Origin of the sequence: Parafrankia soli (assembly GCF_001854695.1) — a bacterium.
GTDB classification, from domain to species: domain Bacteria; phylum Actinomycetota; class Actinomycetes; order Frankiales; family Frankiaceae; genus Parafrankia; species Parafrankia soli.
In genome coordinates this window covers 1-57,671 of the sequence record NZ_MAXA01000180.1, presented here as the reverse complement: position 1 = coordinate 57,671, position 57,671 = coordinate 1, and the positions used below count along the sequence as shown (strand labels likewise).

Sequence of the window (57,671 nt, the reverse complement as noted above, 5' to 3'; positions counted from 1 at the left end):
GGTGGACCCGCCCAGCCACAGGAAGCCCTCGATCGGCCTGGGGTTGAGCACGTACCGCCAGTCGTCGGCCCGCACCAGCACCACATCGGCCTGGTAGCCGGGTGCCAGGCTCCCGACGCCCTCCCAGCGCAGGCCGCGGGCCGCGATGCGGGTGGCCATCGCCAGCGCGTCGCTGGCGCGCACCTCGGTCTGGTCGGCGCTCATCTCGTTGTACATCTGCCAGGCGGCCCGCATCGTCTCGGCCATGCCGGCGATCGGCATGGCCGCGCCGTCGGTGGACAGCGACACCCCCAGCCCGGCCCGGCGCAGCGCCGGGACGACGGCGGTCTCCGTCAGCGACGACTCCCCGGACGGCCCGTACTTGGCCGGCGAGTGGCTGATGTGCACCCCCGCGTCGAGCAGGAGCTGCCGCTCGTCGTCGTCCACGAACGCGCAGTGCGCGGCCATGAGCCGGTCGTTGACGAGGCCGAGCTCGGCGAGGCGGCGCACCCCGGTGGTGCCGTGGAAGGTCCGCATCACCTCCACCTCGTTGCGCAGCGCGCCCACGTGGGTGGCGAACCCGAGATCCTCCGCGTCGACGAGCTCCGCCATCCCGCGGCCGAGCTCGTCGGTCATGTTGGTCACGTAGGCGATGCTGGGACGGACCCGCAGCAGCCCGGTCGGGTCGGCGCCGACCGTCTTGAGCAGCGACTCGACACCGCTGAGCACCGTGTCGGCGTCCCGGGTGCGCACGAAGCGCGAACCGCCCKGCGGGCAGATCGCGTCCGAGGCCCAGGTGCTGGCGGAGAAGCGGATGCCGAGCGCCTGCGCGGYGGCGACCATGGACGCGGGCCGGTTGAGCGACCCCATGTCGCCCAGGGTGGTGACCCCGCCGCGCAGCTGGGTCCACATCGAGTACTCGGCGATCGCCCGGCCCTCGTCGGGCGTCATCGCCTCGATCATCGGGCCGAACGAGTCGAACATCCCGGAGATCTGGTGGATGTCGCCGCCGGCGCCCATGAAGACGGCCTTGTCCTCGCGGTCCGACGGCGGGCGCAGCACTCCCCGCATCGGGAACCGCATCGAGAACATCTCGTGCCAGTGGGCGTTCACCAGCCCGGGCAGGACGAGCATCCCGCGGGCGTCCACGGTCTCCAAGCCGGCCTGGACGCCCGGCGCGAGCTCGGCGACCCGTTCCGCGACCTCGGACGCGGTGCCGACCGCGACGATCTCGCCGTCCAGGGACAGCAGGGCGCCGCCCGGCACGACACGCTCGGCTTCGTCCGCGGTGTAGACCGTGCCGCCGGTGATCAGCAGGGCGCTCACCGGGTCACCTCCGTCGACCGGTCGGCGGCGGGCGTCAGCTCGGCGAAGTGCGCCAGCCAGCCGGTGAGCGTCGGGTCCGCGACCAGCCGGTCGAAGTCCACGGGCACGCCCTGGCGCCGCCAGATGCCGACCAGCCGCATGATCTCCAGGGAGCTCAGGCCGAGCACGACGAGGTTCGCGTCCGGGTCGAGGTCCGCGGGCGCGAGGCCGAGCGCGGACGCCACGACGTCGCGCAGCGCCGCCTCGTTCGGTACGGGGATGCCGGTCACACCTAAGCCTTCCGTTCGGACGCGGCCGCCGCGGCCAGTGCCAACTTGTCGATCTTCCCGAGCGGGGTGAGCGGGAACTCGGTCACGAACCGGACGGTGTCGGGCAGCTTGTAGTCGGCGACGCCGCGCGCGTGCATGGCCCGCTTGAGCTCGGCCAGCGCCGGGGCCGGCCCGTCGACGATCAGGTGGGCGCAGATCCGCTCACCGAGCAGGTCGTCGGGGACGGCGGTCACGGCCGCCGCGGTGACGCCGGGGTGGGCGAGCAGGTGGTCCTCGACCTCGCCGGCCGAGATCTTGTCCCCGCCCCGAATGATCATTTCCTTGATCCGGCCTTCGATCACCAGGTCGCCGGCCGGGGTCAGCCGGGCGAGATCACCGGTGCGGAAGAAGCCGTCCGGGGTGAACGCCCGCGCGTTGTACTCCGGCACCCGGTAGTAGCCGCGCAGCGTGTACGGACCACGGGCGACCAGCTCGCCGATCTCGCCGCTGGGCAGCGGGTCGCCGTCCGGCCCGACGACGAGCATCTCGTCCGCGGGCGAGATCGGGCGGCCCTGGGTGGTGAGCACCGCGTCGGCCGGATCGTCGGGATGGCTGAAGCAGAGCAGGCCCTCGGCCATCCCGAACACCTGCTGGAGCGAGCAGCCCAGGCCCGGCCCGATCCGGGCGGTGAACTCGCGGGTCATCCGGGCGCCGCCGACCTGGACCAGGCGCAGGCTCGACAGGTCCGCGTCGTTCCACTCGGCGGCCTCCAGCCACAGCGCCACGACGGAGGGGACCATCGCGGTCATCGTCACGCCGTGCCGTTCCACGAGCGGAAAACAGTCCAGCGGGTTCGGGGTGTCGGCGAGCACGGCCATCCCGCCGGTCTGCAGCGTGCCGATCACACCCGGGCAGCCGAAGGCGAAGTTGAACTCGACGGGCAGCACGGCCAGGTAGACGTCCTCGGCGGACATCTGGCACACCTGGGCGGCCAGCTCGGACTGGTACACGTAGTCGTCGTGGGTGCGCGGGATCATCTTCGGCAGCGCCGTGGTCCCGCCGGAGAGAAGGAAGAACGCCACATCGGACGGGTCGGCGTCCGGAGACAGGGCCTCCCCCGCGGCGGTGCCGGCTTCCCGGGCGGCGGTGCCGGCGGCCTCGACGTCCGAGAGCGCGACGAAGCCGTCGGCACGGTCACCGAACACGAACAGCGTCCGCAACGTGTCGGTCTCCGCCTGGACCTGGCGGGCCAGGGCCAGGTGGTCGAACCGGCGGTAGGTCTCGGGCACCATGTACCCGGTGGCGCCGGACAGCCGCACCAGGTGGGTCAGCTCGGTCGCCCGGTGCGCGACCAGAGAGAACACCGGGATCGCGCCGATCCGGGACAGCCCGAACACGATCGCGATGAACTCCGGGGTGTTCGGCAGCTGCACCACGACGCGCTCGCCGCGCGCGACGCCGTGCGCGGCGAACCCGGCGGCCAGCCGGTCGGCCCAGGCGTCCAGCTCGGCGTAGCTGATCCGGCGGTCGTGGTGGACCAGCGCCGTGCGGTCACGGTGGCGGCCGGCGAGCTCGGCCAGCATCGCGCCCATCGTCTGTCCCCGCCAGATGCCCTTCTCCCGGTAGCCGCGAGCGACCTCCGCCGGCCATGAGGTGCAACCGGGCAGCATCAGACCTCCCACTCCGCCGGCGTCACGGTGATCCGGACGACGGCCGCCCCGGCTTCCATCCCCGTGCTGGCGCCGATCAGCAGCACGTTGTCGCCCGGGCCGACCTGACCGGTGCGCCACAGGTGCTCCAGGCCGAGGAACAGGTCGGCGGCGCCAGTGTGGCCGATGGTGTTCACGTAGTCCCAGGTGTCCTTGTCGGCGGGCAGGCCGAGCGGGACGAGGAACATGGCCTCCAGCGCGGGCCGGCCGAAACCGACATGGCAGACCCGGCTCACCTGCTCAAGGGTGAGCCCGGCCTCCTTCAGCGTGCGCTCGGCTATCTCGGCGACCCGGTCGCCGAAATTCTTGATGGGGGGCGCCTGGCCGGCCGCCCACTGCTCGCGCACCTTCTCGGCCCGCTCGGCGAAGTTCAGCCCGCGGCCCCGGGTGATTCCCGGCGGAAAGAGATCCTCGCCGGCCCGATGCAGGATCTCCATCGACGAATCCGACAACGACCCGACGGCGAGCAGCTCGGCGAATCCGGCCCGGCGCGACACGACCACCGCCGACCCGGCGTCGGCCAGCAGGAACAGGCCCGAGCCACGCCAGCGGTCGACCAGCGGCGTGGAGAAGTTGTCGCCGGTGGTGACCAGCGCCGCGTCGTGGGTCGGGTTGGCGACGAGCCGGTTCGCGGCCGCCTCCACGCCGGCGATCATCCCGAGGCAGCCCTGGCGCACCTCGACCGCGGGCACCGGCCGGTCGACCGTGTTGCGCAGGATGTAGTGCACCGCCGACCAGCCGTCCGGGCCCTGGTGATGGGTGTAGCTGTGGAACAGCACGCCTATGTCGTCCGCGGTGTGCCGGGAGCCGGCCAGCGCCGCCCGGGCCGACTCGATGGCCATCTCCGGGGCCGGAGTCGAGTCACTGACCGCCACGGAGCGCATCCCGGACGCCTTCGCGGCGGCGGAATCGTAACGGCCCTCGGCGACGGCCCGCTCGACCAGTTCCAGGGGCGGCAGATGGCTGCCGATCCCGGCGAGATACAGATTCGTGGTCCTCATCGTTGGATATCTCCTCCACGTGAATCAACTGGGTCTCCTCCGGCTGCCGCCAGCCGGCCGCGAAGAAAAGAAGAACACGACGCGTATTCCGATCTCGTGAGTAGTCACTACTCAAAGATTCTCGGTGGACCCAGCTTCCGGAACCCTTTTCCGGCCGTCATCGGCAGGTTCCTCGCAGCACTCCCGGCCCGCTACTGACGACCGAATTGAGTGCCGGCTACTCACGATCCGGAGCAGGTTCCGGTGCTGTGCTGCTGGACGTCGTCGGTCCATCTGACACGCACCTCGCAACGAACCTCACCCGAACGGGAGTCCCGATGCCGTGGACGCGTCCTGACGCAACCAGCTGGTCCAACCCGGACGAACTTGCCGCCCTGCAACGCGCCGAACTGCCCCGAGTCCTGGCCACCGCGCTGCGCTCGCCTTTCTACGCGGCCCGGTACGCCGGCGGTGAGCCGCCGCGGACCGCGGCCGACTTCGCGGGCCTCGCCCTCACCACCAAACAGGACCTGCGCGACGCCTACCCGTTCGGCATGCTCGCCGTTGCGCGCACGGAGCTCGCGACGTACCACGAGTCGAGCGGCACGGCCGGCGACCCGACCGCGTCCTACTACACCGAGAAGGACTGGACCGACCTGGCGGAACGGTACGCCCGCAAGTGGATCGGCATGAGCTCGTCGGACACCTTCCTGGTCCGCACCCCGTACGCGCTGCTCATCACCGGCCATCTAGCGCACGCCGCCGGCCGGCTGTGCGGCGCCACGGTCGTGCCCGGCGACTCGCGGTCGATGGCCACCCCGTTGTCCCGCATCGTCCGGGTGGTGCATGACCTGGAGGTCACGCTGACCTGGTCCAATCCGACCGAGGCGCTGCTGCTGGCGGCCGCCGCCCGGGCCGCGGGGCTGCGGCCGGAGCGGGACTTCCCGGCGCTGCGGGCGATGTTCGTCGCGGCCGAGCCGCTCACCGCCGCGCGGCGCCAGCGCATCAGCGAGATCTGGGGCGGCATCCCGGTGATCGAGGAGTACGGCTCGACCGAGACCGGCACCATGGCCGGCCAGTGCCCGTCCGGGGCGATGCACCTGTGGGCGGACCGGGCGATCTTCGAAGTCTGGTCGTCGGAGACGGGGACTCTCAGCTCGACCGGGCGCGGCCAGCTGGTCGTGACCCCGCTGTTCCGGGAGGCGATGCCGCTGCTGCGGTACAACCTCGCCGACGAGGTCGAGGTCTCCGCGCGGCCCTGCCCGTGCGGCTGGCCGCTCCCGACCGTGCGGGTGCTCGGCCGGGCGGCGTTCGCCTATCACGTCGGTTCCACCCCCATCACCCAGCAGCAGGTCGAGGAAGTGGTCTTCCGGCTTCCCGCCGCGTGCGAGGTGATGTTCTGGCGCGCGGCCGCCGAGCCCGACGTGCTGCGGGTGGAGATCGAGGTGGCGGACGAGGCCCGCGAACGCGCGGTCAAGGAGCTGCGCGCGGCGATCGACCGGGAGCTGGGAGTTCCGCACCAGGTCACCGGCCTGTCGCCGGGCACGATCGTCCCGGCCCACGCGCTGCGGGAGCAGCGGGACATCCTCAAGGCCCGCTATCTGTTCGGGCCGGGCGAGGAGTGGAGCAAGGCGGTCATGTACCAGTGACCGCCGTAGTCGCCCGCGGCCGCGTGCCGCTGTGGCCGGTGACCTCCCCCGGCGTTCCCACCATCTCCCCCTTCCGCGCCGCCCAGGACGTGTGGCGCCCGACCCGCCGCGGTGACACATGAGCAGGTTCAGCCCGCCCCCCGACGACCGGGTGGCGATCATCGGCATCGGCTGCCGGTTCGCCGGAGGCATCGACAGCCCGCGGTCGTTCTGGGAGTTCCTCCTCGCCGGGCGGACGGCCGCCGGCCCCGTGCCGGCCGGCCGCTGGGACGCCTACCGCGGCCGCTCGCGGGAGGAGGCCGCGGTGCTGTCCCGCGTCATCGACCGCGGTGCCTTCATCGACGACATCGCCGGCTTCGACGCCGCCTTCTTCGGGATCTCGCCGACCGAGGCCCGCCAGCTCGACCCCCAGCAGCGGATGGCGCTGGAGGTCGCCTGGGAGGCGCTGGAGCACGCCGGGATCCCGCCGACCAACCTCGCCGGCACCGACACCGGGGTCTTCCTGGGGGTCGGCACCGACGACTACGGCCGCAGGCTGCTGGAGGACCTGCCCGGCGTCCAGGCCTGGACCGGCATCGGGGCGTCGCTGTGCGCGGTGGCGAACCGGATCTCCTACACGCTCGACCTGCGCGGCGCGAGCGTCGTGGTCGACACCGCCTGTTCCTCGTCGCTGGTCGCGCTGCACCAGGCACGCCTGAGCCTGCTGCGCGGCGAGGTGCCGGTCGCGCTCGCCGGTGGCGTGATGCTGATGGCGGGCCCCGGCCTGACCACGGTGCTGGACCGGGCCGGGGCGATCTCCCCGGACGGCCGGTCCAAGGCCTTCGACGCCGCGGCGAACGGCTACGGGCGGGGCGAGGGCTGCGGGATCGTGGTGCTGCGCCGCCTCTCCGACGCGCTGCGCTCGGGTGACCGGATCATCGCCGTGCTGCGCGGCAGCGCCGTCCACCAGGACGGCCGCACCGACGGCATCATGGCGCCGAGCAGCGAGGCCCAGGCGCACCTGATGCGACGGGCCTACGCCGACGCGGGCGTCTCGCCGGCCGAGGTGGATTACGTCGAGGCACACGGGACCGGAACCCGGGTCGGTGACCCGATCGAGGCGGCCGCGCTGGCGGCCGTCGTCGGCAACCGCACCGCCGATCACCACGAGGGCGACGGCGACGGCGGACGGATACCGCGCCCGTGCCTGATCGGCTCGGTGAAGACCAACATCGGGCACACCGAGGCCGCCGCCGGTATCGCCGGCGTGATCAAGACAGCGCTGGCGCTGAGCCGCGGCGTCCTTCCGCCGACCCGCACGGTGACCGGCCCCCGGCCCGACATCCCCTGGGAGGCCAGCGGCCTGCGTCTGGTGACCGAGACGACTCCGTGGCCGGCCAGCGGTCATCCGCGCCGAGCAGGGGTGGCGAGCTACGGCTACGGCGGCACCATCGCCCACGTCGTCCTCGAGGAGGCCCCGCCGCAGCCCGCGTCGGCCGGTCAGGCCGGGCGGCGCGGCGGCCCGGAACGGACGGCGGCATCCGATCTCCGCCTCTACCCGCTGTCGTCGACAAGCCAGGCGGGTCTCGCCGCCCAGGCCGCCCGTCTGGCGGCCGCGCTCAACCCCGGCGGCCCCGGCCCCAGCGTCGGAAACGGCCACGGCCGCCCGGGCGGAGCGCGCGCCGGGATCGCCCGCGCCGACCTCGCTGCCGTCGCGGACACCCTGGCCACCCGCCGCTCCCACCTCAGCGCGCGGGCGGTGGTCGTCGCCGAGGACCGGGCCGAGCTGTCGGCGGGTCTGGCTGCCCTCGCCGAGGGACGGGCGGATCCCGCCGTCGTCACCGGCACCGCCGCGCGCGCCGGCCTGCCCGCGGGCCCGGCCGCGCACGCGCACCGCAAGGCGCCCGGCGCCGTGTGGGTGTTCTCCGGGCACGGCGCGCAGTGGTCGGGCATGGGGCGGGAGCTGCTCACCGACGAGCCGGCCTTCGCCGCCGCGATCGACCGGATCGACCCGGTCTTCGCCGCCGAGCTGGGAGTCCGCCCGCGGGAGGTGCTGGAGTCCGGAGACCTGGGCTCGGTGGACGTCATCCAGGCGATGCTGTTCGCGATGCAGGTCGGGCTGTCCGCCGTCTGGCGGGCGTACGGCCTGGTGCCGCGGGCGGTGATCGGCCACTCGGTCGGTGAGATCGCCGCGTCGGTCGCCGCGGGGGCGCTGACCGAGACCGAGGGCGCGACGCTGGTGTGCCGGCGGTCGATGCTGCTGCGCCGGGTCGCCGGGCGCGGCGCCATGGTGATGGTCGACCGGTCGTTCGACGAGGTCGAGTCCTGGCTGGCGGACATGGGAGCGGACGCCGCCGGGGCCGTCGCCGCGATCTCCGCCGCCCCGGCGTCGACAGTGGTATCCGGGGACATCCCGGTGGTCGACCGTGTCGCCGCACGGGCCGCCGACGCGGGCTGGACCGTCCGCCGGATCGACTCGGACGTGGCGTTCCACAGCCCCCAGATGGACCCGCTGTGCCCGGACCTCGCCGCGGCCGCCGCGGAGCTGCGGCCCCGTGCCGTGACCGTGCCGCTCTACGTGACCGCGGTGGGCGACCCGCGGTCACGGCCCCGCCTGGACTCCGTCTACTGGGCCGCGAACCTGCGCAACCCCGTCCGCTTCCGGGAGGCCATCGCCGCGGCCTTCGACGACGGCCACCGGGTGTTCCTCGAGGTGTCGGCGCACCCGGTGGTCAGCCATTCGATCACCGAGACGCTCGCCGCGGCCGGTGCCGGAACACCGGCGGACACCGGCGGCGTCGTGGTACCGAGCCTGCGCCGGAACAAGCCCCAGCGCCGGACGCTGCTCACCGCGCTCGCGTCCCTGCACTGCAACGGGGTGCGCGTGAACTGGCCGGCGGCCCCGGACGCACCCGCCGTCGACCTGCCCACCACCGCCTGGCGGCACACCCGCCACTGGGTGGACGGGACGGCGGGCGCCGAGTTCCCCGCCGACACCCTGCTCGGCGCCGACCTCGCCGTGCCCGGCGCGCGGCAGCGGATGTGGCGGACCACGCTGGACTTCCGCACCCGGCCCTACCCACGCACACATCCGGTGCTCGGGACGGAGATCGTGCCGGCGGCCGTCCTGCTGAACACCTTCCTCACCGCGGCCGGGACCGAGGAGCTCCGCCAGGTCGCGCTGCGCCAGCCGGTCGTGGTGCCGGCGGAGGGCGAGCCGATCGAGCTGCGGGTCGTCCACGACGAGGCTGGCCTGCGGCTGGTGACCCGCTCGCTGGCCGGCCCTTCCGCCGGCTGGTCGACCCACACCACGGCGCTGCCGGAGGACGGCGCCGCGCCGCAGGACCCGGGTGAGGGAGCCGCGGGCCGTTTCCCCGGCACCGGCGAGGCCGGTGATCACCTCGCCACGGGCTCTCAACCCGCGGGCGAGGAAGAGAACGAGACCCTGCCCGACGATCACGTCGTGACCCGGCTGGCCGAGCTCGGGGTGGYGGACATGGGCTACCCGTGGACGATCACCGAACTCCGCCGGGGCCCACGGTCGATGTCCGCCGTGGTGACGACGGAGGCGACCCGCAGCTGGGCCTCGGTGCTCGACGCCGCACTGTCGGCCGCGTCCGTGATCTTCTCCGGGCCCGCCGTCCTGCGGATGCCCGCGCGGATCGACCACGTCCGGGTGGCCGGCCCGCCACCGGCCACCGCGCGCGTCTCGGTGTGGCTGGACGCCGAACAGAAGCACACCGTGAACGTCACGGTCCAGGGCTCCGGAGCTGGAGCCGGAGCCCGGTCCGGACCGGGCTCCGGATCGGAGGCCGCGCTGCGCGGGCTGCGCTACGGCGAGCTGGACGGCGACCTGGACGGCCGCGGCGGCACGGACCGCTTCGAGATGAGCTGGCTGCCGGCCGCGGGCCCGTCTGCCGCGGGGCCGGCGTCCGCGGATCCGCTGGCCGGGCGCACGATCCTCGTGCTCGGATCACACCGGGTGGCCCGCGAGCTCACGCCGGCCTGCGCGGCACACGGGGCCGTCGTCGACGACGATCCGGATGCCCTGGCCACCGCGGCACACGTGGTGTTCGCACCGCCGGCACCGCCTGTGACACCTCCGGCACCGCCTGTGACACCGGCACCGCCTGTGACACCGGCACCGCCTGTGACACCGGTGGCGCCGCCGCCGGCGGCCGACTGCGCGTCGGCGTTCGCCGCCCTCGTCCAGCGCATCGCCGCGCTCCCCGAGCCCCGACCGCGGCTGTGGTGCCTGACCCAGGGTGTCCGCGACGCGGACGGGCCGCGGGCCCTCGCGCACGCACCGCTGTGGGGACTCGGCCGGGTGGCCGCCACCGAGCATCCCGAGTTCTGGGGAGCCGTCGTCGACGTGCCCACCGGCGGTTGGGACGCCGACACGGTCGTGGACCTGTTCGCGACGCCCCCCGCCGAGCCCCTGGTCGCCGTCGGGCCGGCTCCCGCGCCGGGCGGCGCCGGCCCCGTCCACCCCGCGCCGGACGACGCCCCGCACGAGCGCCCCGTGCAGGACGACCCCGCGCCGAGGGTCCTGGTGCCGCGGCTGCTGCCCGTGCCCCCGGGTCCGGCCGAGGCGTTCACCTGCCGCTCCGACAGCACATACCTGATCACCGGGGGCCTGGGGGTGCTCGGCCTCGTCGTCGCCGAGCACCTGGCCGCGCGCGGGGCCCGCCGGCTTGTCCTCCTCGGCCGGAAGCCCATGCCGCCGCGGGCGACCTGGGCGGACGACGATCCACGGGCCGCGTCCATCCGGCGGCTGGAGGCTGCCGGGGTCACCGTCCACACGGTCGCGGCCGACGTCACCGACCTGGCGGCGATCCGCGCGGCGCTCGACGTCGCGCGCCTGCCCCCCGTCCGTGGCGTCGTGCATGCCGCCGGCGTCGTGCACGGCGAGCTGCTGCGCCGCCTCGACGACACACGGCTGCGCGAGGTGCTCGCGCCGAAGGTGGACGGCGCGTGGGTGCTGCACCAGCTGTTCCCGCCAGGCAGCACCGACTTCTTCGTGCTGTTCTCCTCGGCCGGCCCGTTGCTGGGCCTGCCGGGCCAGGGCGCCTACGCAGCCGCGAACACCTTCCTGGACGTCCTCGCCGCGTACCGGGGAACCGCCGGTCACCGTGAGTCGGTGAGCATCGCGTGGACGAGCTGGCAGGGCCTGGGTATGGCGACCTCGGGCGACACCACGGACATGGAGCTCGCCGCCCGCGGCACGACGCCGATCTCACCGGACGAGGCGCTGCGCGCGTTCGACCAGACCGCCGCCGCGGCGGCGTCAGCGGCCAGGGCCGGTGCGCCCGGCTCACCGTTGGTCGCCGTGCTCGGGCTCGCCCGCGGGCACACCGGGCCTCGGCCGGCGCTGCTGTCCGAGCTGGCGACCACCGACGCGGCGGCACCGGCCGACGTGCCGGACTGGATCGGCCTGCGGGGCAACGAGCTGGCCGACCACCTGCTGGGCGTGGTCGGCGGCCGGGTCGCGGCCGTCCTCGGCACGGGCGTGACCGGACTCGACCCGAACCAGCCGCTCACCGAGGCGGGGGTCGACTCGCTGCTCGCCGCCTCCGTACGCATCGCGCTGGAACGCGAGTTCGGCATCGCCCTTCCCGCGACGCTGCTGTGGAACCATCCCACGGTGGTCGCGATAGCCGGCCACCTGGCGTCGATCCTCGGCGATGCCGGTGATCCGGCCCGGCCGCACCTGGTCGGCAGAGGCTGAGGGCCGCACCGGTCCGGCCGCCCGGTCCGGCGTCCACTCGTCCGGCGGCCGGGCGGCGTCGGAGGAGATCAGCGGTGCCGCACGCCCGGCTCCTGGTGGCCTGCGGCGGCTCCTCCCCCTCCAGAGGAAGGGCCGGGGTCCGGGGCAGCGCCCCGAAGAGGCCGGCGAATGGGGGTCTTGCAGGTTCGTTGCCTGACTGATGACGTGGAGGGATCACGAGATGCTCAAGTGACATCCACGGGAGGACGGGGTCCATGTTCATGGAGATCCGCCCATCGGACGGCGCTGACCCGAAGGATGCGCTACTCCTGCACGACCGCTTCTCCGCGCTGTTCGCGGGGGAGACAGGAGAGGACGAGCGATGCTCTCCTGACGCTTCGGATCGGACGCGGCTCGTCGATGAGTCTCCTGACCTTCGTACGGAGTTCGGGGAGAACCCCGACAGATAGGTGCGACGCTCCGACGCGCCCGAACCCCGACCGGCACCACGTTCAGTCCGCGCCGGATCCGAGCGCGGCGGGACGTGCCACGGCGTGCGAGGAGAGTCGACGGGCCCTGACCGACGGATCCACCCCTCCGCCGGCCGTGACGATCGTCCGGGTTCCCGGGCGGCGCGGATGCGGATGCCGACCCTCGCGGGCTTCCGGGCTGATCCCGAAACCGTCCGGCTCGACGCTGGGCGTGCGGGGGAAGGCGGCGTCGGACAGTCGCGATCGGCCGCGCCGTGTCCGCTCGACCCGCCGGCGGCAGGATGCCCCCGACCTACCCCGGCTCCCGGTGGACAAGCGGACAGTCGGACGGACCCACTACACTTGTAGTGTCTAGAACTATAGATGTAGTGTTCGGACGTGGCCAGCCGGCGCGATGACCTTCTTGACGCGGCGATCGACCTGCTGGGGCGGGAGGGAGTTCGGGCGTTGACACACCGCGCCGTGGATGCCGCCTCGGGTCTGACCGCGGGGTCGACGTCCAACTACTTCCGGACCAGGGACGCCCTGTTCGATGCGATCGTGGAGCGGTTCGCGGCGCGGGAGCGGGCGAACTGGGAGGAGGTGGCCGCGCACCTGGCGCCGCGGACGACCTCGGACCTGGCCAAGGGGCTGGCCCTCTTCGCCCGTGACAGCGCGGGCCGTAACCGGACACTGACCCTGTCCCGGTACGCGATCCTCGTCGAGGCTTCCCGCCGGCCTGAGCTACGGGCACAGCTGGCGGCCACCGGAGCCCGGGTGAGCGCCTGGTTCGGCACCTGGCTGCGTCTGGTCGGCTCGACGGACCCGGACCACCACACCCACGTCGTCGGCAACTACCTGACCGGCCTTGTCCTGCACCAGCTGGCCATCCCCGACCCGGCCTTCGACCCGACGGCGCACCTCGACGCGCTGCTGACGTCACTGATCCAGAACCAGCGCGAACAGGGTCAATAAAACGGACGACTTCCAGCGAAGTCGGGACGCATAGTGTCCCGACGCTCAGACCATTCATGGTGGCGGGCTCAGTCGGTTCGCCTTATCTTCCTGCGCCGACGCACGGTCGCGGCTGGGAAAATTCATCACGTATAAATTCATCACGTATCACAAGGACACACCATGCAAAAAGACGAAGTCTGGCGGGCCATCGACACCCAGCGACTACGGGTCGCGGGCCTGCTGGAAAAACTGACCGACGACGAGTGGCGCTCGCCCTCGCTGTGCGACGGCTGGACGGTGCGCGATGTCGCGGCCCATCTGACAATGCAACAGACAGGGCTGGGTGGGGCGCTTCGCATGGCCGCCCGGTCACCAGGCGGGATGAAGCGGGTGATCCGCTGCTCGGCGTGCCTGCGGGCGGCCGCGCCGACCGAACAGATGATCGCCGGGATCCGCGGAATGGTCGGTTCGCGGAAACACAACGTGGGCGTCACCTACAGGGAAACCCTTATCGACATCCTCGTGCATGGCCTGGACATCGCCGTTCCCCTGGATCGGCCCCTCGAGATACCCCTCGACGCCGCGGCGGTCGCCGCCGACCGGGTCTGGTCCGTTGTCTTCCCGACGTTCGGCTACCCTTTCTTTCCCCGGAAGCGGCTCAGAGGGCTGCGGCTCACCGCGTCCGACGCGGACTGGGCCGCCGGCGAGGGGGCACCGGTCGACGGCCCGATGGACGCGATCCTGCTGCTGCTCACCGGCCGCGTCGCCGCGCTGTCACGGCTGTCCGGCGATGGTGTGCCCGCGCTCCAGACGAGGCTCGCGTCCACTCAGGAGCCGGGATGACAACGGGAGCCGCGTCGTGGGCGCGAACGGTTCTGAGACCGGCCGAGACGCGGCACCCCGTCTCGGATGAGCTGGTAGCCGTCGACGGCGGAGTCCGCGACGGATGGATCGAATCCGGCGCTGACMAGCTGCTGGCGGACCGCATGTGGAGGCACATCAACCGTCGTGATGGTTCGATTCGTCCGGCGCCTCGGCAGACAGGGCGAGCACGTCGACGTTGTACTCGGCCGATAGCCGCACGATGAGGTCGGCGTCGTGCCCCGGCGGCCAGAGCGCGAGGTAGAGCCCTTCGGCCCCACCCGGCGTGAACAGCATGAGCACGTCGGCCGGCCCGTCCAGGGCGACGCACCGGTGCGGCCGGTCGCGGGGAACGAAGACGAGGTCTCCGGTGGCGGCGGTGAAGCGGCGTGAAGCGGTGTCGACCCGCATCCGGCCGTCGAGGACGACGAACGACCGATCCTCACCATGGTGTACGAGGTACGGCGCTTCGTCGCCGGGCAGCAGCTGGATCCGGAGCAGCCCGTAGGAGCCGCTGGTCGTCGCCGCGGTGGCGAGCGGGACGGGCGCCGGTCTGCCCGGGAGGACCGTCCGCGGTCCGCCCCGGGCGGTGCCGGAGGTGGCGTGGAACGGGCCCACCCGCTCAGCTCCCGCCTCGTCGCGGCCGGTTGTTGTCGCTCCACGGCAGGGTGGTGGCCGCCAGCGCGAGGCCGGCGATGACGGTAGCCGGGATGATCCAGTAGCCTTCCGTCACGGGTAGGCCCGGCCCGAGGAGAAGAGTCACGCCGGCGATGACGAGACCCGCGGCCACCGGTCTGGACAGCCCGCCGACCCGCCACCCGATGATCCCGAGCAGCGGAACTCCGATGATGAACGCGAAAGCGAGCGGTATGGCGACGAGCGTCATGTCGGATTCGATCTCGTGCATGGTGTGGTGGTCGATGTTCGGTGCGGCGAACAGCTCGATGTAGGCGTTCGCGGGCATCGTCACGAACCCGAGCCAGACCAGCGCGTAGGGGCCCGGGCCAGCCGGCCAGGCCCGAGGCGGCCCGCCAGAAGCGGCAGCCCCGCGGCGATCAGCACACCCCCTATGCCGAAGAGCAGGTGGGCGGCGGACCAGGTGGCCGCCTGTTCGGCCGCCTCGTTGTGCTCGAGCGGGTGCAGCAGGTTCCCCAGCGCGAACAGGACGCCGCCGGCACCGAGCAGGACCCGGCGCAGCGTGGCGTCATCCGGCCACGCCGGCACGGCGGCCTCCAGGTGCCGCTCCGAGCGCGGCACCTGCGGCGCGCCAGCGAGAGGGTGTGACTCCAGAGCGGACATGGCTTCCTCCTTCATGACTGGGGCGGCCGCGTGCCGCGCCCTTCGCCTGGGACGACTGTTGCCGACTACGCTGGCCGTTCTGCGGCGAAGGGCTTGTGTGCGCCTTGCGTCCGGCTGGCGCCCAGCCGGCGGCGGCGAATCGGGGAGGGTCGGTCGGAGCGGTGAGCGGCTCCTTTCCCGTGCGGTTCGGTGTTCTCGGACCGACCATCGCCACCGCCGGCGACGGCTCCCCGCTGGAGCTCGGCCCGCGGCGGCGCCGGGAACTGATCACCCTCCTGTTGCTACGGCCCGGCGTCACCGTCACCGCGGACGCGCTGGCCGACGAGCTGTGGCAGGGTGAACCACCGCCCGCCGCGCGGTCCACGCTGCAGGCACATCTGTCCGCGCTGCGCCGGGTCCTGGAGCCGAAGGTCAGCCCGCCGTACCGGCTGCTCGTCACCCGGGGCTCCGGCTACGCCCTCGCGATCTCCCCCGCCGATCTCGACACCGGGCACCTCGACGAGTTGCGGGCGCTGGCCAGGAGAGCGCTCGACGGTGGGGATCCGGGCGGCGCCCGCGCTCATCTGGAGCGTGCTCTCACCCTCTGGCGGGGTGAGCCGTTCGCCGACCTGGAGGGCCACTCGGCAGCCGAAGCGGCGCGGGTGAAACTGGCGGAGGACCAGATGGCCGTCCGGGCGGACCTTCTCGCCGTCCGGCTCGACCTGGGCGAACACGATGCGGTGATTGGTGAGCTGCGCGTCCTGACGGGCCAGCACCCGTTACGGGAGCGGCTACACGCCCAGCTCGCCACCGCCCTGTACCGCAGCGGCCGGCAGGCCGACGCGCTCACCGTGCTTCGTCAGGCACGGCAGACCCTCGCGAGCGATCTGGGTCTCGAGCCGGGGGCCGAGCTCCGGGAGCTGGAGACCGCGATCCTGCGGCAGGATGCCGGGCTGATCCGCCCCGGCATCCCCCGCACCGCATACCCCTGGGTCAGCTCGCCCGGCGCCACTTCCGGCACGAGGCCGGCAGCCGCGACCGCCCCCGCGGCGGCCGGCGGCCGGCGGCCGGCTGCCGTTGCTTGGCCGAGACCGGGAACTCTCCGCCCTCGAACAGGCGTGGGAGCGGACCGCCACCGAGCAGGCAACCGGCGTGGCCCTGCTGTCCGGCGAGGCTGGCATCGGCAAGACCAGGCTGCTGGAGGAACTCGCCCGGCGGGTACCGGCGCAGGTCCGTTGGGGCCGCTGCACGCAGGTCTCCGGCGCCCCTGTCTACTGGCCATGGCGGCAGCTGCTGCGTGGCCTCCCGGCGGAAGTGGTGGGCGCGTTCGGTGCGAGCCGGGACGGTGACGGTCCGGTCCGTTTCGAGGTCGCGCTGGCGATCGGCCGCCATCTGGCCGATCTCGCATCCGCCGGTCCGGTGCTGGCGCTGCTCGAGGACCTCCACTGGGCTGACCCGGCCTCGATCGCGATGCTGGAGATCCTCGCCGGCGAATTGACGGACGTCCCTGTGCTGCTGGTCTGCAGCTTCCGCCCGGAGCGCGGCGGGAAGGCCACCCCAGGCGATCACGCCGATGACGGCGATCTCGGCGCCGCCGTCCCAGCAGGTGGGCGCGGCCAGTCGCCGCGGGACGGCGAGCCCCTCCGCCGGCTACTTGGCGTGCTCGCCCGTCACCCCGCCCTGACCAGGGTGGAGCTGGCCGGGCTCCCGCCGACGGACGTCGGCCGGCTCTCCGGCGCCGTGAGCGGGATGGCACCCACCCCCGAACAGGCGGAGGCGGTCCGCCACCGCACCGCCGGCAATCCCTTCTTCATCGTCGAGCTCGCCCGACTGGCGGCGACCACCTCTGTCGACCAGGCCGCGGCGGCCGGCACGCTGCCGACCGGGGTGCGGGACACCGTGCTCGCGAGGTTGGCCGCGATGCCCGCCGGAATGACGACCCTCCTCGCGGCGGCCGCCGTGGTCGGCCGCGAGGCGGCGTTGCCGGTGGTGACAGCCGCCGCTGGCATGACCCAGGCCGCCGCGCTCGACGCGGTGGACATCGCCGTCGCCGCCGGGCTGGCCGACGTGCCCGCCCCTGGCCGGCTGCGGTTCACCCACGACATCGTCCGGGAGGCCGTGCTGGTCGGTATGGGAACGGCCGAGCGTGCCCGCCTGGCCGGCCTCGTCGCCGACGCCCTGGTGGCCCACCAGGGAGCGTCGGTGCCGGCCGCGGTGCTCGCGCACCACCTCCGCGCCGCCGCGGCCGGACATACCGACCTGCGCGCCGCACAGGCGCAGGCGACCGCGGCGCGGGCCGCGCTCGCGCAGTTCGCGTTCGAGGACGCGGCGACGCTCGCCGGCCATGGTCTCGACCTCGTCCCCGGGGACCATCCTGACCTGCTGGTCGACCTGATGGTGATCCGCGGCGAGGCGCTGCGTCGGTCCGCCGACTTCGCGGAGGCACAGCAGGTGCTCACCGAGGCCGCCCGGATCGCCACGGCGAACGGCGACACCGTCCGCGCGGGACTCGCGACCCTGACCCGCGCCGGCGACGTGGTCGGCGGCTACAGCTCCCTGTTCTACGTCCCCGTGCCGGGCCTGATCACCGATCTGGATGCCGCGGCGGCCGCGCTGCCCGCGGCCGAACGGGACCTCCGCTTCCGGCTGCTCGCCGCGGCGGCCGTCCGCGCGTGCTACGGGGAGCCGGAAGCGGCGAGCCGTCTCATCCGGCGGGCAGCCGAAGTGCTCGCCGGTCAGCGCGCGGCCCGGCCCGGGACGACCGATGAACCCGCCGGTCTGCTGATCGCCCGGGCGCTCGCGGCCTGGACACCGCAGCACGCCGGCCTTCGGCTGGCGATTGCCGACACGCTGCTGGCGACGGCCGACGGCCCGCCCGGCGGCGAGTTGGTGGCCCGGCACCTGCGTCGGGCTGTCCTTTGGGAGCTGGGCCAGGTCGAAGCCGCGGAGGGCGAGTCAGCCGCCTTCAGCCGGCGGCTGCGCCAGGTGCGTGATCCTGACTTCGGCCTTCTGGACCGCTGCTGGCAGGCGATGCATCACCTTTACGCCGGACGGTACGACCAGGCCGCCGAGGTCGCGGCCGTACTGGGCGGGTCACTACCGGGCGTGAGGTCCGCTGTCTCGTCCGGCCGGACCTGGCCGACGTCGCTCCGGGTGCCATGGAACCGGTCTACGTCGTGATTCTCGCCGAGATCGTGGCACAGGTCGTCGACGCGGTCCCGGACATGGCCGACTGGGCGACCGGCCTCGCGGACCGCATCGCGGGGTACGGCGAGACGTTGGTGACCTTTGTTCTCGGCCTGACCTGCATGGGCCCCGCCGCCCTGTACCGGGGCGGGCTCGCCCTGGCACTGGGCCGGGTGGACGAAGCCATTGCCGCCTTGCGGTCGTCGCTGGCGCTTGCCGAAAAGACCGGCGGGGTGCCGTTCGTCATCCGTACCCAGCGGCGGCTCGCCCAAGCGCTACGCCGCGCCGGCCATGATGACGAAGCCCGACAGCTCGACCTGGCCGCCGCGCGCGACGCTCACACCATCGGCATGCGGCTGCCGTATTCCGGCACCTGACGACACTCGACCACACGGCGGAGCCCCGACAGCCGGAACACCCGCTCCGGCTCCAACAGCCGCGTCGCAGCGATCGCACCATCCCCGGCGACCCGCGCCCGCCACCGATCCGCCAGCGTGATCACCGCACCATCCGCCAGATACCGGTAGGCCCGCACCATCGTCGACGACGTCGTCCCGAGCACCCGGGCGTACTCCCGCACCCCGCGCAGCTCCGCACCCGCCGCAAGCTCCCCAGAGCACACGACACGCCAGATCATTAGCAATCTGCACATAACGGGCCAGGGGCGACGACTGTACGGCCCCGGCCGAGGATGATCGGCCCCGACTATGCGCTGCCTACGGACCTGCGCGGATCGATACTGCGACGAACCGTCCCAGCAACTACACCTCGTAGTCAAACCCTACGATGCGCCTGAGGAGTCGAACCAACCGATCAACACCCCGACCTGGACATCTTCTATTCGATCAACCGTCGAATCTCATAGGTGTTATCTATTTGTCCAGGTCAGGGAACTGTTACGCATCGCGGTGGACCATGTACCAGCATCCGAACCGATTGATCTTGGTTGCTGGCCCTGAGATCACCGTCCGACCGGTCGCCGCACGCGCCCGGAGCAGGGACGATGCTCGGTGACCGCGTCGACCAGAACATCGTCTACCGAGTAGAACAAGCGTTCCCAACGCCGGGCGGTTCCGCCCGTTTCCAGGCCGCCCGGTGATCGTGACCGCTGGGCGTCGTGGTCGCGTCGACCTTCCCGCGATCGAGGGGAGGGTGGCCGGTCGATACCCCTCGCAGCCAGTGTCGACCGTCCCACCGTCGATCTTCCATGTTCTCCGATCTTGGGGCGCGAGCCACGACTGCCAAATGTAACCGCCGCACGCCAAATGTAACTCCGCCGTGGTTACATTTGGGTGTGCCGCGTGACGTGAGCCAGATGATCGCCTTCCTGCGCGCCGCTGGAGGCGACACCACCGAGGTGGAGGTCAAGTCTGCCGCCGGCGGGTTACCCGCCTCGTTGACCTCTACGATGAGCGCGCTGGCGAATCAGCCCGGGGGCGGGACCATCATCCTGGGGCTCGACGAGCGGGCCGGGTTCCGCCCCGTCGAGCTCAGCGACCCGCAGATACTCAAGCAGGGCCTGGCTGCCAGGGCCCGGGCATTCACACCGCCGGTCCGTCTCACGATCGACGACGGGGAGGTCGACGGGGCCACGGTCGTGGTTGCGCAGGTCCACGAGTGCGACCGCTCGACCAAGCCCTGTCGCGTCACCGCGACCGGCAGGGCGTACCTACGTGGCTACGACGGCGACTACGCCCTGTCTGACGTGGAGGAACAGGGGTTTCTGGCCGCTCGCCAGCCACCGCTGTTCGACCGTTCACCTGTCGAGGACGCCACCATCGACGACCTGGACACCGAACTCGTCGATGCTTTTCTACTCGCCGTCCGCGAACGCGACCCCGCCGGGCTCGGCCGTTTTCCCGACGACACGGAGCTCCTGCGCCGGGCTGGAGTCACGATGGAAGGCGGGCAGCCGACCGTCGCGGGACTGCTCGCTCTCGGGGTCCATCCCCAACAATGGTTCCCTCGCTACGTCATCCAAGCCGCCGCGCAGCCCTTGCCCACAGACTCCGCCGCAACGCGGGCCCGCAACCAGGTCACCATCAGCGGGCCGGTCCCGCGGATGCTTGACGCGGCGCTACTCTGGGCCCGACGTACCTTCGACACCGCCATCGTCGCCGAGATGGACGGTAGCGTTCGTGACCGTCCGATCTACCCACTCGTCGCCTTCCGTGAGTTGGTCGCCAACGCACTGATCCACCGCGACTTCGACCACTGGTCCGCCGGGCTGGCCGTCGAAGTGCGGCTTCTGCGGGACCGCCTGGTAGTGGCCAATCCCGGCGGCCTGTACGGCATCACCGTCGACCGACTCGGGCGCGACGCGGTGACCTCCGCCCGCAACGCCAGACTGGTCGCGATCTGCCAGCACGTCCGCTCCCCGCAAACCGAAGCTCGGGTCATCGAAGCCCTCGCCAGCGGAATTCCCACCGTCACCGAGGCCCTCGCCGACCATGGCCTGCCGCCAGCCCACTACGTGGACAGCGGCATCCGGTTCACCGTCGTCCTCCACCAGTTCGCGACCGCCCCGCCCGCGGCGACCGCCGAGCCCCCAATGGGCGCCACAGAGCGTCGCGTCTACCAGACCCTGACCCGTCCGGGAAGAACAGCCAGCGACCTCGCCGAGGAGCTCGGGCTGTCCGCTCCGAACATCCGCAAGGCACTGCGAAGCCTGCGCGGTCGCGGGCTGATCCTTCAACTCGGCGGCAGAGGCAAAGCCACCACCTACCAGCGGACGGACTCATAGCCGACCGATCCTCACCTGCCAACCACTTCGCGCCTTGGACCATGCCTGACCCACCCGTCCCTTCCGAGCCACCGACCTACGGCCGACTGCTCTGCGCCGTTCAACCTCGCGGAAGGACCGGGTCAGCTCAGTCGACGTCCCAGGCTTCCCAGGAGACCACCCAGTCGGCAGGCCGTCCGGAGGGTGCTTCGCCGTCGGCGGTGAGGAACTCGCTGAGGGCCTCTGCCGCCACGCGGGCGTGCGCCGATGCGTGCTGGTCGTATATGTCTCGGCATTCCGCGTAAATCGTGGTCTCGCGGCAGAAGGTCTTGGTCCCATAGCCGGTCCTCGCGCGCACCAGTTTTCGGATCCGCTTCCGCAGCTCCGTCTGCTGGTCACCCGGAACGCCGCGCACCTCCGCGAATCCCTGTTCACAGACGACATCAGCCGCGAGCTGCGCGACCAACGAGAATCTTTGGTCCGCGTGTGGCGTCGGGTAGAAGCGGTCGATCAGCGCGAGACAGCGGCGGCAGGTCGGCGCGAAGGCCACCTCGCCGTCCTCCCTCAGCGGGCCGCCCTCACCGCCGACCATCACAGCCCACACCTTGCCGCACAGCGTGGTCTCGGCCCAGCGGGGCGCCAGGAGCTCCTCCCAGGCATAGTGGGCGGCCGTGGGCGAGAGCCACGGTCTCGACGGGTCGAAATAAAAGTCGTGGGCCGCGCCCCGGCCAGACGACGCCGAGTCCGCCGCGCGGGCCAGATGAATCACGTCACCGCCGCTGGTCACGGTGAGAAGCATCGGCGCCCCACCCACGTCGACCGCGTTGACGCCGAATCCCGGTGCAGCCATAAGCCGATTGTCCACCGCGCGGAAGGATCTCGGACACCGGGCAGCGAACAAACTATCGCCCCGCATGTCAGGCAGGTCGTGGCCGCCCGGCGCAGTGCCGGCCCCGACCTCCGCGTGTACGAGGAAGGCGATCCCCGGATACACGGCCCGCTCGGTAGGCAGAACCATCGATCCACAATGCCCGGCCGCGCCGGGGCCCGACTGTCGGGGGTCAAACGCATCAGGCGGCAGGCAGCATGATCCGGATGTGCGCCGCGCGACGGCCCTGCAGCTACTACTCGCTGGTTGGTCAGGTTAGGGAAATCGGACGTACGGTTGTGGTGTCTGGCTGGGCCGTTCCGGTGGGAGGTGCCCGATGGCCACTGCTCGCAAGCCGACCGCGCCGACGGCGGAGGCGATTGACAGGTTCTGCGGCGACTTTGATGACCTGTTCGGCCGTTTGGCTGAGCGCACCGCGCTGCGGCACTACCTGATCGGCCTGTTGCTGCCCCGGGAACGGAACAAGACGCTGACCGAGCTGGCCGCCCTGGTCCCCGGCGCGGACCGGCAGCGGCTGCACCACTTCCTGCACGACGCGCCGTGGGATCCCGACGCCCTGGGCGCACGCCGGGTGGAGCTGTGGCGTCGGCACCCGGACCTGGGGCCGCATGGCAACGGGGTGCTCATCATCGACGAGACCGGGGACCGCAAGCGCGGCCACGGCATCGTGCTGACCGCCCAACAGTACATCGGCAAACTCGGCCGCACGGCCAACGGCGTCGTGGCTGTCACCAGTCACTGGACTGACGGCACCCGCCACGTGCCGCTGGGGGTGCGGCCCTACCGGCCCGCCTCCCGGCTGCCCGCGGGCAAGGCGGACCCGGCGTTTGCCACCAAGCCGGAGCTGGCCTGGGACCTGATCGAGCAGGCCCGGGCCGCCGGGGTGCCTTTCCGGGCGGTGGTGGCCGACTGCGTCTACGGCGAGAACCCCAAGCTCGAGGGGCGCCTGCGGACAGCCAGGATCCGCTACGTGCTGGCCCTGCGTCCCCGCCACGGCACCTGGCAGGTCGTCGCCGATCCCGCCCGTCCGCCGGCGTTCACGCCCGCCGAGGCCGCCGCCCGCCTGCCACTGGAAGCCTGGCGGCGCCTGGTACTGACCGACAGCCACGGTAAGCCGCTGGTGCGCCACGTCGCCGAGCTGGAGCTGGGCTCCTGCTACGGGCCCACCCGGGGCACCCGCCTGATCGCCGCCACCGCCGACCCGGCCAGACTCACCGCCGATTCGACCTGGTTCATGGCCACCAACCTCTCGACCGCCGAGGCGGACGCGGCCGAGGTCTACCGGATCTACCGGCTGAGGGACTACTACAAGCCGGTCAAGCACGAGCTGGGCTGGGCGGACTTCCAGGTCCGTTCCGAACAGGCCATCGTGCGGCACTGGCAGCTGGTGATGCTGGCGTTCACCTTCAGCCTGCTGAGCGCGCCACCCTGCGATCAGGCCCAGGAAACACCCCGCGAGGACCGCGGTGCGGCGGGGGAAAAATCCACGGCGCCGCATCGTCTGGCAGGACACATTGCGGCAGGTCCGCGGCTGGCTGTCCCCTTGGGCGCGCCTGCAGCTGTACTGGCACCGCTGGTCGACCGCCCCACCCCCACCGGAACTGGCAGCGCTACTTGACCACGTAGGCCACTCCCACCCGCTGGTCACCCCAACCTGACCAACCAGCGATTAGCCAGGTCAGACGCCGACTACGCAACGTGGTGGGGCGGGTGGGGCTCGAACCCACGACCGACGGATAATGAGACACGGTGGACCGCGGGCGCCGTGTCACGGCCCGGACGGGGCCCCGGCCCCGGCGACCACGGCTCGCAGCAGCAGCGCGACACCGTGGGCGAAAGAGTCGCCCTCCGCGTCGGTCAGCAAGGGGCCGGCCTGGGCCAGGGCGGGCAGGTCGACCACCGGTATCGCGGCCCGCCGCAGACGTCGGGCCGCCGCCGCGGCCGGCGCGGCGTGCTGGTCCAGCAGCTCGCCCACCAGCAGGTGCCAGCAGCTGCGGTAGGCGAGCGCGGCCGCGGACACGTCGAGCCCGGCCGCGAGCAGATCGGCCAGGTTCGCCTCGTCGAAGGCGAGCGACTCCGCGGCGACATACTGCCCGGTGACCAGCACGTAGGGCACCCAGGGCCAGTCGGCGAGCAGGTCGTGCGCCCCGACCAGGCGGGCCGCGACCCGTTCCAGTGGCGTCCGGCCCGGCACGGCGACCGGCAGGCCCGACGCGACGCTCGCGAGCATCGCGGTCAGCAGCGCGTCCCGGTCGGCGATGTGCCGGTACAGCGAGGTCGTCGCGGTGTTCAGCTCCACCGCGACGGCCCGCATGGTGAGCCCGTCCAGACCGTCGCGGGCGACGACGCGCAGGGCGGCGTCGACAACCACCTGCCGGGTCAGGCCCCGCCGCGGCCGCCGGTGGCCGTAGCGACCGAGCCCCGCGGACGGGCGCGCAGGCGGCTCCGCTTGGGCGAGATGCTCGGCGCCGGACTCCGCGGAGCCCGCGATGTCGCCGTCCTCTCCCGGTGCCCCCACGTGACCATCGTCGCACGCCGACCTGTCAACCCAGGCCGGATACAACTAAGGTCTTCCTTAAGCGAATGGTCTATGCATAAGGTGACCCTTAGCTGCCCGCCGGCTGGGTGGCACGGGCCCCCGGGAGAAGACCTCGATGAACGTTGCTCTCAACCGTCGCGCGTTCGGGCGTGCCGGCCTGCTCGCCGTCGGCGCCCTCACGGCGCCGGCACTGCTCGCGGCCTGCGGCGACGACGCCCCCGCCGCACCAGGCACGGGCACGGGCGCGGCGGGGGCGACAGCGGCCCCGCGCCGCGGCGGGAAACTGCGGGCCGCGTTCGCGAGCAGTCCGGCCGACACCCTGGACATCGTGAAAGGCCACGACGTGCTGGGCTCGGTGCGCGGCCTCGCGGTGTACGAACGCCTCGGCGACGCCCACCCGGACGGCTCGGTCACCCCGCGCCTGTTCGAGAGCCTGACGCCCAACGCCGACGCGACCGTCTGGACGCTGAAGCTGAAGCCGGGGATCACCTTCTCCGATGGCAGGCCGTTGACGACGGCCGACGTGCTGGCCAGCTTCGCGACGTTCACCGGCACCGAGAGCGGCGCCGCGATCGCCGCGTTCGACCCGAAGGCGAGCAAGGCGACGGACGCGCGCACCGCGACCGTCGCGCTGACCGCCCCCGTGTACGACCTGCCGGCCCGGGTGAGCGGCGTCGTCCTGGTGATCATGCCGGAGGGCAAGCCGGCGTCCCAGCTCGGTGACGTCGTCGGCAGCGGGCCCTACGAGATCGCCTCGTTCGTGCCCGGCCAGCGCACGGTCCTGCGCAGGCGCGCCGACTACTGGGACGGCGACGCCCGGGGCTACCTGGACGAGATCGAGCTGGTGGCCGCGCCGGACGCGAAGTCGCGGCTGTCCGCGCTGCGGGCGGGCCAGGTGGACTGGGCCGACGACATCGCCTACCTGGACGCCTCGACCCTGCGGGAGGACCGCGCGATCACGATCCACCGCGGCGCGGCCGAGCAGGGCCTGGCCTGGTTCCTGAACATGGCGGCGCCGCCGTTCGACGACGAGCGCGTCCGGCAGGCCCTGCGGTACTCGGTGGACCGCCAGAAGCTCGTCGACACCACGCTGTTCGGATTCGGCTCCGTCGGCAACGACCTGTGGGGCAAGGGCCTGCCGAACTACAACGGCTCGATCCCGCAGCGGCCGCACGACCCGGCGAAGGCGAAATCGCTCCTGCAGGAGGCCGGGGTGGCCACCCCGGTCAAGGCCACCCTGCTGACCTCGCCCATCGGCCCGGGTCTCGTCGAGGCGACCCAGCTCCTCGCCGACCAGGCCCGCGAGGTCGGCTTCGACATCAAGGTCGAGGTCGTCCCGCCGGACGTCTACTTCGCCCAGCCCGAGGAGTGGGCGAAGGCGTCGGGCGTGGCGTTCGCCCAGGTCGGCGCGTTCACCGACATGGCCCCGCTGGTCTACCTGTCCGACGGCCCGTTCAACTTCGGCTGGCGCAAGCCCGACTGGGACGCCGGGTTCGCCGACGGAGTGGGCGAGCTCGACGCCGCGAAGCGCAAAGCGACGTTCGACAGCCTGCAGAAGCAGCTCTGGGATTCCGGCTCCGACCTCGTGTGGGGGTTCGCGCCGAGGCTCGTCGCCGCCGCGCCGTCCGTCGGGGGCGTCGACTCCAGTCCCAACTTCGGCATCCCGGACCTGGTCTTCATCCACCGCACGGGGTGAGCACTCCGCCGGCCGGGTCGCGAGCGGTGRCCGGCCGCGTGCCGTCGCCCGTCCGGCGGCTGGCCGGGGCCTTCGCCGTCGTCCTCGGGGTGTCCGTCGTGACCTTCGCCGCGATGTCCGCGCTGCCCGGTGACAACGTGCGCGCCCGCCTGGGTCCCTACGCCACGGAACAGCAACTCCATGCGGAGCATGTCCGGCTGGGACTCGACCACCCGGTCTGGGAGCGGTACCTGCGGTGGATCTCCGGGCTGGCGCACGGCGACCTGGGCCGGTCCCAGGTGAACGACCTGCCGGTGGACACCCTGCTGTCGCGGCCGATGGTGAACAGCCTGACGCTGGCGGCCGTCGCCCTGGCCGCGGTGCTGCTGACCGGCACGCTGGCCGGCGTGACCGCGGGCCTGCGGCCCGGCGGGGCCGTGGACCGGCTGCTGCTCATGTTCTCGCTCACGGTGTCGGCCGTTCCGGCCTTCGTCACCGGTTCCCTGCTCGTGCTGCTGTTCGCCGTCAACCTGCGTTGGCTGCCCGCGCTCGCGCTGGTCGATCCCACCCGCCCGGCCATCCTCCAGCCACGGCTGCTGGTGCTGCCCGCGACCGCCCTGACGCTCAGCTCCTTCGCCTACGTGACGCGCCTGGTCCGCGCGAGCGTGCTCGACGCCGCCGCCATGCCCTGGGCGCTCGCGGCCCGCCTGCGCGGCATCCCGCACCGGCGGGTCGTCGCCCGGCACATCCTCCCGGCGGCGCTGCCCGTGCTGTGCCAGGCCGGGGCATTGACCATGATCGCGATGGTCACGAACGTCGTCGTCGTCGAGATAGTGTTCGGCTATCCGGGGGTGGGCAACGTGCTGCAGACCGCCGTCTCGCAGCGGGACGTCCCGGTCATCCAGGCGGTGACGATCGTGGTGGCCGCGTTCGTGGTCACGGTGAGCGCCCTCGCCGACGGCGCCGTCCGGCTCCTGCTCCCCCGCGCCCGGACGGCCACGTGAGCGGGCCCTCCGCCGCGTCCGGCACCGGGCCGGCGACCGAGACCGCCCTGCCCGGCGAAGCGACCGGGGCCGCGTCAGAGCCGGGTGGCCGCGGCTGCCGTGGGCTCCCTGGACGCCAGCACCTGCGCGGACGCACCGGACTGGTGATCGGTCTGCTCGTCCTCGGCGTACCGGTGCTGACGACTCTCATCGGTGTCTTCGTCCACCCCTACCCGACGACCGCCAGCGTCTCCGGCCCGCTCGCCGGGCCGAGCGGGGCGCACCCGCTCGGGACCGACCTGCTGGGCCGGGACGTGCTCTCCCGCATGCTCGTCGGCGGCCGGAGCCTGCTGCTCATCACGGTCCTCGCGGTCGCCTCCGCCCAGCTGATCGCCGTCAGCACGGGCCTGCTCGCGGGCTGGCTCGGCCGGGGCGGCGCGCGGGCCGTGCTGGCGGTGTTCGACGTCATCCTCGCCGTCCCCGCGGTGCTGGTCCTGGCCGCGGCGGCGAGCGCGCTGGGCGTGGGTGGCCTCGCCGCCTTCGCCGCGATCGTCGTCGTCCTCACGCCGCCCACCGCGCGGGTCATCTACGCGGCGACCCGCGCGCTCGTCACGGAGCCCTACGTCGAGGCGGCGGTCCTGTGCGGGACGCCGACCCGCCAGATCCTCGTCCGCGACCTGCTTCCCAACCTCCGGACGATCATCTTCGCGGACGCCGGCACGCGGATGGTCGAGGCCATCATCATCATCAGCGCGGCCGGGTTCCTGGGCTTCGGCCCCCAGCCGCCCACTCCGGACTGGGGCCAGATGATCAACGAGAACGGCGGGGGCATCACGGTCGCGCCCTGGTGCGTGCTGGCCCCGGCCCTCGCGATCACGCTGCTGGCGGTGGGCACGAACCTGATCAGCGACTGGCTGGTCGCCCACTCCGACGGGACGAACCGGGAATGACCACCAGAACGGCCGGCGCACCGGACGTCGGCAAGGCCCCCGAGGGCCCCGAGGAGCCCGCCACGGACGTCGTCGTGACCGACCTGAGCGTCGCCGCGGCCGGCGGGCGCGCGGTCCTCGACGGCGCCTCCTGTGACCTGCCTGCCGGTGGGACCCTCGCGGTCATCGGCACCTCCGGCGCGGGCAAGACCACGTTCGCGCTCGCCCTGCTGGGCCACCTCGGGCCGGGCCTGACCCGGACGTCGGGCGGCGTGACGATCGGTGGGGTCGACGTGTTCGCCCCGCGCGCGTCCCGCGCGCGGGAGCTGCGCCGCCGCCGGGTGCGCTACCTGCCGCAGGATCCGGCGGCCTCGCTCACCCCGACCATGCGCGTCTCGGCGCTGCTGACGGAGATGATCCGCCTCGTCGGCCGGGGGGCGGACGTGCGGGCGAGGGCCGCCGCGGCGTTGCGCGCGGTCGGGCTGCCCGACGATCGGGCCTTCCTCGCGCGGTATCCCCACCAGCTCTCCGGCGGGCAGCGCCAGCGGCTGCTGCTCGCGCTCGCGCTGACCGGCGAGCCGGACGTGCTGGTCCTCGACGAGCCGACGGCGAACGTGGACCCCGACCAGGCGGCCGCCCTGCTGGCCCTGATCGAGCAGCGGCGGGCGGTGCGTTCGTTCTCGCTCGTGCTGGTCAGCCATGACCTGGCGGCTGTGGCCGAGCTGCCGGGCGTGCCCGAGCTCGTCGTGCTGGACGCCGGGCGGATCGTGGAGCGGGGAGCGCCCCGCGACGTCCTCGACCGGCCGCGCACCGGCCCGACCCGGGCGCTGAGTGCCGCCAGCCGGCGGCTGAGCCACGCACCGGCACCAGCACCGGCACAGCAGCCACCGGCACAGGCGTCGCCGCGGGCGGCCGGGGCCGAGCCTGCCCCGGGCCCCGGCCCTGCCGCTGCCCCCTCCCCCTCCCTCTCCCCCGAGCCCGGCGCGGTGGCGCTGCGCGTCGCCGGGCTGCGGGTCTCCACCGGGGCCGCGCGCCGCCGGGCCGAGGTGCTGCGCGGTGTCGACCTGACCGTGCGACGGGGTGAGTGCGTCGGCGTCGTCGGTGTCTCCGGCACCGGGAAGACGACCCTGGCCCGCGCCGTCATCGGCCTGCACCCGTGGGACGACGGGACCGTGGAACTCGACGGAGTGCCGCTGGCACCCTCGGCGACGGATCGCCCACCGCCGCAGCGCCGCCGGATCGGCTACGTCTTCCAGGACCCGTACACGTCCCTCAACCCGCGTCGTCCGGTCGGCGAGGCGGTGACCCGCGCCTACGCCCTCGCCGCGGGCGACGCGCGGGAGGCGGGGGAACCGGAGGGACCGGAGGAGTCGGGCGGTGAAGTCGCCGCGCTGCTCGCGGAGCTGGGGCTCGCCCCGGAGCTGGCGGCCCGCCGCCCCGGGCGACTCTCCGGCGGCCAACGCCAGCGGTTCGCCCTGGCCCGGGCCCTGGCCACGGCTCCGGACCTGCTGATCTGTGACGAGGTGACGTCGGCGCTGGATCCCGTGTCGGCCGGCGCGATCTGCGGGTTGGTCCGCGGCCTGGTCACCGAGCGCGGTCTCGCCGCCGTGTTCATCAGCCACGACCGGGGCGCCGTCAGCGCGGTGGCCGACCACGTCCGGGAGCTGCGGGGCGGGCTGCTCGCCGCCCCGCCGCCCGGGGCCTGACCGCGGCCCCGCCGCTCAGCCGTTCGCCCCCGTCGGCAGCTGGCTGCCGCCGGGCGCGGGGATCGCGGGCCCCCCGGGTACCGCCGCGCCCGCCGGGCCGTCGGCCGCCGCGGCGCGGGGGGCCGTCGGTACCGGTCGGACCAGCAGCAGCACCGCGACACCCGCCACCAGCGCGGCGGCCCCGCTGATCAGGAAGACCCGATCGAGCCCGTCGGCGTACGCGGCGTGCAGGGCCTGGTCGACCGCGGCGCGCGCGGCCGCGGGCACGCGCGCGATGATCTCCGGCGCGCCGCCGCCGGACAGCGCGCTGGCGGTGGCCTGCGGGTCGTCGAACTGGCCGCTGTCGCTGAGCGTGGCCCGTGCCTGCCCGGCCAGGGCCGTGCCGAAGACGGGAACGCCGACCGCGAACCCGAGCTGGCGGAACGTGTTCATCGCGCCGTTGGCCATGCCCGCGCGCTCGGGGGGCGCCGTGGTGAGCGCGGCGGAGGCGAGGACCGGCGAGGCCAGCCCCACCCCGACACCGGTGACGATCAGTCCGGCCAGCAGCGCGGTCCATCCCGACGACGGTGCGATGACCATGTCGAGCAGCGTCCCGGCTCCCACGAACAGCAGGCCGGCCCCGATCGAGATCCTCGGCGGGACTCCGTGCAGCAGCCGGCCGCCGGCCCCGGCGACCACGAACGACATCCCCGCCAGCGGGGTGAGCACCAGACCGGCCTTCACCGGGTCGAAGTCGAGGACGGTCTGCGCCCACACCGACACGAACACCAGGTTGGCGAACGCCGCCCCGGTCAGGACGAAGCCGCCGAGCATGAGCGCGGAGAACGACGGGCCGCGGAACAGCCGCGGGTCGAGCATCGGCGCGCGCCGGCCGCGTTCCACCAGGACGAAGACCACCAGAGCCACGGCGGCGCCGATGAGGCACCCGAGGGTGACGAAATCCGACCAGCCCTGGTCACCGGCCTCGATGAGGCCGTAAATGAGCAGGGAGACCCCGAGCGTGAACGTGACGGTGCCGGGGATGTCGATGCGGCCGCTCGCCCGGTCCCGCGACTCCGTGACGGCACGCAGGGCGATGACGATGGCGACCGCGGCCACCGGCAGGTTGACCAGGAAGATGGCCCGCCAGCTGATGTGCTCGGTGAGCAGGCCGCCGACGATGGGGCCCAGCGCCGCGGCGGCGCCGTTGACCGCGCCCCACACCCCGAAGGCCACACCGAGGTCACGGCCGCGGTAGGTGGCGCTGAGCAGGGCGGCGTTGGTCGCGAACATGGCCGCGGCACCGAGCCCCTGCATGCCCCGGGCGGCGATCAGGAAGCCGATGTTCGGAGCCAACCCGCAGGCGAGCGAGGCCGCCGCGAAGACGACCAGCCCGAGGAGGAAGATCCGGCGGCGGCCGAAGAGGTCGGACGCCGAGCCGATCGCCATCAGCAGGGCGGCGAGCACCAGGACGTAGATGTCGACGGTCCACTGCAGATCGGTGAACGAGGAGTCGAGCGCGTCGGCCATGGCCGGCACCGCCACGCTGACGATCGTGACGTCGAGGAGCAGCATGAAGGTGCTCAGGGAGACCGTGAGCAGGGGTAGCCATTTACGCATGGGGAGCCGTTCTCGGGAGGGGCGAGGCGGCGCTCGGGCGTCGACCCGACGCGTCCCGCCGGCGGTAGCGGGAGTGACCTCGGGTTTCCTAGTGGCCCGCGGCCGGGTGGGGAAGACGGGCAAGCGCGGCCTCGCCGGTGGGTGCGGTGCCAGGCGCCAGGCGCCAGCCCTCGGCTCCGCGGCGCCGCTGCCAGAAGGCGGCGTACCGGCCGCCGGTCCCGATGAGCTGGGTATGGGTTCCGGACTCGACGACGAGGCCCCGCTCCAGGACGAGGATCTGGTCGGCCGCCATCACCGTCCCCAGCCGGTGCGCGATCACGAGCAGCGTGCGGTTGTTCGCCAGCGCGGCCAGTGCCTGCGCGACGGCCTGCTCGTTCTCCGGGTCCAGCGCGGACGTCGCCTCGTCGAGCAGCACGATCGGAGCGTCCTTGAGGATCGCGCGGGCGATGGACACCCGCTGGCGCTCGCCGCCGGACAGGGCGCTGCCGCCCTCCCCGACCCGGGTGTCCCAGCCCTCGGGCAGCCGCGCGACGATCTCGTCGACCCGGGCCAGCCGCGCGGCCTCGCGCACCTGCTCGGCGCTCGCCCCGGAACGTCCGACCCGGATGTTGTCCTCGATGCTGCCCTCGAACAGGTAGACGTCCTGGAAGACCACGGAGATCAGCGACGTCAGCTCGTCGGGGTCGATCTCCCGGACGTCGACCCCGCCGATCCGCACGGCTCCCGAGTCGGTGTCCCAGAAGCGCGCGATGAGCCGGGTGACCGTGGTCTTGCCGGAGCCCGACGGGCCCACCAGCGCGGTCATCGTGCCCTCGGCCAGCCAGGCGGACGCCCCGGAGAGCACGCGGCGGCCCTCGTAGCCGAACACGACGTTGTCGAGCTCGATGCCGGTGCCCTCGGGGTGCCGGGGGGCCGCCGGGGTTGGCAGCGTCGGTAGGGCGAGCAGGTTCTCGATGCGCTCGAGGGCGCGGCTGGCCTTCTGCAGCTCGGCGCCCAGCGCCGCGGCCTCCGCGACGGGTTCGATGAACCTGGCCGCCAGGGCGAGCACCGCGAGCAGCGTGGGCGCGTCGAGCGAGCCGTCGAGCGCGAGGTAGGTGCCGAGGATGATGACCACGGTGAACGCGGCCTGGACCGCGACCGCGAAGCCGATCAGCCCCGGCACGGCCACGCTCAGCTGCCGGTGCCCGGCCGCCCGCTGCCGTTCCAGGGCCTCGTCGAGCGCCCGGGCGGCGGGCCCGGTCGCACCGCGGCCGAACACCCGCAGCACCCGCTGGGCTCGGGCGAACTCGAGCACCCGCCCGCCGGCGTCCACCTGGGCGGCGTCGCTGGCGGCGTCGGCCTGGTGGGCGAGCCGGGTGCTCCAGCGGTAGACCAGCGCGAGCATCGGGACGGTGAGCGTGGCGGCGAGCGCGAGCCGCCAGTCGAAGACGTACATCAGCGCGACGACGACACCGGGGGTCACGAATCCGGTCAGCAGCGGCCGCAGCAGGTGCGCGAACACGCCCATGACGTCCATGACGTCCCGCGTGGCGAGCTGGTTGACCGCCGCCGTCCGGTCAGCCGAGAACCAGCCGAGCGGGAGGCCGGCGACCCGGTCGCCGATGCGGTGGTGCACGGTGCGCGAGAGGCCGGCACCCGCGTCGGCGCTGGCCAGCAGGCCCACCCGGTGCGCGAACCCGTACCCCGCCGTCGTCGCGACGAGGGCCAGGATCCACGGCCAGACGTCATCCGGGTTGTCGCCGAGCAGCGCGCGCAGGATCGGCACCAGCAGCACGAAGGCCGCGCCCTGCAGGACGGCCGCGCCGACGAGCCAGCCGAGCAGGCTCCGCAGCTCGCCCCGGTGCTCCGGGCCGAGCAGTGTGAACAGCCTCCGGATCACCGGGCCTCCTCCGTTCCGGTCAGCGCGCCCGCGGCACCGCGAACGCCGGCAGGTCCCGGGGCAGGGCCGGGACGTGCGTGCGGGTCGGCGGCGCGCTCGTGCGCCGCCCACATCCGGGCGTAGACGCCGCCCGCCGCGACCAGCTCGGCGTGGGTGCCCCGCTCGGCGATCGCGCCGTCGTCGAGAACGACGATCTGGTCGGCGGCGACGATCGTCGCCAGCCGGTGGGCGATGACGAGCACCGTCTTCTCCCTGGTCAGTTCGGAGAGAGCGTCCTGGATGTCGGCCTCGGCCTCGGGGTCGGTGAACACCGTCGCCTCGTCCAGGACGATCACGGGGGTGTCCGCGAGCAGGGCGCGGGCGATCGCGACCCGCTGCGCCTCACCGCCGGAGAGCTGGCCGTCCTCACCGATGACGGAGTCGTAGCCCTGGGGCAGCTCACGGATGCGGCTGTCGATGCGCGCGGCCTGGGCGGCGGCGCGCACCTCGGCGAGATCGGCCTCCGGCCGGGCCAGCCGGATGTTGTCGGCGATCGAGTCACGCAGCAGGTGGGTGTCCTGGAAGACGAAGGCGACCCGGCGGTACAGCTCGTCGGGGGCGATGTCGCGCAGGTCGACGCCACCCAGCCGGATCGCGCCGCCGGTGACGTCGCCGAAGCGCGGCACCAGCGACGCGAGGGTCGACTTGCCGGAGCCCGACGCCCCGACCAGCGCGGTGATCGTCCCGGGGCGCAGGGTCAGGTCGATGCCCCGCAGGACCTCGGTCTCCCCGTCGTAGGAGAACCGGGCGTCCTCGAAGACGACGTCGTTGCCGGCCGGGACGGCGGGCTCGGCGGTGACGGGCAGCGGGGGCACGGCCAGCACGCCCGTCACGTTCGCGGCCGCCTGGTGGGCGGTGCGCATGTTGTAGATCCCGTAGCTGAGCGCGAGGATCGGCGCCGCGAGGCCGGCGCCGAGCAGCGCGAACGGCAGCAGGTCGACCGGCGCCATGTCGGCCTTCGTGACGAGCAGCGCGCCGCCGACGAGGACGGTGAGCAGCGCCACCACCGGGGAGAGCAGGATCTCCGAGATCGCGCGCAGGCCGATCGTTGAGGTGACCCAGCCCTTGAAGAAGGTCGAGTAGTCGTCGGCGGCCCGGGTGAAGCGCTCGTGCGCGCCGCGCGCCCGGCCGAAGATCTTCACGACGGCGATGCCGTCGACGAACTCGACCGTGCTGGCGCTGATGGCTCGCGTGGCCTCGTCGAAGGGCTGGAGCTGGGCGCCGACGGCCGCGAGGTTCCGCCCGTAGAAGTAGAGGCCGACGATCAGCGGAGCGAGGGTGATCAGCRCCATTCTCCAGTCGACCCAGAACAGGTAGGCCAGGGTCGTCAGCGGCACGACGGTCGCCGCAGTGATCTCCAGCCGGGAGTGCGCGACCAGGTGGTGCATGGTCGTCACGTCGTCCTGGACGGCCTTCTTGACCGTGCCGGAGTTGCGATCGGAGAACCAGCCCAGCGGCACCCGGCCGAGGTGGCTGACGATCCGCCGGCGGATGTCGAGCTGCAGCCGGTTGTCCGCGAAGTGGCTCACCCCGCCGGCCACGGCCAGCAGGACGAGCCGCGCGAACAGGGCCGCGACGCCGACCCAGGTGATCGTCCAGGCGCGCCCGTGATCGACCGGGCCGTCGTCGAGCAGGACGCGCCCCAGCTCGGCGGCGGCGATGAAGGGCACGACGCTCACGGCCGCGGAGACGGCCTGCGCCGCGGTGGCGAGCCACAGCCGGCCCCGGATGGGCCGCAGCAGCGCCGCCAGCGCTCCTCGATCTTCGTTCATGTGTCGACCTTCGCTAGATCGTCCAAGCCTTCACTGAACAGTGTGCAACAGATGTTAGACACCGTCTAATAGCTTAGGCTGACCTTAGCCGATGGATGTTCCTCGCATCAAGACGGGGCGCTCGAGCCCGGCGGTTAAGGTGACCCCATGGACCGGCCCAGCCACTCCTCACGATCGCGCCTGGCCGCCGGTCTGCCGCCGATGACGGCCGAGAAGATCGTGGACACGGCGCTGGAACTGACCCGCGGCCAGGGTCTCGACGGCTGGTCGATCCGCCAGCTGTCCGGAGCCCTGGAGGTCTGGCCCGGCGTCATCTACCACCACGTCGGCGACCGCGAGACCGTCGTCGACGCCATCACCGACCGAGTGATAGCCCTCATCCCCGTCCCGGACGCCGACCTGCCCTGGCGGGAGTGGTTCACCCGGCTGCTGCGCGAGGGCCGGGCGGTGYTGCGGGAGTTCCGCGGGGTCGCCCGGCGCGTCGTCCTGATCGGGCCGACGGTTCCCGCCGCCCTGCCCACGATCGACCGCGGCATCCAGGTACTGCAGCGCGCCGGTTTCGGCGGCGACGCGACCCTGGTCTACCGGTTCCTGCTCAACACCGCGTTCATGATGGTTGCGGCGGAGGACGACCGCGCCGAGCGGCCGGAGGCGCGCGGCAAGATGGCACAGGTCCTCAGTGACTTCCAGGACACCCCGCAGCCCGGCCTCGCCGCGGCCAGCGTCGACGCCCTCGCCCGGGCGCGCGACCCTCGGCCGCCCGCCGAGCTGGACGTCGAGTTCTTCGAGTTCACCGTGGCCCGTGCCCTCGACGGCGTCGCGACCTGGTTGGAGTCGTCGAGCGCCCCGCGATGACCGGCGACGCGCACGGCCGGAGCCGGCGGCGCCCCGGCGTCAGGTCGCCGACCCCGCGGCGAAGCCGGACTCCAGGCTCTCCTGCAGCCGGAGTGCCAGATCGGCGCGACGCAGCACCCCGAGCTTGCCGTAGGCGCGTTGCAGGTGGTTCTCGACGGTCCGGACAGACACGACCAGACGGGACGCGATCTCCCGGTTCGACAGCCCGACGGCCGCGAACGCCGCCACCTCCCGTTCCCGCGGGGTGAGCTCGGGGCCGGGAACCCCGTGCGACCTGGTCCCGCCACGCGTCGCCGCGGCACCGGCGGCGACGCTGACCTCGTCGGACGCCCAGGGCGGCAGCGGCCCCCCGCATCGGGAGACGAGATCGGCGCCGCGGACTCTCGCCAGCCGCCCGCTGCGGACCGCACCGCGCATCTGATACGCGGCGGCGGCCTGGACGGCGGCCTCGGCGGCCAGCGGCAGCAGGCACATGTCCTCGAAGCGGCGGGAGACGCCGCTCAACGCGTCGCCGTCGGCGCCGGCAAGGGCCCGGACATGAGCGGACCACGCCTGCGCCACCTCGGCGGCCCCGATCCGGGTGGCCAGGGCCTCACACCGGGCCACCACGGCGTTCGCGACGCCCAGCCGCGCGGCGAGGTGCAACGCCTCGACGGCGCGAACAATCCGCCCGGCGGCCACGAAACGGTCAGCCAGCTCCAGCGCGAGGGCGACGGCCCGCGCCCGGTCACCGGCATGCGCGTGCACGGCCGCCTCCTCGATCGCCACCCACCCGCGGGCGGTCGTGGAGCCGCCGGTCGAGGCCACCAGCGCACGGGCCTCCGCGATCGCCACCAGCGCGTCCGCGTGGGAGCCGGCCTCCGCGAGGGCACCCGCCAACTGGGCACGCGTCCAGCAACGGATGTCCGGGATGCTCGCGGCGGCGGCCGAGTCATCGGAGCGCCGCAGCAGGTCGACAGCCTCGGCGTTCCGGCCGGTCAGCCTCAGGTGGTGGGCCTCGACAAGCACGGTCAGCGGATCCCACATCACCCGGGACGGGCCGTCGGCCAGCCGGCGGCGCACCCGCCGCAGCGTCGCCGAGGCGTCGCCCATCCGTCCCAGTGCGACGCAGGCGGCCACCGTCGCCAGCCGGTGCGGCAGCCAGTGGTGATCAGCCCACCGGTCGAGTGCCGGCAGGCAGCTGTCCAGCAGCTCGAGGGCACCGGCCGCGTCACCGAGCTCGGTGCGCGCGACCGCCATGACCGGGACGGCCTCGCGCACCAGCGGTGAGTCCGCGTTCTCCCCCGCGATGGCGGACCCGACCAGCGTCAGCGCCTCCGGCAGGCGGTCCGCGAGCATCCAGACGATCGCCAGGGTGGCCGACAGCTTCGCCTCGTCCGCGGCGGGCACCGCGGAGCGGACGGCGGCGAGCAGCGCCTCGGCGTCGTCGATCCGGCCCAGCCCACCGGCCATGTTCAGCGCCCGGGTGCGGGCCAGCGCGGCCAGCTCCTCCCGGGGGGCGTGGTCACAGCCCGGCCCGAAGACGTCCTCGGCGTCCGAATGCCTGCCCTGCGAGCACAGGGCCCGGCCCAGCAGCAGCTCGATGCGGCTGCGGGAGAGGGTCGGCTCCCGCACCGCGATCGCGAGCCGGCACAGCCGTTCGGCGAACACGACGTCGCCGGTGCCCACCGCCCGTTCCGCCGCCGCGATCAGATGCGCCGGTTCGGGCATCTGACCCGCGTCGAGACGCAGCCGGACGGCCCGCAACAGGTCGGTGCGCCGACGCAGCCCCGTTTGTTCGATCGCGCCGGCCAGCCGGGCGCGCAGTCGCCGCGCGGTCAGCTCCGGCAGGGACGCGACCAGCACCTCGCTGTGCAACGGATAGAAGAGGCGCAGCTGGACACGGCGACCGACTCCTTCGGCCACGATGATCCGGCGCCGGTTGAGCGACTCGGCCGCGGCGGCGAGCTCCGCCACAACGGGCAGATCGGCCTCGAGGGGCTCGGCGAGCGCCACCATGGCGACCAGCTCGACCTCATCCGGCGCGAGGTCGGCCAGCCGAAGCCGGACCAGGTCGGAGAGCCGGCCACCGCTGCTCGCGAGACCGGACCACCGCCAGATCCCTTCCGCCTGGACCAGGGTCCCCTCAGCCAGGGCGTGACCCACCAGCTCACACAGGTAAAGGGCATTGCCCCGGGTCAGGTGGTGCAGCCTGGCCAGCGTCGACTCGTCGACGGTGCCGCCGAGCCGGGCCCGGACCATCGCGTGCACACCGCTCTCGTTGAACTCGGCCAGGTCGAAACGTTCGGCGAGCCGCTCCATCCAGAGCCTGCTGACGCCCCGGTGCTGGTTCTCACCGGAGCAGACGGCGGCGACGAGAGTGACCCGGCCGGTGGCGACCAGGTGGTGCAGCATCGCCGCCGGCTCGGAATCCAACAGGTGCGCGTCGTCGACGCCGAGCACCACCCGTCCCGCCGTGCCGGCCGCCGGCGGGAACCGAGCGGGCGCTCGGTTCCCGCCGCCCGCCTCCGGGCCTCGGCGGGTACCGGAGAATCCGTGGTCCGGGCGTGCCGCGCCCAGACCCGCCGAGCCGAACACCCGCCGCGGGCGGGCATCCGGGCCCCCCGGCCGGTGCTCCGTGTCGCGAGGCCGAAAACCCCCGGTCGGACCGCCCTCGAGCGGATCCCCGCCCAGCAGATCGAAGGTCGCCGAGAGCTCCGCCAGCAGCGAGCCGGGCAGGTCGGGATGGGTCCCGTGTGGAGCGTCGATCAGTCGGACCGGATCACCGGCTGTCGCCACCTCCGCCAGGGCGGTCCGCAGCAGCCGGGTCTTGCCCACACCGGGCTCGCCGACGAGAACGACGCTGGTTCCCCGCCGGACGGCGCCCACCACCGCGGCGAGCTCGGACGCACGGGCCGCCATCGGCCACTGCTGGTTGCTGACGGCGCGGTCCTCGCCGGGCGCCACCGGCCCCACGCCGCCGTCGGATTCTCGGGTGTCCAGGGCCAGCGAGCCAACCCGGTTCAGGAAGTCCAGTTCTTGACCGCCGGTGTTTCCCCTATGCACCGGTACACCGCGAGGTGCCCGCGATCATTGTGGCAAGCTGTCTCGACACGGTCAGAGCGGCGGCACGCCGGTTCCCCACGAACGGGGCTGGCGAATCCGGCCATCGTGGACGCAATAGTTTCCGCATCCTCGTCCCATCCTTGTCAAATTGTGTGCATCGAGATTCGCCGCGCCCGCCGGGACCCGCACCGGGTGCCGCCTGGAACATCGCTTTTTGATGCGCTGCAGCGGTGTGGTCAGAATGACGCCCTGAGGTTACAGATCATCTCCAGTGTCGACATCGGCGCTTTTGTTGCCGGCCGGGAACGACCTGGGCGGTCGTCCCGGTGGTCGCGACCGCTCCGTCACTCAGGCGGCGCCGTGACCGGAACGGCTCCGCCGTCCAAGCGCGCCCGCAACCGTCGGCCAGAGGTGCTGACCGGCGTCCCCGGCCCGACTCGACATGCCCGACAGAGGGCGGGTGAGCAGACAGAAGATCGCTTCACGGAGACGGGACGACTCCGACCTAGACAGCGTCTAACAACTAAGGCAAACCTAAGCCAGCGACCATCGATCGTCAAGAAGATCTGACAACCTTTACACAGGATCACAATGCCAGCACGGCACCAGGCACCAATATCACGGAACGCACATCGAGCCATACGCTCGGACTTCATCGACATCAGGAACATCACCGGGCCACTCGCCTCCACCGGTCTGTCCGGAAGGCGACGAAGGCTTGTGTTCCACGGGAACCCCGCTACGCCTGCCGGCACGAGCCAGCCGGCACGAGCCAGCCGGCACGAGCAGCCGGCCCCAGCACCGTGGCTCCGCGGGCCCGCCCGCGCCGGTGGAGCGGCCAACGCCCCGAGCACACCCGCGCCGGCCGCGGCCCCCACCGTGAACCAGCTCTCTTTCTCCGGGCCAGGACGCGGGCGGCGCCGTTTCAGCCACGCTCCGACAGGCGGTTCACCAGGGTAGCCATCCCCATTACCCGCCAATCACCGCCAATCACCTGCGGCCCGGGCGGTATCAAGGACACGGGTAGGCTGCGAAGGCCGCTGTCCGAGATTCCGTGCTCGCGAATCCCGCCGAGAGCAGATGGCAGACGGCGGCAGGCAGATAAAGGCGAGCGGATCCGCGCCGGAAGAAATCGTGCCCCGCGCATACCCGAATGAGCCGCTGTTCCCACACCCTCGGGTACTTCGGCAGAAGGTGCGAGAAGCTCATGCCTGGCACGCGAACCGCGGCCCCGGAAAGCACCGCGACGCGGGTTGCCCTGTGGCGGGCCATGCACGTCCAGGTCGACCCGCGGCCGCACGTGTTCGAGGACGAGATCGGCCTTCGGCTGGTGGCCCCGGGCGACGACTGGCGCGCCCGCCCGGACATGGACCAGCACGCGACGCGCCGCACCCGGGCGTCCATGGTGGCCCGCGCCCGCCTCGTCGAGGACCTGGTCGCCGAACAGGCCGGCCGCGGTGTCAGCCAGTACGTCATCCTCGGAGCCGGCCTGGACACCTTCGCCCAGCGCCGGCCGGAGATCGCCTCGGGCCTGCGGATGTTCGAGGTCGACCAGCCGGGCCCACAGGCCTGGAAACGGCGGCGCCTCGCCGAGATCGGCTTCGGCGTCCCGGAATGGCTGCGGTTCGTCCCGGTCGACTTCGAGGTGGGGCCGTCCTGGTGGAAGCGGCTCACGGCCGCCGGCTTCGACCCGACGCGCCCGGCCGTCGTGGTCTGCGCCGGCGTCACCATGTACCTCACCAGGGACGCGACCACGGCCATGCTCCGCCAGGTCGCCGCGCTCGCCTCCGGCTCGACGCTCGTCACGACGTTCCTGGTGCCGCCGACCCTCGTCGAGCCGGCCGAACCGCTGGGCCGTCGGAGTCATCGCGGGGACTTCGGCGGTGGGCGCGCGCACCCTGGAAGCCGGCGCGCCGTTCACCGGAACGGTGCCGACCGCCGGCTTTCCCGCGTGATCCCTGGAGCTCCCGTGCCCGCTGTGCCGTATGACGTCAATGCGTCCCTGCTGCAGGCCGCCGCGTGCTCCGAAAATGAGATCAGCACGCTAATCAATTCACTCACCCTGGAAAGAGCCGCGCCGTCGATCCTCGACGAGACGGGAACCCGGACGGTTATGACCCGACTCAAGGAGCTTCTCAACGGCCTGCACTACCCGGAGTACGAGGACACGTCGGTCTACCAGCCGCCCGCCACCAACCGGGGAGTCTCGGCCGTGCATTTCTACCGGAACATAGTTTTCATCGAGAAAGGCCTCAACACCGAGATCGGACCACCGGAATGGACGCCACGCGTACCCGTATGACCCGGAACCGACGGCGCGCGAGGAACCGCATAACGGCCACCRCTGGCGATCAGCTCGTCCACCACCCGGTCCACGTGGCCCGGCCGGCGGTGACCGCCGACGACGAGCACCCGCACACCGTCGACGACGAGCACCCGCACACCGTCGACGACGAGCACCCGCACACCGTCGATGACGGGCGGCCGCACCGGGACATGGTCTCCAGCCTCACCGAGGCGCAGGCCCCGGCAGCGCAGGCAGCGAAGCGCCCAATCGGCGGCCACGGTCAGTCCTGCGGGCTAGATTCCCCTCCACGCCCGAGGCGGAAGGAACATGACATGGCGGAGCAGAGGAGCTGGGACATCGTCACCGGCCCCGGGCTGACGGTCCTTGGTATAGCCGCGTCCCGGACTGTGGAGCCGTCGATGCCCGACGCGCTCATCGACGACCCGTTCGGGGCCGCGTTCGTCCAGGCCGTAGCCTCATCCGTGCCGTCCCGCTGAATTGGCCCRCCGCGGGCGAGCCGGTGACAGACCGGCAGGCGCTGTCTCCGCATACCTCCCGCTACATCGGCGTGCGCTCGCGGTTCTACGACGACTTCGTCCACGACGCACTTCGCGGCGGTGTCGGTCAGGTCGTTCTTCTCGCCGCGGGCCTGGACACCCGTGCGTTCCGACTGGGCTGGCCCGGCGACGTCACGCTGTACGAACTGGACCAGCCGCAGGTCCTCGCGTTCAAGGACGACGTGCTGCAGCGCAAGCAGGGCGCGCCGTCACCGCCGACTCGGCGGTACAGCTCGGCGCGGGCGCAGCGGCGGATCCGGCCGAGCTCCGGGCCGCTGGCGGTGTGCTCACCGATGCGCAGATGGAAGTGCCAGGCCCCGAAGTCGACGGTGACGTAGCCGTCGTACACGCCGATCCGCCGCAGCGCGTTCGGCGCCGCGACCTCCCAGGCAGCGCCCTGGACGATCACGCCGAAGCCGATCTGGCGCCAGTGGTCGGTGAAGATCTCGGTGACGAGGGACAGCAGGGTCTCGGTGTCGGTGGGCAGCGCAAAGACGTGCAGGGTGCCGTTGCCGAGTTCTTCGGTGACCCGGTATTCGGTGTCGGTGGTCAACGTCGTGTCCTCTCCGCGGCCGGGCTCAGGGGGCAGTCTCCGCAGGTACCGCCGCCCGGCACCCGGTAGAACAGGCAGCAGCTCCGCCGGACCACCGAGGAGACCGCCAGTCCGCCGTCGGAGGTGACGGCGTGGACGGTCGTACCGGCGAGCGGCGGTGTCGCCAGCAGCGCGGCCGCCATCCGGGGAACGTCCTTCGTGCGGGTGACGAGCGGGGAGGCGGCCAGTACCCGCGTCGAGCCGACCAGCGCGGACGCGGCGTTGCCCCAGAGCAGGCGCGGGGCGAGCCGGGTCTCACCCCGCAGGGCCGTGAAGTAGGGCCGCAGGTGGTCCTCGACGACGATCTCGCGGAGCAGGTCGACGGCGTCCGCCAGGCTCTCGACGCGCCAGCCGGCGGTCTCGTCCACGATCAGCCGCACGGGCGCGGTGAGCCTCGGCTGCACCCGGAGGCGGGGTGGGGGCAGGTCGGGGACGATGCCGGCGGTCGCCCAGCAGCCCAGGGCCACCGACCAGAGCCGGGCGGCGTGGCCGAGCGCGAGGGTGGACGCGGCGACCCGTCGTTCGACGCCGCCAAGCCGTTCGTTCACTCCGTCGACCGCGGCGGCCAGGGCCGCCCCGCCCCGGTAGAGCTCGTCGACACGAACCGGCACCGGCCCGGCCCCACCCACCTCGCCGGCACCGGCACCGGCACCGGCACCGGCGAGATCGACCGCGATGTCGGCCTCGAAGTAGGGACTGATCTCGGCGAGCCTCCGCAAGGCGCTCGCCACCTCGGCGGCGGACACCGCCGACGCTCCCGTGACGGCCGGCACCGCTGCGGCGACCGGCACCGCCCCGGCGGTCGGCACCGCCGGGGCGGGCCGCCGCCCCGCTCCGGTCATGTCGGGCTCGCCCGTCACACTGCCTCCCGCAGCTCGAAGGTCCTGGTCACCGGGTCAAAGCGCAGGTCGTCGCCGTCGAAGGTGGTGTTCACCGCCCCGGAGGCGATCACCTCCGCCGGGCGGCCCGTGTGCAGGGTCCCCGTCCGGTCGAGGAGCCACACGCCGTCGGCCACGCGGAGCGAGAGCTCGAGGTCGTGGGTGGAGACGACGACCGCGAGATCTCGTTCCCGGGCGAGGCGGCGCAGCAGGGCGGTGACGGCGACGCGGGACGGTGCGTCGAGGAAGGCGGTCGGCTCGTCGAGCAGGACCAGCGTCGGTTCCTGGGCCAGGGCGCGGGCCATCATGACCCGTTGCCGTTCGCCGTCGCCGACCTGCTGGGCCGCGTCCGGCCCGATCCTCAGCTCCACCACCGGTCCGGCCAGCCCGCCCGCTGACGCCCGCCGGCCGGCAGGCGAGCCACAATCCGACCTGCTCGACCTCACCGCGCTCGCCGACCGCCACGTCGACGAGCTCTCCGGCGGCCAGGCGCAACGTCGTCACGTCGGGAACCCCGGCCGACGTCTACGCCGCCGACCTCATCGAAACCGTCTACGGGCTCCCCGTCGACGTCGACCTCCGCGACGGAACACCCGAGGTCAGAGCCGCCCTGCCCATTCCCGGTGGGCGGCGCTGACGCCTCGCGCCTGGGGAATGGTGGAATGCCTCCCCACTGGCGGGGCGCCGACGGCGGCGTAACATTGGACTGGAGCAACAGCCACCCGGGTCGTGACCCGCGAGCGGCGCCCATCCCGGGCGCACCTGTGGCCCTTTTACGGAGCGACTTGATGGACTCCGACAACCTGCTCAAAGCGATCCAGCCTGAGCCGGCCGCACTCGGCAGACACTACGGCTCCTGCGACGGCAAGGCCGCCCTCGCCCGCGAGACCAGCCCCGGCAGCTGGCAGGTGAAGGTACGCGATCCGATCAACCGCCTGGCCGGCCACGACGGCTGGATGATGCTCGGCACCGGCTGGAGCACCCTGGCCGAAGCACGCGCGGCCACCGGGCTGTCCTAGACATCAGTACCCCTGGCCGCAACCTCGTCAGCCAGGCGGCGGGCCGAGGTCGCGAGCGGTCCAATGCGAGGACCCACTGGCCGGGCCAGGTGCCCAGGGCCGGGACTGGAAGTCCCCGAAGGAGCCCAGCGCCACGCTTTCGGGGACGGATGCCCCGTGGACCGCCGAGTGGTCGGGTTTCACGCCCGGCCTGCTCGAACGGGGCCGCCGGGCCCTCCGTCAGCTGGTTTTCGTCGGGTTCACGGCTGGCACGCTGCCGGGGTGGCAGACCCTGAAGGGTGCGGCGCTTCCGCCCCAGTGCACGACGCGTCCCGACCAGAGCGGGGCGCAGTTGTCGGTGGTCAGAGCTCGCAGCGTGGTTCCATCATCGATGCCGTTACCGAAACACGAGTCGAAGTAGACGTAGGCCTCGTGGACTGAGCCGCCCGTCGTCAGGCGGAGCACGATCCCGGTGTTTCCCCACGTGTTCTTCGCGCAGGTGTCCGGCGTGTCCGGTCCCCCGCCCACCGGCGCGGCGTTGATCGCCGCCAGCAGCGCGGTCGCCTCGGCCCCGCCGAGCTCGCGGGAGGCCAGGAGCCCAGGGCTGCCCACCGGGCTGTTCAGGTCGTAGTGGCAGACCGCGATGGTGTCCACGGCGTCGAGCTGGGCCACGTCGAACGGCGCGGGCGGACGGACGAACCCGCCGGCCTGGATCGGCGAGCTGGCGGCGCAGCCGTGGTGGTCGACCTCGGCCTGGCGCGCCGAGGCGATGATCCGCCCGGCCTCGTCGAGGTGCGCCTCGTCCGTCAGGACGAACACCTTCGCCGAGCCAACCGTGCGGACGAGCCGGCTCCAGCCGTTCGAGCTCACCCGCCCGTCCGGCACCTTCTCGATCCCGCCGGCGGCGGGCGTGGCGGCGAACCAGACGTGCGGCGACCAGTACTCGCGAGGCACGCCACCGCCGTGCAGGTCCGGCTCCTCCTCACCGCTGAAGCAGCCAAGGGCCATCTCGGCCCGGTAGGGGCCTCGGCTGTCGACGTATGGCTTGTCGGGGAATGCCTCCGGCCGGCCCTCGACCGCGGCGCACCAGTCGCCGCCCGGTGCCGGCGCGGGCTCCCAGGAGGCCGGGACCTCCACCACCAGGTCCCGGAACGACTCCAACCGCCAGCCCGGCTCCGACGCCTCGGCCGCCCCGTGTCCGCCGGGTGCCGCGCGTTCGCCGGGTGCCGCGCCTTCGGGCCCGTGCCCGCCCGTCACATCGCCGCCCGCCGGCCCGCAGGCCAATGCGATACTGCCGATGACCAGCGCTGCGGGGCCGGTGCCCACATCATCTCTCGCGGACCACGCCGTCTGCCGTAGCGGGCGACATGGTCCAGCCAGGTCACAGCAAGCCGACGCGACGCGCGGACCGGATGGGTTCCCATGGCGGTACCGACGCGCGGTCACGGACGTCGGTTCCACCAATGTCCGAATACCTTGATGGCCACCTGGTGGCGGTGTTCCAGATCGTGGCGGGGGTTGGTCAGGCCAGGTCGTCCGGGCGCGGATCCGCCGCTTCGAGACGGGTGAGGTCGGCTCCCGAGACGTCCAGCGGAATGGTTGTCAGGCGGGCGGACAGGCGCTCGACAGTGGAGACGACCCGCTCGAGATCCTCGCCGTCGAGGAAGGCATGGAGGCTGTCCGTGATGCTCTTGGCCAGGTCGGCGGCGAAGCTGAGGCTCGGCGCGTGGTCCCAGGCGGCGCTGTCGTAACCGCCGCGGGCCAACGTCAGGATGCTGGCGAGATCGCGGGCCAGGTCGACGGCGACGGAGCGAGCCTCGTCGAACTCGGCGTCGCGGCTKGTGACATTGTCACGCGGGATCACTATGCCCGAGGAAGTCGCCATTTCGAGACCCTCCCGCAGCGACCTTTCGAGGCTGCGTGCCTTCGCGCGAGCGGCGAGGATCTCTGTCACGAGCGTGTGGTTCTTGACCGGTCCAGGCTGCGCGCCGGACTCCGGTCCGGGCCCTGGATATGCGGCGCCTGACCGGTGTCGTGGTGCTGGTACCGGAGTCGAGGGCGAGGCGGGGCGAGCCGGTTCGGGGGCTGGCAGGGGCGGGCGTGCCGCGGACTGCGCGGGAAAGGCCGGCGTGGCGGCGGGTTTCGCCCGCCCGGCGTGCAGGATCCTGATCTGTTCGGTCAGCCGGGCGGTGGCGGCGTCCGCGGACAGGCCGAACAGGTCGAAGGAGACGATCTGTCCGAGGAGTCCGGGCCGGGGGCAGTCGGCGATCCTGATGGGGATCAGATTCCTGGCGAAACCCAGCGGGTCGGCGGCCTGCGCCGCCTGCCATTCTGTCTGGCCGTAGACGGAATTCAGATAGGCGTGCGACAGCAGGGCGATTGTCCGGGCGGCTTTCATGATCCCTTGCTGCATCCCGGCCATCCAGTTGGTGCCCGGGATGAAGTCCCAGGCCTGCACCAGCACCCGGTAGCCGGCTTCCTCCAACTGCCAGGCGATCCACTCCGCCCATTCCTGATCGGCAGCGGTGTAGGAGATGAAGAAATCCGGCGAGTCAGACAAACCAGGCACGTTTACACGCCACCCGTCGTCGAGGACCTGTTGACCCGTGAGTTCGGGACGGCGACTGCAGTCTGGTCCTRACGGCCCGCAAGTCTGGTCCTGACGGCCCGCATAACGCGGATCATAACGACCATCGGGGTCCGCCCGCCGGGCCGGCTGCGCGGTCTCCATGCCAGGTCGCGGTGCTGGTCTTCAGCGCGCAGGTCCGGCTCGACGCCGCACACCCGCATGATCTCCATCGCCGGGCATGCACGCCACGCGCCCTCGGCAGCAGCGACTTGGCACGCCTCTTGTCCACCAGCGCAGATCGCCGCCGCCGCGCGGAACCTGTTCGCCGCGGACGGCTACGTCGCGACCACGATCGCCGCGATCGTCGAGGCCGCCGACATCCCCGCGCCGACGATCTACTCCGCGTTCGGCGCCAAGGCCAAGATCCTGCGGGCCATCGCCTGGGGGGTGACGGCGACCCTCGACGTCGACGCCAGCCACGAGGAGGCGATCGCGCGACCCGACCCGGCCCAGGGCCTGCGGCTCGCCGCGCACCTCGCGCCCGGGGTCAGCGGCGGCGGCGGCGGCGACATCTACGTCGCCCTCGTCCTGCCCGAGATCTACCGCACCCTGGTGCTCGAACGCCGCTGGACCGTCGACCAGTACGAAACCTGGCTCGCCGACACCCTCATCCACCAGCTGCTGCCRCACAGCTGAGGCGTCGAGACCGCTGAGGCGCAGGGAACCACCATGATCGGAGTGGCCTCCGCCGTCGAGAAGCTTCCGCTCCGCCGTGTCCGGTTCCAGCCGCCCTCTCGATCACGACTGCCCGTGGACGGACCGACATAATCAGGTCACAGAGGAGCAGAAGCACCACGGCACGAACCCATCCGACCGCAGCGCAGCACCACCGACGACGAGAGGCCGCGACGTGAGTCAGACCCCACCGCCGTTCCGCTGGAACAGGATCACGGACGAGCTGAACCCGGTCGACCTCAAGACGGACCAGCCGCACTCGGCGCGGATCTACGACTACTACCTGGGCGGCAAGGACAACTTCCCGGCGGACCGCGAGGCGGCGGAGCAGGCGCTGACCGTCGTCCCGAACGGGCGCGTCGCCGCCCGGCAGAACCGGGCCTTCATGCACCGGGCGACCCGCTACCTGGCCGCCGAGGTGGGCATCCGCCAGTTCCTCGACATCGGCACCGGCATCCCGACCTCGCCCAACCTGCACGAGACCGCGCAGGCGATCGCCGCCGACACCCGGGTCGTCTACGCCGACAACGACCCGATCGTGCTCACCCACGCCCGCGCGCTCCTCACCGGCACCGCCGAAGGCCGCCTCGCCTATCTCGACGCCGACCTGGCGGAACCCGAACGGATCCTCAACTCGTCCGAGCTACGCGACACCCTGGACCTGACCCGACCGGTCGCACTCAGCCTGATCTCCGTCGTGCATTTCCTTCCGGACTCCGCCGACCCCTACAGCCTCGTCCGCCGGTATCTGGACGAGCTTCCGTCCGGCAGCTATCTGGCCCTGACCCACCTCACCGCCGACTTCGCGCCGGACGAGATCGGGCGGATGGCCGCCGTCTACGGCCAGCGTGGTGTCGTCGTCAACCCGCGCTCCCGCGCCGCGGTCGAGCGTTTCTTCGACGGCCTCGAACCGGTCGAGCCGGGCGTGCAGGCGGTAAGCCGCTGGCGCCCGCAGGACGTGGACGACGAGGTGACCGACGCCAAGGTCAACATGTACGGCGGCCTCGCGCGCAAGCCCTGATCTCCCGACGCCGCCACCCCGGGGTTTCCACGCTGCCCGCCGACCCGAACAGCCACTGCAGAAAGCACTCCACCGAAGGTCAGCCGGGGCAGCCGGCAGCGTTCGCCGCGACTGATCGACGACCTCTCCGAGGGTCGCGGACTGCCGGGAGTTCCGACCAGGAGAACTCGCCCCACAGCCAGGGCTGGCTGTGGTCTCTGCCCAGGGAAAACGTCTTCGCTCGGCGATGATGAGCCGGTGCTGATCGTGTGCCTCTGGTGCGTCGAGGAGATCCTGATGCCGATCGTCGGGGCGGCCGGGTACTGCTCGTGGGACTGTCAGGAGGCGGCCGTCCACCGCCCCGCTGCCGACGACGAGCTGGCGCCTGCCGCTGGCCGGCCCAGGTTACCGAGGCGGGTTCGGGTGCGCCGACGGCCTGTTCGACCGGCCCTGCGCGATTCTTGAGGGCTCCCTCTCGGAGGCACGCCCGGTCTGCCGGGGTTGAGGTGTTACTCGTGCGCGGACGACGCCGGCCGCCAGCGGTGGTGTGGCGTCCAACCCAGCAGGGAGCGGGCGCCGGTTGTGTCGATCAGCGACCGGAACGGTTCGTCGTCGTACTCGGGGCCGCCCTGCCACGACACATGGGGAAGAAGCCGTCCGACCAGCTCGCGGGAGCCGTGTTCGGCCGAGGAGATGTCGGCGGCGCACAGCAGGAACCGGTGATGGCCGGCCAGCGGGACGGTCAGCGCACGCTCGACCGCAGTGGCGAGGTCGCGCACGTCGAGGAAGGCGCCGTACTCCCAGATCGGGGACCACTCGAAGGAGGGGTTGTCCCGTCGGGCCTGCCGGATCGCGGCGTAGGTCGCCGCGGTGAACACACCCGGCGGGCGCAGGCAGACCGTGGCGATGCCGGTCGTTGAGGGGAAGGTAGGCGGGTTCGCCGCGACCGCCGAAGCATCCCAGTATGTGCACGCTGCTCATCAGGATCACCCGGGACAGGCTGTGGCGTTCGGCTGCCCGCAGAACGTTGCCGGTGCCGAGCACGTTGGTCTCGAAGATCAGCCTGTCTGATCCGGTGGTGGCGGGTCCGAACCGTGCCAGGTCCGGGTCGGTGACGGGTTCGTCGACGGCGGCCAGGTGCGCGACCGCGTCGCAGCCGGCGCAGGCGCGTTCGACAGCGGCGGTGTCGCGGACCTCGTGACCGTCGACGAGGTCGAACCCGACGATCTGATGCCCAGCCGTGGTCAAGGTGGCCGTGACCGCCATGCCCACAGGGCTCTGGTCGCCGGTGACGAGGACGCGCACAGCGTGAGCCAACCAGCCGGACGCTGTCTCAGCGAACCCATTTCGGGCTGGCCAGGCTCGCGAGGCCCCCGCCGGACTCGCCCGGTAACCGAACCGATGGACGGTTCGCGACGGCCCTCCCCTCAGGGCTGGCGTGCCGTCGCTGCGGCGGCGGGTCGTCTTGAAAGCGCCGGTGGGGTGGATGACGCTGGTCGGGCCCCGGGATACACGCCCCGGTGGAAGCGATGCCCCGGCTCTCCTGACGGTGAGTAATGCTCCTGCGGTTCCGCCTTTGACGACCACCTTCTTCCCCCGGCAACAATGGGTGACACCCGGGTGTGGGCCGTCAGTCGGTCGATCCACCGAAGGCGTGAGGATCGGCCGGGCGGAAAAGTGTGCTGCCGGTGGAATTGGCTACTCCGCCCGTATAAACCGCGTCGTAGGCGGAGAAGTCCTCGTCGTAGTTCGTCAGCGCCGTTATCCGAAAAGGTTGCCCATTTTTGTCGATCACCTTGGTTGTCGACTGGCCGGCCGTCGCGATTTTTAGCTGGATTGTGAACTCGCAGTACTGGCGCAATGTCCGGGGAAAGATGGTGACTGCCTGATTCTCGCCGGGACGCAGCGAGATGGTGTACGAGTTGAAGTAGTTTCCGACGAAATTGTCGTGATCGTCGAGGATCTGCGCGGTGCTGCTCTGACTGTCCAGGTCGAAGCCCAGGCGGATGCTCGGGTCCGAACCGGCGGGCGGCGAGTAGAACAGGGTTCCCGTCGCCGGTTCACGGCAGTTTCGGACAGCCTCCATACTCGTGATCACCACCTCGTCATCGGCGGTTCCTCGAAGTACCATACGGATGGTCGCAGCGCGGCCGTCCAATGCCGCACCTTTCTTGAGGAACCAGTTGAAGTACCCCTGCGTGTCGCGCATCTTTTCCACCTCGACCGCGTCCACAGAGGTGAATCGGATGGGGCCAGGGACAACGAATATCTCCGACCCGTCCATCGAGAACGTCACGGAGTCGACGGCTACCGGGTCAGTCGTGGTGGGCTGTGATCCCGCCATCGGAACGAGAATCAGTATGAGCACAAGCAGGCCTGCGCCGCCCCCGAGGGCGAACAGCAGGCGCGCCCGGCGGTTTCGCCTACCGCGTCCGAGCGTGGTGTCACGCCTGTCGGGCGGGCTGATGAAAGCGGAGTTCTCCGGATATACTTTTCCGGCCTCGGTCAGGATGCGCCGCCGGCCGTCCACCAGCACGCCGGCCTCAAGCAAGCGGCTGATTTCCATCCAGAACTCGACGGGGGTGCTTGCCTGCCAGGGCTGTCGTGCCGTCTCCAGGCCGGCGGCCTTGAGGATGATAATAACCTGTTGTTGCTGAGGGAAAGCGGTGGAGAGTGCAGTGATCTCCTCGACCGATAATGCTTCGGAGGTCACTTCGTGACTCCACTGAATTTTGACGCCGCACGCAACTGAGCACGCCCCCCGACACGCTGGACAGTCCTGGCAGCATACCGCACTCCACGTCCTTGACCGCGGCGGCCGCGGCCGCGGCCGCGGCGGCTTACCAGGTCAGCAGGGCGAGCCCGTCCTGATCCTGTATTCGATCCCCTCCCGGTCGTCGAGATCCTGGTGCATGTCATCCAGCTCCAGGCCGGCGAGGAAGAGTGCGACGACCAGGAAGGCGCAGAACAGGAGCAGGAGCGCGGCAGCGGCCACAGAAACCATCCGGCCGTTTGACACGGTCTTGGCTGACATCGGATTTTCGGGCTTCGCCGCAAAGTAGATCACGGGCACCGTGGAACCCACTGCGAAGTCCCCGGGCATCACTTCCTTACGTTCCGCCCCACCGGCGTCCAGGAATCTGACCCGCACTCGATTACTGGCCGCCATCGTGCACGGCTTCGCAGAGCACAACGGGTCACCGGGCGTCCGCGAACTCGACGGCATCCGCCCCACCCGGCAGATCGACTTCCGCGGCGCCACCTGGCTACGGCGGTTCGCCGCACCTTCGGTGAGAGTGTGCGGTTCGATGAAGGAGACTCGCATCGTCGCGTAGATCGGACCGCCGGTGGTGGGCTCCTGGCAGGACGCCGCGCTGGTCGCGGTCGACCTGGAAGGCAGCGGCGCGCAGGACCGCGACCGGGAAGCCATCCTGGAAATCGCGACCATCCCCCTGACCGCCGGCGTCGTGCAGGTCGCAGAGGGCTACCACGCGATGATCAATCCCGGGCGGAGCATCCCACGCCGGCCCTGGATCTCCCCGGGGCTCACGAACGACGCGCTGTCCGGGGCGCCTGCGCTCAGCAGCGTCGAACCAGAGCTCTCCGCCCGTCTGAACAGCCGGATTCTCGTCGGCCACAACATCGCCGTCGACTGGCGGCTCCTCCAGCGGCGCTGCCCGACCCTCCGCCCCACCGGGCTGATCGACACCCTGCGACTGGCTCGCCAACTGGACACCGAGAGGGCAGACCTTTCGCTCACCGCGCTTCTCGACCGTCACACGCTCACCCGGCGGGTGAGCGGGCTGGCGCCAGGAGGGCAACCACATCGCGCGCTGTGGGATGCGGTCGGGGCCGGTCTACTCCTGGCGTGCCTTGCCGAGCAGATCCACGGCGCACGGCCGGTTTCGCTCGGCGAGCTTCAGCGCCTCGCGGCAATCCCGTTCGCCACGCTCACCCCGATCCGACCGGGCGGCGAACAGACCGAGCTGTTCCCCCGTGCCACCGCTGACGGCAGCCCGCAGGTCCGTCTGCGCCGGCCACCGCGACCTTCCCGGAACTCCCACGCGTGGACATGACCAGCTGGCGGGCCCACGCCCGCACCCTGGCGGACCAGGTCACCCATCCCGGCTCCCGCTGGCACCGGGCGCTCGTCGACACACCGCGGCACCGGTTCGTGCCCGCCTGGTGGGACGACAGCGACGGGCCGTGGGCGCTGCGCCGTGGTCCGCTCGCCGGCGCCTACGCGAACCGGTCGCTGGTCACCCGGATCGGCCCGCTGCACGCCGACCTCGCCAAGGACGACGACCACCCGCAGGGCCGACCGACCTCGTCGTCGACCGTGCCGAGCCTGGCCGTGACGATGTACCGGTACGGGCATCTGTCCAGGGGCCTGGACATCGCCGACGTCGGCACCGGGTCGGGGTACGGAGCGGCGCTGCTCGCCCGCCGCTACGGGTCCCGGCACGTCACCACCCTGGACGTCGACCCGTACCTGGTGTCCGCCGCCGCCGGCCGGCTGGCCGCCCTCGACCTGTGCCCGACGGCGCTGACCGTGGACGCCACCGGCCCGCTGCCAGGCACCTACGACCGGATCGTCTCCATGGTCGCGGTTCCCAGCATTCCRCCGAGCTGGCTGGCCGCGCTGCGTCCCGGCGGCCGGCTGGTCACCACCATCCGCGGCACGTGGATCATCCTCACCGCGACGAGAACCCCCGACGGGGTGTTCGGGCAGGTGGAACGGGACTGGGCCGGGTTCATGGATGTTCGCAGCGGCCCCGACTACCCTCCGGTCGCGACCATCGACTTCGACCGGATCGCCGAGCGGGACGGTGAACAGGTGGGCGTCGGCCGGTACCCGGTGCTGCACGTCGCCGACGCCTGGGAGTTGTCCACCATGCTCCACCTGGCCGTCCCGGGTATCGAGCACCGCTATCGCCGCGGGTCCGACGGCCGGCACACCGCGCTCATGGCCCATCCTGACGGGTCATGGGCGCGGGGAACCGCGATCGGTACCGATCCGCCGACAGTGCACCAGGGCGGGCCCCGCCGGCTGTGGGACGCGCTCGACGCCGTCCGGGACGACTGGCTCCGCCTCGGATGGGCCCCGTTCCTCGGCGCGCGGGCGATGATCCGCGACGACGGCACTATCAAGCTCCTCCGCGGCGACTGGCGGGCAACCATCCACGCCGTCCCGACGCCCTAGGAACGAAACGGAGGCCCGGCCGTCAGCGCGGCGAGCATGGCCCCCGCTGACATCGCAGGATGTTCCGCCGCCCGGGCGTGGGTACCGATCCCGCTCCCGGGCGGCGAAACACACGCCCGCCGCGTGCCGCCGTGCGCTCAGCCGACGATGACCGTGGTGATGTCCATCTGGTGGACGGCCGTCGACGTGCAGGCTGTGGCGACCGCCGGCGGGTCAAGCGACAGCGRGTGCGTCGACCCCGGCGGGTTGACCTTCAGGGCCCGGACGGGCGCGGTCTCCCCCGGTTGGTCACAGCCCACCTGCAGGCCAGGCTGCACGGTGTGCAGGACTGCGCGTGCGGATTCGCCTGGCTTCAGGAACACGACCGGGCCTGTCGGGCCGGTGTGGGCGGCCGGGGCGCCGACCTGCTGGCCGTCGTCGCCGACGAAGGACACCTGGGGGAATCCCTGCAGCCAGCAGGCCGCCGGCCCGGTGTTGGTCAGGACGAGCTGCTGGAAGACGTTGCCCGCGCCCGGGTCCGGGCGGGTCGAGCTCAGCGTCAGCGACGAGCCCGGACACATCCCGGACGGACCAGCGGCACCGCCCGACCACATGCCACCGGACGCCATGCCGCCGGACGACATGCCCGCCGGGGGACCGCCCGCCACGGCGCTGGCACCGCCTCCCACGGCCAGCCCGATGAAACCGGCAGCGGTCAGCGCGGTGCTGGCGAGCAGCAACGCCTCCCGGGAACGAGCCGCGTGCCGGCGGGAAACCGGCCGGGAAAGCGGCTCAGGCCGGCCCGGCGGCTCCTGCCGGTCCGGCGATCCAGGCCCGTCCGACGACCGGTGCCAGCTCACCTGCCCCAGCACGCTCGAGTGTCCCGGTCGAGTCGAACGCCTGCTTCTGGTCGGCTTTCCGTGGGTGTGCGGCCCGTTCACGGCGACCTCCCCAGCCCGGCGCCCGGATCGGCGCGACGCCGGAATGCTCATGCGGTGCCTGATACGCATCCAGTTGCGGAGCCTCGGTGAGATTTCTCTGCTGGGCGCGGCACCGCGGCCAGCAACGGTGTCCCGCCTTTGTCGACCGCCTTCCTTCCCCGGTAACGGTGCGTGACACCCAGGGTGCGGGCTGGCCCGGAGGGCGGGAACCCGGCTGGTCCGATCGGGCGGTGCCGGGTAGGACGCAGGTCAGTCCCGAGTGGGTCCCGTCAAAGCACTCCTCACCCGCACCGCTCGGGCCCCTGCAAAACTGGCGGAATGGAGACCGAACGATTCGAGGTACGGCGGCAGATCGCCGCGTCGCCGGAGAGAATCTTCGCGGTGCTGTGCGATCCGCACGGGCACGTCACGATCGACAGCTCCGGGATGCTCCAGTCCGCGCAGGGCGATCCGGTCACCGGGATCGACGACGAGTTCGTCGTCCACATGGACCGGGAGTCCCTGAACGACTTCCCGCTGGGGAAGTACGACGTCACCGTCGTGATCACCGGGTTCGTTCCGAACACCGAGATCGAGTGGACGATCACCGTCAAGGACTGGCCACCTCTCGGGCACCGGTACGGCTACCGCCTCGAAGCGAGCGAGGGCGGCACGCTGGTGACGTCGTACTACGACTGGAGCGCGATCGGTGACGAGTACCGGGAAGGTGTCTTCCCGGTCATCCCGGAGGCCGGCCTGCGGGCCACCCTGGGGATCCTCGCCCGCACGGTCGAACGGCAGCGGTAGCCCGATCTCCGGCGTGGACGTAACCGCGACGAGTCCGGTCAAGCCGGAATGTGGACGGCGCTGTGGGGTCCAGCTGGCGGCGGGGGCCATCCTGGGAGATCGTGCCGTCGAGTCGCCTGTTACCCCGGTGGCTGAGCGCCGGCGGTGTCGACCGGCCCGGCCAGGTCCGGGGTGATCTCGTCCGGGCTTCGGGCACCGACGAGGGTCATGGCGTGCCGCAGCTCGGCGGTGACGGTGCTCAGCAGCCGTTGCACGTTGTCAGCCCCGCCCGTGGCCAGCGCCCACAGGACGGGCCGGCCGAGCAGGACCGCGCGGGCCCCGAGGGCGAGGGCGGCCAGCACGTGGACGCCGCTGCGCAGACCGCCGTCGACGTAGGTCTCGGCGCCGGTGCCCGTCAGAGCGCGGGCGATGCCGGGAAGGGCGGTGGCCGTGGGGACGGCGACGTCGAGCTGGCGGCCGCCGTGGTTGCTGACGACGACCGCGCGGGCCCCTGCCCGTACGGCGCTCAGCGCGTCGTCGGCGCGCAGGACTCCCTTGACGACGACGGGCAGCCGGCTGATCTCCCGGAGCCAGGTGATGTCGTCGAAGGTGAGGTCGGTGGCGATGGCGACGTCCCCCGGTACGGCCGTCGGTAGCAGGTGACCGCCGTACCAGGGCGCGTCGGAGGCGGGGCCGGGATGGGGCCGGTCGCCGACGACCGGGGTGTCGACGGTGAGCACGAGGGCGGCCGCGCCGGCGGCTTCGGCCCGGGCCACGAGGTCCCGGGTGAGGCCGCGGTCACGCAGGACGTAGACCTGCGCCCACCACGGCGCGCCGGTGTCGCGTATCTCGGTGTAGGGCTGGTTGGTCAGGCAGGAGACGCAGACCAGGGATCCCGCCTTCGCGGCGCCGAACGCGGTGGCGACGGCGCCACCGGGCGCCACCACGTGCTGCGCGGCGGTCGGGGCGACCAGGACCGGGGTGTCGACGGGGGTGCCGAGCACGGTCGTGGCGGTGCGCACGCTGGTGACGTCGCGCAGGACCCGTGGGTGCAGCCGGAGCAGTGTCCGACGCACCACCTGCCGCATGACCGTCCGGCGCGGCAGGGCCAGCCAGACCAGCAGCTCGGCGCGCTCCGCGAGCAGACCTCGCACGAGGCCGTACTGCCACTCGTTGGCATCCTCCCCGGTGTGAACTCCGGGGAGGATGCCAAGGTCTTCACCACGTCGACGGCGGAGCTGGGCGCGTACCGCGGGAAGCGGTGGTAGTGGACCGCTCCGGAGGGCAGCACCTCGACGTGGTCGGCGAGCGGCCGGCCGTCGATCGTGATCCGGTAGGTGGTCTCGATCCTCACCCGATGGCCCTGGTAGTCGAACTCCCGCGTGCTCGTCGACGTGCCGTCCCCGGGCCCGTGGTCGTGGTCGTGCGGGGGCTCCCCACATCGCGCAGGCCCTCCCCGGAGAGGAAGTACGCCGCGAGATCCTCCGCCGAACCGCCACCCTGCTCGTCCACGACACCCTCCTGACTGTTGTCGTCCGCATCTCACCAGAGGCACGGAGGGTGAAACAATGCTCACGATCCGTCGGGCTGGCGACAGCGAGGGCGGCCGGCCAGCGACCCGGTCGCGGCACAACAGCCGGGTGTCGAGGATGGTGCGGCGCGCGGTCGGGTGGTCGGGTTCGTTGGTGGCCTGGCCGGGCGGCTGCAAGTCCGAGCAGTTCCGGGACCGGCTGGTCGCCGTCGTCTTCCGCGGTCTTTCGAGGACGAGCCCCGCGCCCGTCAACGCGTTCAGCAGCACGGGTAGCGGGACGTTGACGACCCCGACCCGGGAGCGGATCCCGTCGCCGAGCAGAGGATGTTGCTCGACGCGCTGGTGGTGGCGGTAGCCGGGGTGGACGGTGCAGGTGCCCTGGCTGTCGCGTTCGACGAAGACGCCGCCGAAGCAGGGATGCGCGCCGACGACCACCAGGTGTCCGCCGGGTCGCAGCACGCGGTGGGCCTCGGCGAAAACCGGGGGCAGGTCGTCGAAGTCGGTGCTCGTCATGATCATGGTGGCGGCGTCGACGGACCGGTCACCAAGTGGGAGCCGCTCGGCGCTGGCGACCACCGCGGTGAGGCCCTTGCGGCGGGCAAGGGTGATCTGGGGCGCGGAGATGTCGACGCCGATGGGCTGCCAGTCCAGGCCGGTCAGCGCGGGGGCGTGCGC

47 protein-coding genes and 4 pseudogenes (1 of these 51 running past the window's edge) are annotated in these 57,671 nt (G+C 72.4%); 24 read left to right on the top strand and 27 right to left on the bottom strand.

Annotated features, from left to right (window positions below; translation table 11 throughout):
• The 4 genes in view from BBK14_RS14795 to BBK14_RS14780 are tightly spaced (at most 2 nt apart) and all read right to left on the bottom strand, a layout consistent with a single transcriptional unit that may run on beyond the window.
• Positions 1-1,305, bottom strand: partial view of an amidohydrolase family protein gene (locus BBK14_RS14795; RefSeq protein WP_071062925.1) — the 5' portion only. It extends 177 nt beyond the left edge of the window; only the first 1,305 of its 1,482 coding nucleotides appear in the window; it begins with the start codon at positions 1,303-1,305; its stop codon lies off the left edge, out of view.
• Complete coding sequence (locus BBK14_RS14790; protein WP_071062924.1) at positions 1,302-1,574, bottom strand: phosphopantetheine-binding protein; 273 nt, start codon at positions 1,572-1,574, stop codon at positions 1,302-1,304. Before BBK14_RS14790 ends, BBK14_RS14795 begins: the two co-directional genes overlap by 4 nt.
• A gap of 2 nt (positions 1,575-1,576) precedes the next feature.
• Complete coding sequence (locus BBK14_RS14785; protein WP_071062921.1) at positions 1,577-3,223, bottom strand: (2,3-dihydroxybenzoyl)adenylate synthase; 1,647 nt, start codon at positions 3,221-3,223, stop codon at positions 1,577-1,579.
• Positions 3,223-4,263 carry a ketoacyl-ACP synthase III family protein gene (locus BBK14_RS14780; protein ID WP_071062919.1) on the bottom strand — a complete coding sequence of 347 codons (1,041 nt, stop codon included), beginning with the start codon at positions 4,261-4,263 and terminating at the stop codon, positions 3,223-3,225. The genes BBK14_RS14785 and BBK14_RS14780 overlap by 1 nt, the downstream gene beginning before the upstream one ends.
• A gap of 317 nt (positions 4,264-4,580) precedes the next feature.
• On the opposite strand from BBK14_RS14780, the gene BBK14_RS14775 reads away from it, so the two are divergent.
• The 4 genes from BBK14_RS14775 (at position 4,581) to BBK14_RS14755 (ending at position 13,847) form a co-directional block, all read left to right on the top strand.
• Complete coding sequence (locus BBK14_RS14775; protein WP_071063004.1) at positions 4,581-5,891, top strand: phenylacetate--CoA ligase family protein; 1,311 nt, start codon at positions 4,581-4,583, stop codon at positions 5,889-5,891.
• 118 nt (positions 5,892-6,009) lie between these two features.
• On the top strand, positions 6,010-11,598 hold the full coding sequence (locus BBK14_RS14770) for a type I polyketide synthase (protein ID WP_071062917.1): 5,589 nt from the start codon (positions 6,010-6,012) through the stop codon (positions 11,596-11,598).
• Between the two features lie 848 nt (positions 11,599-12,446).
• Complete coding sequence (locus BBK14_RS14760) at positions 12,447-13,022, top strand: TetR/AcrR family transcriptional regulator (RefSeq protein ID WP_071062914.1); 576 nt, start codon at positions 12,447-12,449, stop codon at positions 13,020-13,022.
• Positions 13,023-13,184: 162 nt separating this feature from the next.
• The gene (locus BBK14_RS14755) at positions 13,185-13,847 is read left to right on the top strand and encodes a maleylpyruvate isomerase family mycothiol-dependent enzyme (RefSeq protein WP_071062912.1); all 663 of its coding nucleotides are present in this window, start codon (positions 13,185-13,187) and stop codon (positions 13,845-13,847) included.
• 156 nt (positions 13,848-14,003) lie between these two features.
• On the opposite strand, the gene BBK14_RS14750 is transcribed toward BBK14_RS14755, so the two are convergent.
• Genes BBK14_RS14750 through BBK14_RS40100 form a run of 3 tightly spaced genes read right to left on the bottom strand, consistent with a single transcriptional unit; the run spans position 14,004 to position 15,164 of the window.
• Positions 14,004-14,483: a cupin domain-containing protein gene (locus tag BBK14_RS14750; protein WP_071062910.1), complete on the bottom strand. Its 480-nt coding sequence runs from the start codon at positions 14,481-14,483 to the stop codon at positions 14,004-14,006.
• 4 nt (positions 14,484-14,487) lie between these two features.
• Positions 14,488-14,829 (bottom strand): hypothetical protein, encoded by a 342-nt coding sequence (locus tag BBK14_RS40105; protein ID WP_241831487.1) that lies wholly within the window; start codon positions 14,827-14,829, stop codon positions 14,488-14,490.
• A 2-nt stretch (positions 14,830-14,831) separates the two neighbouring features.
• Positions 14,832-15,164 (bottom strand): hypothetical protein, encoded by a 333-nt coding sequence (locus BBK14_RS40100; RefSeq protein WP_241831486.1) that lies wholly within the window; start codon positions 15,162-15,164, stop codon positions 14,832-14,834.
• Positions 15,165-15,259: 95 nt separating this feature from the next.
• On the opposite strand from BBK14_RS40100, the pseudogene BBK14_RS40095 reads away from it, so the two are divergent.
• The 3 genes and pseudogenes from BBK14_RS40095 to BBK14_RS14730 form a co-directional block, all read left to right on the top strand.
• Positions 15,260-16,069: pseudogene (locus BBK14_RS40095) on the top strand (AfsR/SARP family transcriptional regulator); the annotation flags it as partial.
• Between the two features lie 151 nt (positions 16,070-16,220).
• Positions 16,221-18,323, top strand: a complete 2,103-nt coding sequence (locus tag BBK14_RS40090) for an ATP-binding protein (protein WP_083390961.1) — start codon at positions 16,221-16,223, stop codon at positions 18,321-18,323.
• The gene (locus BBK14_RS14730; protein ID WP_071062905.1) at positions 18,302-18,706 is read left to right on the top strand and encodes a tetratricopeptide repeat protein; all 405 of its coding nucleotides are present in this window, start codon (positions 18,302-18,304) and stop codon (positions 18,704-18,706) included. The genes BBK14_RS40090 and BBK14_RS14730 overlap by 22 nt, the downstream gene beginning before the upstream one ends.
• Here BBK14_RS14730 and BBK14_RS14725 read toward each other — a convergent pair.
• Complete coding sequence (locus BBK14_RS14725; RefSeq protein ID WP_241831485.1) at positions 18,667-18,909, bottom strand: hypothetical protein; 243 nt, start codon at positions 18,907-18,909, stop codon at positions 18,667-18,669. The genes BBK14_RS14730 and BBK14_RS14725 overlap by 40 nt on opposite strands.
• Positions 18,910-19,623: 714 nt before the next feature.
• On the opposite strand from BBK14_RS14725, the gene BBK14_RS14720 reads away from it, so the two are divergent.
• A complete protein-coding gene (locus BBK14_RS14720; protein ID WP_241831484.1) occupies positions 19,624-21,072 on the top strand; it encodes an ATP-binding protein in 1,449 nt (482 codons plus the stop codon).
• A 127-nt stretch (positions 21,073-21,199) separates the two neighbouring features.
• On the opposite strand, the gene BBK14_RS14715 is transcribed toward BBK14_RS14720, so the two are convergent.
• Positions 21,200-21,901: a hypothetical protein gene (locus BBK14_RS14715; RefSeq protein ID WP_071062999.1), complete on the bottom strand. Its 702-nt coding sequence runs from the start codon at positions 21,899-21,901 to the stop codon at positions 21,200-21,202.
• Positions 21,902-22,256: 355 nt separating this feature from the next.
• Here BBK14_RS14715 and BBK14_RS14710 point away from each other — a divergent pair, with 355 nt between their 5' ends.
• Positions 22,257-23,558, top strand: coding sequence for an IS701 family transposase (locus BBK14_RS14710; RefSeq protein WP_083390959.1), 1,302 nt, complete (start codon positions 22,257-22,259; stop codon positions 23,556-23,558).
• 150 nt (positions 23,559-23,708) lie between these two features.
• Here the strand turns inward: BBK14_RS14710 and BBK14_RS14705 are convergent, their stop codons facing one another.
• The gene (locus tag BBK14_RS14705; protein ID WP_071062900.1) at positions 23,709-24,458 is read right to left on the bottom strand and encodes a TetR/AcrR family transcriptional regulator; all 750 of its coding nucleotides are present in this window, start codon (positions 24,456-24,458) and stop codon (positions 23,709-23,711) included.
• 136 nt (positions 24,459-24,594) lie between these two features.
• Between BBK14_RS14705 and BBK14_RS14700 the strand changes: the two genes are divergently transcribed.
• From BBK14_RS14700 to BBK14_RS14685, 4 genes are read left to right on the top strand one after another with little or no spacing between them, the layout of a single operon-like run.
• The gene (locus BBK14_RS14700) at positions 24,595-26,175 is read left to right on the top strand and encodes an ABC transporter substrate-binding protein (protein WP_071062899.1); all 1,581 of its coding nucleotides are present in this window, start codon (positions 24,595-24,597) and stop codon (positions 26,173-26,175) included.
• 38 nt (positions 26,176-26,213) lie between these two features.
• Positions 26,214-27,158: an ABC transporter permease gene (locus BBK14_RS14695; RefSeq protein WP_071062995.1), complete on the top strand. Its 945-nt coding sequence runs from the start codon at positions 26,214-26,216 to the stop codon at positions 27,156-27,158.
• Complete coding sequence (locus BBK14_RS14690; protein WP_083390956.1) at positions 27,155-28,087, top strand: ABC transporter permease; 933 nt, start codon at positions 27,155-27,157, stop codon at positions 28,085-28,087. Before BBK14_RS14695 ends, BBK14_RS14690 begins: the two co-directional genes overlap by 4 nt.
• On the top strand, positions 28,084-29,772 hold the full coding sequence (locus BBK14_RS14685; protein ID WP_071062897.1) for an ABC transporter ATP-binding protein: 1,689 nt from the start codon (positions 28,084-28,086) through the stop codon (positions 29,770-29,772). The genes BBK14_RS14690 and BBK14_RS14685 overlap by 4 nt, the downstream gene beginning before the upstream one ends.
• 15 nt (positions 29,773-29,787) lie before the next feature.
• Here BBK14_RS14685 and BBK14_RS14680 read toward each other — a convergent pair whose 3' ends face one another.
• The 3 genes from BBK14_RS14680 to BBK14_RS14670 form a co-directional block, all read right to left on the bottom strand.
• Positions 29,788-31,371, bottom strand: coding sequence for an MFS transporter (locus BBK14_RS14680; protein ID WP_071062895.1), 1,584 nt, complete (start codon positions 31,369-31,371; stop codon positions 29,788-29,790).
• Between the two features lie 88 nt (positions 31,372-31,459).
• Positions 31,460-33,250: an ABC transporter ATP-binding protein gene (locus BBK14_RS14675; protein WP_071062893.1), complete on the bottom strand. Its 1,791-nt coding sequence runs from the start codon at positions 33,248-33,250 to the stop codon at positions 31,460-31,462.
• On the bottom strand, positions 33,247-35,061 hold the full coding sequence (locus BBK14_RS14670; RefSeq protein WP_071062891.1) for an ABC transporter ATP-binding protein: 1,815 nt from the start codon (positions 35,059-35,061) through the stop codon (positions 33,247-33,249). Before BBK14_RS14670 ends, BBK14_RS14675 begins: the two co-directional genes overlap by 4 nt.
• A gap of 147 nt (positions 35,062-35,208) precedes the next feature.
• On the opposite strand from BBK14_RS14670, the gene BBK14_RS14665 reads away from it, so the two are divergent.
• Complete coding sequence (locus BBK14_RS14665) at positions 35,209-35,916, top strand: TetR/AcrR family transcriptional regulator (protein ID WP_071062889.1); 708 nt, start codon at positions 35,209-35,211, stop codon at positions 35,914-35,916.
• A 39-nt stretch (positions 35,917-35,955) separates the two neighbouring features.
• Here BBK14_RS14665 and BBK14_RS14660 read toward each other — a convergent pair whose 3' ends face one another.
• Positions 35,956-38,961 (bottom strand): helix-turn-helix transcriptional regulator, encoded by a 3,006-nt coding sequence (locus BBK14_RS14660; protein ID WP_071062887.1) that lies wholly within the window; start codon positions 38,959-38,961, stop codon positions 35,956-35,958.
• A gap of 1,207 nt (positions 38,962-40,168) precedes the next feature.
• On the opposite strand from BBK14_RS14660, the gene BBK14_RS42850 reads away from it, so the two are divergent.
• The 3 genes from BBK14_RS42850 to BBK14_RS42845 all read left to right on the top strand — a co-directional run bounded on the left by BBK14_RS42850 (position 40,169) and on the right by BBK14_RS42845 (position 42,143).
• Positions 40,169-41,263: an SAM-dependent methyltransferase gene (locus BBK14_RS42850; protein WP_338045464.1), complete on the top strand. Its 1,095-nt coding sequence runs from the start codon at positions 40,169-40,171 to the stop codon at positions 41,261-41,263.
• 89 nt (positions 41,264-41,352) lie between these two features.
• Complete coding sequence (locus BBK14_RS40085) at positions 41,353-41,745, top strand: hypothetical protein (protein ID WP_241831483.1); 393 nt, start codon at positions 41,353-41,355, stop codon at positions 41,743-41,745.
• A gap of 23 nt (positions 41,746-41,768) precedes the next feature.
• Positions 41,769-42,143, top strand: a complete 375-nt coding sequence (locus BBK14_RS42845; protein WP_338045463.1) for an SAM-dependent methyltransferase — start codon at positions 41,769-41,771, stop codon at positions 42,141-42,143.
• On the opposite strand, the pseudogene BBK14_RS42215 reads toward BBK14_RS42845, so the two are convergent.
• From BBK14_RS42215 to BBK14_RS41300, 3 genes and pseudogenes are all read right to left on the bottom strand, one after another.
• A pseudogene (locus BBK14_RS42215) lies at positions 42,065-42,358 on the bottom strand (DUF7676 family protein); the annotation flags it as partial. The gene BBK14_RS42845 and the pseudogene BBK14_RS42215 sit on opposite strands and share 79 nt — an antisense overlap.
• The gene (locus BBK14_RS14640; protein ID WP_083390953.1) at positions 42,355-43,257 is read right to left on the bottom strand and encodes a (2Fe-2S)-binding protein; all 903 of its coding nucleotides are present in this window, start codon (positions 43,255-43,257) and stop codon (positions 42,355-42,357) included. The gene BBK14_RS14640 and the pseudogene BBK14_RS42215, both read right to left, overlap by 4 nt.
• The gene (locus tag BBK14_RS41300) at positions 43,254-43,646 is read right to left on the bottom strand and encodes an ATP-binding cassette domain-containing protein (RefSeq protein WP_275078486.1); all 393 of its coding nucleotides are present in this window, start codon (positions 43,644-43,646) and stop codon (positions 43,254-43,256) included. The genes BBK14_RS14640 and BBK14_RS41300 overlap by 4 nt, the downstream gene beginning before the upstream one ends.
• A 417-nt stretch (positions 43,647-44,063) precedes the next feature.
• On the opposite strand from BBK14_RS41300, the gene BBK14_RS14630 reads away from it, so the two are divergent.
• A complete protein-coding gene (locus BBK14_RS14630; RefSeq protein WP_071062883.1) occupies positions 44,064-44,294 on the top strand; it encodes a hypothetical protein in 231 nt (76 codons plus the stop codon).
• A 219-nt stretch (positions 44,295-44,513) separates the two neighbouring features.
• Here BBK14_RS14630 and BBK14_RS14625 read toward each other — a convergent pair whose 3' ends face one another.
• A complete protein-coding gene (locus tag BBK14_RS14625; RefSeq protein WP_071062881.1) occupies positions 44,514-45,599 on the bottom strand; it encodes a hypothetical protein in 1,086 nt (361 codons plus the stop codon).
• 196 nt (positions 45,600-45,795) lie between these two features.
• Positions 45,796-47,004 carry a toll/interleukin-1 receptor domain-containing protein gene (locus BBK14_RS14620; RefSeq protein WP_083390952.1) on the bottom strand — a complete coding sequence of 403 codons (1,209 nt, stop codon included), beginning with the start codon at positions 47,002-47,004 and terminating at the stop codon, positions 45,796-45,798.
• Positions 47,005-47,061: 57 nt separating this feature from the next.
• Between BBK14_RS14620 and BBK14_RS14615 the strand changes: the two genes are divergently transcribed.
• Together BBK14_RS14615 and BBK14_RS14610 are read left to right on the top strand one after the other, a co-directional pair.
• Positions 47,062-47,538 (top strand): TetR family transcriptional regulator, encoded by a 477-nt coding sequence (locus tag BBK14_RS14615; RefSeq protein ID WP_083390951.1) that lies wholly within the window; start codon positions 47,062-47,064, stop codon positions 47,536-47,538.
• 214 nt (positions 47,539-47,752) lie between these two features.
• Complete coding sequence (locus BBK14_RS14610) at positions 47,753-48,598, top strand: SAM-dependent methyltransferase (protein WP_071062876.1); 846 nt, start codon at positions 47,753-47,755, stop codon at positions 48,596-48,598.
• 488 nt (positions 48,599-49,086) lie between these two features.
• Here BBK14_RS14610 and BBK14_RS40070 read toward each other — a convergent pair whose 3' ends face one another.
• The 4 genes and pseudogenes from BBK14_RS40070 to BBK14_RS14590 form a co-directional block, all read right to left on the bottom strand.
• A complete protein-coding gene (locus BBK14_RS40070; protein WP_241831496.1) occupies positions 49,087-49,455 on the bottom strand; it encodes an NAD-dependent epimerase/dehydratase family protein in 369 nt (122 codons plus the stop codon).
• A gap of 127 nt (positions 49,456-49,582) precedes the next feature.
• Positions 49,583-49,843 (bottom strand): annotated as a pseudogene (locus tag BBK14_RS40065) (NAD-dependent epimerase/dehydratase family protein); the annotation flags it as partial.
• A gap of 364 nt (positions 49,844-50,207) precedes the next feature.
• A complete protein-coding gene (locus tag BBK14_RS14595; protein ID WP_071062872.1) occupies positions 50,208-51,290 on the bottom strand; it encodes an effector-associated domain EAD1-containing protein in 1,083 nt (360 codons plus the stop codon).
• A gap of 135 nt (positions 51,291-51,425) precedes the next feature.
• Entirely contained in the window at positions 51,426-51,644 is a 219-nt protein-coding gene (locus BBK14_RS14590; RefSeq protein WP_131802318.1) for a hypothetical protein, read from the bottom strand.
• Between the two features lie 280 nt (positions 51,645-51,924).
• Between BBK14_RS14590 and BBK14_RS14585 the strand changes: the two genes are divergently transcribed.
• Together BBK14_RS14585 and BBK14_RS14580 are read left to right on the top strand one after the other, a co-directional pair.
• Positions 51,925-52,653 (top strand): 3'-5' exonuclease, encoded by a 729-nt coding sequence (locus BBK14_RS14585; protein ID WP_071062868.1) that lies wholly within the window; start codon positions 51,925-51,927, stop codon positions 52,651-52,653.
• Positions 52,650-53,780, top strand: a complete 1,131-nt coding sequence (locus BBK14_RS14580; RefSeq protein WP_071062986.1) for a methyltransferase domain-containing protein — start codon at positions 52,650-52,652, stop codon at positions 53,778-53,780. Before BBK14_RS14585 ends, BBK14_RS14580 begins: the two co-directional genes overlap by 4 nt.
• Before the next feature lie 137 nt (positions 53,781-53,917).
• Here BBK14_RS14580 and BBK14_RS14575 read toward each other — a convergent pair whose 3' ends face one another.
• The gene (locus BBK14_RS14575) at positions 53,918-54,631 is read right to left on the bottom strand and encodes a DUF4232 domain-containing protein (protein WP_241831482.1); all 714 of its coding nucleotides are present in this window, start codon (positions 54,629-54,631) and stop codon (positions 53,918-53,920) included.
• A 387-nt stretch (positions 54,632-55,018) separates the two neighbouring features.
• Here BBK14_RS14575 and BBK14_RS14570 point away from each other — a divergent pair, with 387 nt between their 5' ends.
• Entirely contained in the window at positions 55,019-55,486 is a 468-nt protein-coding gene (locus BBK14_RS14570; protein ID WP_071062866.1) for an SRPBCC family protein, read from the top strand.
• Between the two features lie 119 nt (positions 55,487-55,605).
• Here BBK14_RS14570 and BBK14_RS35305 read toward each other — a convergent pair whose 3' ends face one another.
• Both BBK14_RS35305 and BBK14_RS40060 read right to left on the bottom strand, forming a co-directional pair.
• Entirely contained in the window at positions 55,606-56,619 is a 1,014-nt protein-coding gene (locus BBK14_RS35305) for an alpha-hydroxy acid oxidase (RefSeq protein ID WP_241831481.1), read from the bottom strand.
• Between the two features lie 196 nt (positions 56,620-56,815).
• On the bottom strand, positions 56,816-56,977 hold the full coding sequence (locus BBK14_RS40060) for a hypothetical protein (protein WP_241831494.1): 162 nt from the start codon (positions 56,975-56,977) through the stop codon (positions 56,816-56,818).
• Positions 56,978-57,033: 56 nt separating this feature from the next.
• Between BBK14_RS40060 and BBK14_RS40055 the strand changes: the two genes are divergently transcribed.
• Positions 57,034-57,351, top strand: a complete 318-nt coding sequence (locus BBK14_RS40055) for a hypothetical protein (RefSeq protein ID WP_241831493.1) — start codon at positions 57,034-57,036, stop codon at positions 57,349-57,351.
• Positions 57,352-57,482: 131 nt separating this feature from the next.
• Here the strand turns inward: BBK14_RS40055 and BBK14_RS40050 are convergent.
• Positions 57,483-57,605, bottom strand: a pseudogene (locus BBK14_RS40050) (class I SAM-dependent methyltransferase); the annotation flags it as partial.
• Between the last annotated feature and the right edge of the window lie 66 nt (positions 57,606-57,671).

Coding starts and splice junctions, on each gene's coding strand:
- BBK14_RS14785 (WP_071062921.1), bottom strand. CDS start 3,223: ATGCTGCCCGGTTGCACCTCATGGCCGGCGGAGGTCGCTCGCGGCTAC.
- BBK14_RS14780 (WP_071062919.1), bottom strand. CDS start 4,263: ATGAGGACCACGAATCTGTATCTCGCCGGGATCGGCAGCCATCTGCCG.
- BBK14_RS14775 (WP_071063004.1), top strand. CDS start 4,581: ATGCCGTGGACGCGTCCTGACGCAACCAGCTGGTCCAACCCGGACGAA.
- BBK14_RS14755 (WP_071062912.1), top strand. CDS start 13,185: ATGCAAAAAGACGAAGTCTGGCGGGCCATCGACACCCAGCGACTACGG.
- BBK14_RS40105 (WP_241831487.1), bottom strand. CDS start 14,829: ATGCCCGCGAACGCCTACATCGAGCTGTTCGCCGCACCGAACATCGAC.
- BBK14_RS40100 (WP_241831486.1), bottom strand. CDS start 15,164: ATGTCCGCTCTGGAGTCACACCCTCTCGCTGGCGCGCCGCAGGTGCCG.
- BBK14_RS14730 (WP_071062905.1), top strand. CDS start 18,302: ATGGAACCGGTCTACGTCGTGATTCTCGCCGAGATCGTGGCACAGGTC.
- BBK14_RS14715 (WP_071062999.1), bottom strand. CDS start 21,901: ATGGCTGCACCGGGATTCGGCGTCAACGCGGTCGACGTGGGTGGGGCG.
- BBK14_RS14710 (WP_083390959.1), top strand. CDS start 22,257: ATGGCCACTGCTCGCAAGCCGACCGCGCCGACGGCGGAGGCGATTGAC.
- BBK14_RS14700 (WP_071062899.1), top strand. CDS start 24,595: ATGAACGTTGCTCTCAACCGTCGCGCGTTCGGGCGTGCCGGCCTGCTC.
- BBK14_RS14685 (WP_071062897.1), top strand. CDS start 28,084: ATGACCACCAGAACGGCCGGCGCACCGGACGTCGGCAAGGCCCCCGAG.
- BBK14_RS14680 (WP_071062895.1), bottom strand. CDS start 31,371: ATGCGTAAATGGCTACCCCTGCTCACGGTCTCCCTGAGCACCTTCATG.
- BBK14_RS42850 (WP_338045464.1), top strand. CDS start 40,169: ATGCCTGGCACGCGAACCGCGGCCCCGGAAAGCACCGCGACGCGGGTT.
- BBK14_RS14630 (WP_071062883.1), top strand. CDS start 44,064: ATGGACTCCGACAACCTGCTCAAAGCGATCCAGCCTGAGCCGGCCGCA.
- BBK14_RS14570 (WP_071062866.1), top strand. CDS start 55,019: ATGGAGACCGAACGATTCGAGGTACGGCGGCAGATCGCCGCGTCGCCG.
- BBK14_RS40055 (WP_241831493.1), top strand. CDS start 57,034: ATGCTCACGATCCGTCGGGCTGGCGACAGCGAGGGCGGCCGGCCAGCG.